This window comes from Chryseomicrobium imtechense, from assembly GCF_041475995.1.
Taxonomy (GTDB): domain Bacteria; phylum Bacillota; class Bacilli; order Bacillales_A; family Planococcaceae; genus Chryseomicrobium; species Chryseomicrobium aureum.
In genome coordinates this window covers 1-56842 of record NZ_JBGOBM010000010.1, presented here as the reverse complement: position 1 = coordinate 56842, position 56842 = coordinate 1, and the positions used below count along the sequence as shown (strand labels likewise).

61 protein-coding genes, 1 pseudogene and 2 riboswitches are annotated in these 56842 nt (G+C 44.0%); of the genes and pseudogenes, 37 read left to right on the top strand and 25 right to left on the bottom strand.

Annotated elements, in window-relative coordinates; translation table 11 throughout:
• The first annotated feature begins 50 nt into the window (after nucleotides 1-50).
• Together AB5N96_RS10320 and AB5N96_RS10315 are read left to right on the top strand one after the other, a co-directional pair.
• Entirely contained in the window at nucleotides 51-1349 is a 1299-nt protein-coding gene (locus AB5N96_RS10320) for an O-acetylhomoserine aminocarboxypropyltransferase/cysteine synthase family protein (protein WP_204589894.1), read from the top strand.
• 114 nt (nucleotides 1350-1463) lie between these two features.
• Nucleotides 1464-2450 (top strand): homoserine dehydrogenase, encoded by a 987-nt coding sequence (locus AB5N96_RS10315; protein ID WP_499705462.1) that lies wholly within the window; start codon nucleotides 1464-1466, stop codon nucleotides 2448-2450.
• Between the two features lie 757 nt (nucleotides 2451-3207).
• On the opposite strand, the gene AB5N96_RS10310 is transcribed toward AB5N96_RS10315, so the two are convergent.
• From AB5N96_RS10310 to AB5N96_RS10300, 3 genes are all read right to left on the bottom strand, one after another.
• On the bottom strand, nucleotides 3208-3765 hold the full coding sequence (locus tag AB5N96_RS10310; protein ID WP_204589896.1) for a hypothetical protein: 558 nt from the start codon (nucleotides 3763-3765) through the stop codon (nucleotides 3208-3210).
• A gap of 109 nt (nucleotides 3766-3874) precedes the next feature.
• Nucleotides 3875-5404, bottom strand: coding sequence for an AbgT family transporter (locus AB5N96_RS10305; RefSeq protein WP_392455068.1), 1530 nt, complete (start codon nucleotides 5402-5404; stop codon nucleotides 3875-3877).
• Between the two features lie 166 nt (nucleotides 5405-5570).
• Nucleotides 5571-5801, bottom strand: a complete 231-nt coding sequence (locus AB5N96_RS10300; RefSeq protein WP_204589898.1) for an excisionase family DNA-binding protein — start codon at nucleotides 5799-5801, stop codon at nucleotides 5571-5573.
• Nucleotides 5802-5865: 64 nt separating this feature from the next.
• On the opposite strand from AB5N96_RS10300, the gene AB5N96_RS10295 reads away from it, so the two are divergent.
• Nucleotides 5866-6753 (top strand): DMT family transporter, encoded by an 888-nt coding sequence (locus AB5N96_RS10295; RefSeq protein WP_392455065.1) that lies wholly within the window; start codon nucleotides 5866-5868, stop codon nucleotides 6751-6753.
• A 209-nt stretch (nucleotides 6754-6962) separates the two neighbouring features.
• On the opposite strand, the gene AB5N96_RS10290 is transcribed toward AB5N96_RS10295, so the two are convergent.
• Nucleotides 6963-7304, bottom strand: coding sequence for a LytR/AlgR family response regulator transcription factor (locus tag AB5N96_RS10290; protein WP_204589900.1), 342 nt, complete (start codon nucleotides 7302-7304; stop codon nucleotides 6963-6965).
• Nucleotides 7305-7472: 168 nt separating this feature from the next.
• On the opposite strand from AB5N96_RS10290, the gene aceA reads away from it, so the two are divergent.
• The 13 genes and pseudogenes from aceA to AB5N96_RS10225 all read left to right on the top strand — a co-directional run bounded on the left by aceA (nucleotide 7473) and on the right by AB5N96_RS10225 (nucleotide 17485).
• Nucleotides 7473-8756: an isocitrate lyase gene (aceA, locus tag AB5N96_RS10285; protein ID WP_204589901.1), complete on the top strand. Its 1284-nt coding sequence runs from the start codon at nucleotides 7473-7475 to the stop codon at nucleotides 8754-8756.
• A gap of 20 nt (nucleotides 8757-8776) precedes the next feature.
• Nucleotides 8777-10402: a malate synthase A gene (gene aceB / locus AB5N96_RS10280; RefSeq protein ID WP_499705461.1), complete on the top strand. Its 1626-nt coding sequence runs from the start codon at nucleotides 8777-8779 to the stop codon at nucleotides 10400-10402.
• Nucleotides 10383-10505: a protein YhfH gene (gene yhfH / locus AB5N96_RS10275; RefSeq protein ID WP_094944531.1), complete on the top strand. Its 123-nt coding sequence runs from the start codon at nucleotides 10383-10385 to the stop codon at nucleotides 10503-10505. Before aceB ends, yhfH begins: the two co-directional genes overlap by 20 nt.
• 231 nt (nucleotides 10506-10736) lie before the next feature.
• Nucleotides 10737-11322, top strand: a pseudogene (locus tag AB5N96_RS10270) (DUF421 domain-containing protein); the annotation flags it as partial.
• A 222-nt stretch (nucleotides 11323-11544) separates the two neighbouring features.
• The gene (locus AB5N96_RS10265; protein WP_204589904.1) at nucleotides 11545-12237 is read left to right on the top strand and encodes a response regulator transcription factor; all 693 of its coding nucleotides are present in this window, start codon (nucleotides 11545-11547) and stop codon (nucleotides 12235-12237) included.
• Nucleotides 12215-12382 (top strand): hypothetical protein, encoded by a 168-nt coding sequence (locus AB5N96_RS10260; RefSeq protein WP_204589905.1) that lies wholly within the window; start codon nucleotides 12215-12217, stop codon nucleotides 12380-12382. The genes AB5N96_RS10265 and AB5N96_RS10260 overlap by 23 nt, the downstream gene beginning before the upstream one ends.
• Entirely contained in the window at nucleotides 12379-14493 is a 2115-nt protein-coding gene (locus AB5N96_RS10255) for a sensor histidine kinase (RefSeq protein WP_499705460.1), read from the top strand. The genes AB5N96_RS10260 and AB5N96_RS10255 overlap by 4 nt, the downstream gene beginning before the upstream one ends.
• A gap of 3 nt (nucleotides 14494-14496) precedes the next feature.
• Entirely contained in the window at nucleotides 14497-14973 is a 477-nt protein-coding gene (locus tag AB5N96_RS10250) for a DUF4825 domain-containing protein (RefSeq protein ID WP_499705459.1), read from the top strand.
• A gap of 32 nt (nucleotides 14974-15005) precedes the next feature.
• A complete protein-coding gene (locus AB5N96_RS10245; RefSeq protein WP_499705458.1) occupies nucleotides 15006-15377 on the top strand; it encodes a DUF2750 domain-containing protein in 372 nt (123 codons plus the stop codon).
• 4 nt (nucleotides 15378-15381) lie between these two features.
• Nucleotides 15382-15750 carry an MmcQ/YjbR family DNA-binding protein gene (locus tag AB5N96_RS10240; RefSeq protein WP_499705457.1) on the top strand — a complete coding sequence of 123 codons (369 nt, stop codon included), beginning with the start codon at nucleotides 15382-15384 and terminating at the stop codon, nucleotides 15748-15750.
• 113 nt (nucleotides 15751-15863) lie between these two features.
• The gene (locus tag AB5N96_RS10235; protein ID WP_392455049.1) at nucleotides 15864-16316 is read left to right on the top strand and encodes a MarR family winged helix-turn-helix transcriptional regulator; all 453 of its coding nucleotides are present in this window, start codon (nucleotides 15864-15866) and stop codon (nucleotides 16314-16316) included.
• Nucleotides 16317-16334: 18 nt separating this feature from the next.
• Nucleotides 16335-16865 (top strand): GNAT family N-acetyltransferase, encoded by a 531-nt coding sequence (locus AB5N96_RS10230; RefSeq protein WP_392455048.1) that lies wholly within the window; start codon nucleotides 16335-16337, stop codon nucleotides 16863-16865.
• Nucleotides 16865-17485 (top strand): FMN-binding negative transcriptional regulator, encoded by a 621-nt coding sequence (locus tag AB5N96_RS10225; RefSeq protein ID WP_499705456.1) that lies wholly within the window; start codon nucleotides 16865-16867, stop codon nucleotides 17483-17485. The genes AB5N96_RS10230 and AB5N96_RS10225 overlap by 1 nt, the downstream gene beginning before the upstream one ends.
• Nucleotides 17486-17987: 502 nt before the next feature.
• Here the strand turns inward: AB5N96_RS10225 and AB5N96_RS10220 are convergent.
• The 9 genes from AB5N96_RS10220 to AB5N96_RS10180 all read right to left on the bottom strand — a co-directional run bounded on the left by AB5N96_RS10220 (nucleotide 17988) and on the right by AB5N96_RS10180 (nucleotide 25537).
• Nucleotides 17988-18800, bottom strand: coding sequence for an aldo/keto reductase (locus AB5N96_RS10220; protein WP_392455045.1), 813 nt, complete (start codon nucleotides 18798-18800; stop codon nucleotides 17988-17990).
• A gap of 60 nt (nucleotides 18801-18860) precedes the next feature.
• Nucleotides 18861-19655 (bottom strand): ABC transporter permease, encoded by a 795-nt coding sequence (locus tag AB5N96_RS10215; protein ID WP_499705455.1) that lies wholly within the window; start codon nucleotides 19653-19655, stop codon nucleotides 18861-18863.
• Nucleotides 19652-20539 carry an ABC transporter ATP-binding protein gene (locus AB5N96_RS10210; RefSeq protein WP_499705454.1) on the bottom strand — a complete coding sequence of 296 codons (888 nt, stop codon included), beginning with the start codon at nucleotides 20537-20539 and terminating at the stop codon, nucleotides 19652-19654. The genes AB5N96_RS10215 and AB5N96_RS10210 overlap by 4 nt, the downstream gene beginning before the upstream one ends.
• Before the next feature lie 75 nt (nucleotides 20540-20614).
• Nucleotides 20615-22057, bottom strand: coding sequence for a hypothetical protein (locus AB5N96_RS10205; RefSeq protein ID WP_499705453.1), 1443 nt, complete (start codon nucleotides 22055-22057; stop codon nucleotides 20615-20617).
• Nucleotides 22058-22120: 63 nt separating this feature from the next.
• Nucleotides 22121-22756, bottom strand: coding sequence for a response regulator (locus AB5N96_RS10200; protein WP_204589917.1), 636 nt, complete (start codon nucleotides 22754-22756; stop codon nucleotides 22121-22123).
• Nucleotides 22753-23772: a sensor histidine kinase gene (locus tag AB5N96_RS10195; RefSeq protein ID WP_499705452.1), complete on the bottom strand. Its 1020-nt coding sequence runs from the start codon at nucleotides 23770-23772 to the stop codon at nucleotides 22753-22755. Before AB5N96_RS10195 ends, AB5N96_RS10200 begins: the two co-directional genes overlap by 4 nt.
• A complete protein-coding gene (gene liaF, locus AB5N96_RS10190) occupies nucleotides 23769-24467 on the bottom strand; it encodes a cell wall-active antibiotics response protein LiaF (RefSeq protein WP_499705451.1) in 699 nt (232 codons plus the stop codon). Before liaF ends, AB5N96_RS10195 begins: the two co-directional genes overlap by 4 nt.
• A gap of 50 nt (nucleotides 24468-24517) precedes the next feature.
• On the bottom strand, nucleotides 24518-25183 hold the full coding sequence (locus tag AB5N96_RS10185) for a PspA/IM30 family protein (protein WP_499705450.1): 666 nt from the start codon (nucleotides 25181-25183) through the stop codon (nucleotides 24518-24520).
• Between the two features lie 12 nt (nucleotides 25184-25195).
• On the bottom strand, nucleotides 25196-25537 hold the full coding sequence (locus tag AB5N96_RS10180) for a lmo0954 family membrane protein (protein WP_499705449.1): 342 nt from the start codon (nucleotides 25535-25537) through the stop codon (nucleotides 25196-25198).
• A 220-nt stretch (nucleotides 25538-25757) separates the two neighbouring features.
• On the opposite strand from AB5N96_RS10180, the gene AB5N96_RS10175 reads away from it, so the two are divergent.
• From AB5N96_RS10175 to AB5N96_RS10160, 4 genes are all read left to right on the top strand, one after another.
• Nucleotides 25758-26369 carry a DedA family protein gene (locus AB5N96_RS10175; RefSeq protein WP_499705448.1) on the top strand — a complete coding sequence of 204 codons (612 nt, stop codon included), beginning with the start codon at nucleotides 25758-25760 and terminating at the stop codon, nucleotides 26367-26369.
• 9 nt (nucleotides 26370-26378) lie between these two features.
• Nucleotides 26379-27206: an undecaprenyl-diphosphate phosphatase gene (locus tag AB5N96_RS10170; RefSeq protein WP_392455038.1), complete on the top strand. Its 828-nt coding sequence runs from the start codon at nucleotides 26379-26381 to the stop codon at nucleotides 27204-27206.
• A gap of 286 nt (nucleotides 27207-27492) precedes the next feature.
• Nucleotides 27493-27675, top strand: a riboswitch (cobalamin riboswitch).
• 130 nt (nucleotides 27676-27805) lie between these two features.
• Entirely contained in the window at nucleotides 27806-30022 is a 2217-nt protein-coding gene (locus tag AB5N96_RS10165) for a ribonucleoside-diphosphate reductase subunit alpha (protein WP_499705447.1), read from the top strand.
• Nucleotides 30023-30035: 13 nt separating this feature from the next.
• Nucleotides 30036-31073, top strand: a complete 1038-nt coding sequence (locus AB5N96_RS10160; protein WP_499705446.1) for a ribonucleotide-diphosphate reductase subunit beta — start codon at nucleotides 30036-30038, stop codon at nucleotides 31071-31073.
• A 37-nt stretch (nucleotides 31074-31110) separates the two neighbouring features.
• Here the strand turns inward: AB5N96_RS10160 and AB5N96_RS10155 are convergent, their stop codons facing one another.
• The 8 genes from AB5N96_RS10155 to AB5N96_RS10120 all read right to left on the bottom strand — a co-directional run bounded on the left by AB5N96_RS10155 (nucleotide 31111) and on the right by AB5N96_RS10120 (nucleotide 37405).
• Nucleotides 31111-31764 carry a hypothetical protein gene (locus tag AB5N96_RS10155; RefSeq protein WP_499705445.1) on the bottom strand — a complete coding sequence of 218 codons (654 nt, stop codon included), beginning with the start codon at nucleotides 31762-31764 and terminating at the stop codon, nucleotides 31111-31113.
• A gap of 52 nt (nucleotides 31765-31816) precedes the next feature.
• Nucleotides 31817-32674, bottom strand: coding sequence for a hypothetical protein (locus AB5N96_RS10150; protein ID WP_499705444.1), 858 nt, complete (start codon nucleotides 32672-32674; stop codon nucleotides 31817-31819).
• Entirely contained in the window at nucleotides 32675-33145 is a 471-nt protein-coding gene (locus tag AB5N96_RS10145) for an RNA polymerase sigma factor (RefSeq protein ID WP_499705443.1), read from the bottom strand.
• A gap of 89 nt (nucleotides 33146-33234) precedes the next feature.
• Entirely contained in the window at nucleotides 33235-34137 is a 903-nt protein-coding gene (locus AB5N96_RS10140) for a DMT family transporter (RefSeq protein WP_499705442.1), read from the bottom strand.
• 49 nt (nucleotides 34138-34186) lie between these two features.
• A complete protein-coding gene (locus AB5N96_RS10135) occupies nucleotides 34187-34894 on the bottom strand; it encodes an energy-coupling factor transporter transmembrane component T family protein (protein ID WP_204589930.1) in 708 nt (235 codons plus the stop codon).
• Nucleotides 34857-36251 (bottom strand): ABC transporter ATP-binding protein, encoded by a 1395-nt coding sequence (locus AB5N96_RS10130; RefSeq protein ID WP_499705441.1) that lies wholly within the window; start codon nucleotides 36249-36251, stop codon nucleotides 34857-34859. Before AB5N96_RS10130 ends, AB5N96_RS10135 begins: the two co-directional genes overlap by 38 nt.
• Nucleotides 36244-36822 (bottom strand): ECF transporter S component, encoded by a 579-nt coding sequence (locus AB5N96_RS10125; protein WP_204589931.1) that lies wholly within the window; start codon nucleotides 36820-36822, stop codon nucleotides 36244-36246. Before AB5N96_RS10125 ends, AB5N96_RS10130 begins: the two co-directional genes overlap by 8 nt.
• Complete coding sequence (locus tag AB5N96_RS10120; protein WP_204589932.1) at nucleotides 36812-37405, bottom strand: YkoF family thiamine/hydroxymethylpyrimidine-binding protein; 594 nt, start codon at nucleotides 37403-37405, stop codon at nucleotides 36812-36814. Before AB5N96_RS10120 ends, AB5N96_RS10125 begins: the two co-directional genes overlap by 11 nt.
• 84 nt (nucleotides 37406-37489) lie before the next feature.
• Nucleotides 37490-37595: riboswitch (TPP riboswitch) on the bottom strand.
• Nucleotides 37596-37822: 227 nt separating this feature from the next.
• On the opposite strand from AB5N96_RS10120, the gene AB5N96_RS10115 reads away from it, so the two are divergent.
• On the top strand, nucleotides 37823-38866 hold the full coding sequence (locus AB5N96_RS10115) for a glycosyltransferase (protein ID WP_499705440.1): 1044 nt from the start codon (nucleotides 37823-37825) through the stop codon (nucleotides 38864-38866).
• A 34-nt stretch (nucleotides 38867-38900) separates the two neighbouring features.
• On the opposite strand, the gene AB5N96_RS10110 is transcribed toward AB5N96_RS10115, so the two are convergent.
• Nucleotides 38901-40190, bottom strand: coding sequence for an ABC transporter permease (locus AB5N96_RS10110; protein WP_499705439.1), 1290 nt, complete (start codon nucleotides 40188-40190; stop codon nucleotides 38901-38903).
• Nucleotides 40180-40875, bottom strand: a complete 696-nt coding sequence (locus AB5N96_RS10105) for an ABC transporter ATP-binding protein (protein ID WP_499705438.1) — start codon at nucleotides 40873-40875, stop codon at nucleotides 40180-40182. The genes AB5N96_RS10110 and AB5N96_RS10105 overlap by 11 nt, the downstream gene beginning before the upstream one ends.
• Before the next feature lie 258 nt (nucleotides 40876-41133).
• Between AB5N96_RS10105 and AB5N96_RS10100 the strand changes: the two genes are divergently transcribed.
• From AB5N96_RS10100 to AB5N96_RS10050, 11 genes are all read left to right on the top strand, one after another.
• Nucleotides 41134-42429, top strand: coding sequence for a DASH family cryptochrome (locus AB5N96_RS10100; RefSeq protein WP_499705437.1), 1296 nt, complete (start codon nucleotides 41134-41136; stop codon nucleotides 42427-42429).
• Between the two features lie 135 nt (nucleotides 42430-42564).
• On the top strand, nucleotides 42565-43215 hold the full coding sequence (locus tag AB5N96_RS10095) for a methyltransferase domain-containing protein (RefSeq protein WP_204589941.1): 651 nt from the start codon (nucleotides 42565-42567) through the stop codon (nucleotides 43213-43215).
• A complete protein-coding gene (locus tag AB5N96_RS10090; protein WP_204589942.1) occupies nucleotides 43212-43688 on the top strand; it encodes an S-ribosylhomocysteine lyase in 477 nt (158 codons plus the stop codon). Before AB5N96_RS10095 ends, AB5N96_RS10090 begins: the two co-directional genes overlap by 4 nt.
• The gene (locus AB5N96_RS10085; RefSeq protein ID WP_499705436.1) at nucleotides 43685-44623 is read left to right on the top strand and encodes a PLP-dependent cysteine synthase family protein; all 939 of its coding nucleotides are present in this window, start codon (nucleotides 43685-43687) and stop codon (nucleotides 44621-44623) included. Before AB5N96_RS10090 ends, AB5N96_RS10085 begins: the two co-directional genes overlap by 4 nt.
• On the top strand, nucleotides 44616-45752 hold the full coding sequence (locus AB5N96_RS10080; RefSeq protein WP_499705435.1) for a bifunctional cystathionine gamma-lyase/homocysteine desulfhydrase: 1137 nt from the start codon (nucleotides 44616-44618) through the stop codon (nucleotides 45750-45752). Before AB5N96_RS10085 ends, AB5N96_RS10080 begins: the two co-directional genes overlap by 8 nt.
• A 128-nt stretch (nucleotides 45753-45880) precedes the next feature.
• On the top strand, nucleotides 45881-46225 hold the full coding sequence (locus AB5N96_RS10075; protein ID WP_499705434.1) for a zinc ribbon domain-containing protein YjdM: 345 nt from the start codon (nucleotides 45881-45883) through the stop codon (nucleotides 46223-46225).
• A gap of 18 nt (nucleotides 46226-46243) precedes the next feature.
• Nucleotides 46244-47209 (top strand): Gfo/Idh/MocA family protein, encoded by a 966-nt coding sequence (locus tag AB5N96_RS10070; RefSeq protein WP_499705433.1) that lies wholly within the window; start codon nucleotides 46244-46246, stop codon nucleotides 47207-47209.
• Nucleotides 47210-47424: 215 nt separating this feature from the next.
• Entirely contained in the window at nucleotides 47425-47775 is a 351-nt protein-coding gene (locus AB5N96_RS10065) for an ArsR/SmtB family transcription factor (protein ID WP_392455014.1), read from the top strand.
• Nucleotides 47776-47789: 14 nt separating this feature from the next.
• The gene (locus AB5N96_RS10060) at nucleotides 47790-49088 is read left to right on the top strand and encodes an arsenic transporter (protein ID WP_499705432.1); all 1299 of its coding nucleotides are present in this window, start codon (nucleotides 47790-47792) and stop codon (nucleotides 49086-49088) included.
• Between the two features lie 14 nt (nucleotides 49089-49102).
• Nucleotides 49103-49525, top strand: a complete 423-nt coding sequence (gene arsC / locus AB5N96_RS10055; protein ID WP_392455011.1) for an arsenate reductase (thioredoxin) — start codon at nucleotides 49103-49105, stop codon at nucleotides 49523-49525.
• A gap of 75 nt (nucleotides 49526-49600) precedes the next feature.
• Complete coding sequence (locus AB5N96_RS10050; RefSeq protein WP_499705431.1) at nucleotides 49601-51220, top strand: Na/Pi cotransporter family protein; 1620 nt, start codon at nucleotides 49601-49603, stop codon at nucleotides 51218-51220.
• Between the two features lie 29 nt (nucleotides 51221-51249).
• Here the strand turns inward: AB5N96_RS10050 and AB5N96_RS10045 are convergent, their stop codons facing one another.
• On the bottom strand, nucleotides 51250-51792 hold the full coding sequence (locus AB5N96_RS10045) for a recombinase family protein (protein WP_499705430.1): 543 nt from the start codon (nucleotides 51790-51792) through the stop codon (nucleotides 51250-51252).
• A gap of 107 nt (nucleotides 51793-51899) precedes the next feature.
• On the opposite strand from AB5N96_RS10045, the gene AB5N96_RS10040 reads away from it, so the two are divergent.
• The 5 genes from AB5N96_RS10040 to AB5N96_RS10020 all read left to right on the top strand — a co-directional run bounded on the left by AB5N96_RS10040 (nucleotide 51900) and on the right by AB5N96_RS10020 (nucleotide 56537).
• Nucleotides 51900-53363, top strand: coding sequence for a SulP family inorganic anion transporter (locus tag AB5N96_RS10040; protein WP_499705429.1), 1464 nt, complete (start codon nucleotides 51900-51902; stop codon nucleotides 53361-53363).
• 18 nt (nucleotides 53364-53381) lie between these two features.
• The gene (locus AB5N96_RS10035; RefSeq protein ID WP_499705428.1) at nucleotides 53382-53798 is read left to right on the top strand and encodes a universal stress protein; all 417 of its coding nucleotides are present in this window, start codon (nucleotides 53382-53384) and stop codon (nucleotides 53796-53798) included.
• Between the two features lie 115 nt (nucleotides 53799-53913).
• Nucleotides 53914-54237 carry a PadR family transcriptional regulator gene (locus AB5N96_RS10030; RefSeq protein ID WP_499705427.1) on the top strand — a complete coding sequence of 108 codons (324 nt, stop codon included), beginning with the start codon at nucleotides 53914-53916 and terminating at the stop codon, nucleotides 54235-54237.
• A complete protein-coding gene (locus tag AB5N96_RS10025) occupies nucleotides 54234-55322 on the top strand; it encodes a DUF2812 domain-containing protein (RefSeq protein WP_499705426.1) in 1089 nt (362 codons plus the stop codon). The genes AB5N96_RS10030 and AB5N96_RS10025 overlap by 4 nt, the downstream gene beginning before the upstream one ends.
• 201 nt (nucleotides 55323-55523) lie before the next feature.
• Complete coding sequence (locus AB5N96_RS10020; protein ID WP_499705425.1) at nucleotides 55524-56537, top strand: S66 family peptidase; 1014 nt, start codon at nucleotides 55524-55526, stop codon at nucleotides 56535-56537.
• A gap of 99 nt (nucleotides 56538-56636) precedes the next feature.
• Here AB5N96_RS10020 and AB5N96_RS10015 read toward each other — a convergent pair.
• Nucleotides 56637-56842 (bottom strand): hypothetical protein (locus AB5N96_RS10015; protein WP_499705424.1); only part of this gene is annotated, 206 nt, incomplete at its 5' end.

Below are 56842 nucleotides of genomic sequence, written 5' to 3'. Positions count from 1 at the left end.
TCTCTTCCTCTCTGGATGTCTGCTCTACCCAACAAAAAGGAGGAAGAACAATGACAAACTTACGACCAGAAACGATTTTACTTCACGGAGGCCAACAACCAGACCCCGTCACAGGATCACGCGCGGTACCCATCCATAAGACCACTTCATTCGTTTTCCAAAACACAGAGCACGCGCAAAATTTATTCGCACTGAAAGAGGCAGGCAACATTTACACACGTATCGGCAATCCGACAGTCGATGTGTTTGAACAACGCGTCGCCCAACTTGAAGGAGGGACAGCTGCCGTTGCATTATCCTCTGGAATGTCTGCAATCGCCTTTTCTATTTTGAATATTGCAGGGGCAGGCGATGAAATTGTTGCCGCATCGAACCTGTACGGTGGAACATACAACTTATTCGCCCATACACTTCCACGCTACGGAATCACTGTGAAGTTTGTCGATTCCACAGATCCTGAGAATTTCCGTGCAGCGGTCACTTCGAACACGAAAGGTTTCTTTGCTGAAACGATTGGAAATCCAAGTTTGAACGTACTGGATATCGAAGCAGTCGCGCAGGTTGCGAACGAAGTGGGTGTACCTCTCTTGATCGATAACACATTTGCTACACCGTACGGAACACAGCCGATTCGCCACGGTGCCCACGTTGTCATCCATTCCGCTACAAAATGGATTGGTGGGCACGGGACTACAATTGGAGGTGTAGTGGTCGATGGCGGAAATTTTGACTGGAACTCAGATAAATTCCCGGGATATACAGAGCCAGACGTGACCTACCACGGTCTGCGTTACGGAATTGACGTACCACAAGTAGCATTTGCTATCCGACTTCGCGTGCAATTGCTGCGTGATTTTGGACCCGCTCTAAGCCCGGAATCGGCTTTTTCTTTCCTGCAAGGTCTGGAGACACTTCACTTACGCGTCCCAAGACACAATGAGAACGCACAAGTTGTGGCAAACTATTTGAAGCAACATGAAGAAGTAGAGTGGGTGAACTATCCGGGACTTGAAGAGCATCCTTCTCATGAGCTGGCGAAAAAGTATTTAGGACAAGGTGCCGGCTCGATTCTAACGTTCGGAGTAAAAGGTGGGAAACAGGCAGGGCAATTATTAATTGATTCCATTCCATTGTTCTCGCATGTAGCAAATGTAGGAGATGCCAAATCACTGATCATCCACCCGGCCTCCACGACACACCAGCAATTAGGTGAAGGTGAAGAACTTGCGCGAACAGGTGTGACGCCAGAACTTGTTCGTTTGTCGATTGGATTGGAGCATATTGACGATATTTTAGAAGCACTAGATGCAGGATTACAAGCTGTTAAAAAAGCCGCTCTTCCCGTCTGATTTGTCCGTACAAGAAAAACAAATGTATCCTCAGGAAAGATTTTTCTTGTTTTCTTTAAAATCTTCCTCTAAAATAGGAAAAATACTACGGTGAATGGACTTGGAGGAATGAAGATGGCAAAACTACGAGCAGCAATTTTAGGATACGGGACAGTGGGACAAGGGATTTACCGCATCTTGCAAGATAAACGAGAAGAGTTGCAACGCTCTCTTGGCCTCGACATTGAAGTTGGCGCAATTCTTGTGAATGATTTGGAAAAACCTCGTCCTGCAACCCCGGGCGTTCTCATCACAGATAAGTACGACGACATCTTGGCCATTCCTGGATTGCAGGTCGTATTTGAAGCGATTGTAGGAGAAGACCCAGCCTATGGGTATTTATGTCAGGCAATTGACAAAGGGTGCCATGTCATCACAGCAAATAAAGTCATGTTCTCGCGCTATCATATCGATCTTCATGAACGAGCGAAATCAAAGGGTGTCTATATCGGCTACGAAGCCACTACAGCAGGGGGCGTACCGGTCATCAAGACACTCAAGAACCTGTTGCAAGTCAACACGGTCCATCGCATTCAAGGGATTTTGAACGGGACGTCGAATTATATCCTGACTTCAATGCGCACAGACAATAGTGCCTTCGACGCTGCACTTCGTGATGCGCAAGCACTTGGCTATGCAGAAGCAGATCCTTACAACGATGTATCCGGAATGGATGCGTTTCATAAGCTGATGATTTTGAGTGCGCTCGCATTTGATAAGCAACCAGAACGAAGCGAGGTGGATGTAAGAGGAATCGATACAATTACATTAGACGATGTTCAGCGTGCGCAATTTGAAGGGTTACGCTACCGCCATGTCGCTGAAATCGTTCAGCACCCCGATGGACGTTTAGAAGCTTCTGTAGGCCCACAACTAGTAGGACCAGACCACCCACTGTATGCTATCGAAGGAGTGAACAATGCAGTGGCAGTTGATACAAACTACATTGGCACATTGACACTTGTTGGCCCTGGAGCAGGGATGTACCCGACGGCGAGTGTGATGGTAGAAGATTACGCGGAGATTATTGGGAAGCGGGCTGGGTTTATGATTTCTATTTAGTTTTAGATGTGGAGCCGACTGTTCAGAAATTGTGCAAGAAGACAGCGGAGCCCGTGAAGCGCTCTTTGCTTCATGGGATGCGATGGCTTCTTGCGGGATTTCTAGGAGGCGCAACTCGATTCCGTTCGAAGTCGAAACCACAACCAGCCTTTGCGGGCGCGGCTGATTCCGGAGCGTGTTTCTGGCGTTCGCAACTCGATTCCATTCTGATGTGGAGCCGACTGTTCAGAAATTGTGCAAAGTAAGACGTTGAGTTCCACTGCGAGGCTGCTTTCCGTGGGCGCTGCGTGAGCTTCCTCGTCGCAGGCTCCTGCGGGATCTCACGGCAGACTGTAATCCCACTGGAGTCAACCCCTCCATTCCACTCAACTTTAGATTTAGATGTGGAGAACGCCGGCATACACCAATTTGGGTGTATGCCGGTTTTTTGTTTGCGAACTGAGCGGTCGTTCTTCTACCGAAACCATACTTTCTTCTACCGAAACTGAGATTTATTCTACCCAAATCCACATTTCTTCTACCGAAGTCATATTATGGAAACTAATTCGCAGGCCAAACCCTTATTTTCTTAAAATCTTACTAGTAAGGGCTTAGGTAGCTAAAGGTTTTGTGCCCTGATCGAGCGACTTTGTGCCAGAAGTCATATTATGGAAACTAATTCAGATCCCAAACGTCCACTATCCCAAAATTTTTCCTAGCAAGGGCATCAATCTAACGAAAAAAAAGTATCCTCTCTTTCGAGAAGATACTGATTTTTTTAGTTCTCTATAATTTGTTCAGCAAAGTTGAATGCCTCGTCAATCGTTTGGTTAACTGCTAGATAGTACGTAATCATATAACCAGCGCCGTCTTTATCAAACCCAAGGACAGCAGTGTCCCGTACAGGGCCAGGAATCACTTTATAGGCCACTTCTTTGCCTGCAATTTCCTGCGTTTCCGCGTCAGCTAGTTCTCCAAAAGTTTCTGGAAAGATATCAAGTTCTGCTAATGGTGCGTCTTTAAATAAGTCACCGTGTAATACTTCATACTCATTTTGCTCACTCCACGTATCTACGTTGAATCCATCTGCTGGCTTCGTCGTTGTTTGATAAATCAAGTGAGCCGACGTAGACTCAGCCGCCGAGTCCAGATACGCAAGACCGATATCATGATTTTGCATAGTAGGGATTGAAACGTCTGTCCCCAATGCTTCTTCAATTTTTGTTTCAACTTCTCCAGCAGGACCTGTCGCTTCTGAGGATGGTGTCTCTACTGTTTCATCTTGACACCCAACTAAAAATGCGAGGGCTGCCATAGGTAAAAGCCATTTCTTCATAATCTGATAATTCCTCCTCTTCTCTTCGTTACTTTATCACTGATTGAAAAATCTGAAAAGAGGGCGAGAGAACTAAAAAACCGACTCTCAAAAGAGAGCCGGCTAGTAATTATTCAGGCATGTAAATGCCAGAACCAGGACCTAAGTCGATCCCAAACGCCATCCACACAAACAACATGATCGTCCAAACGACGAAGAATGCAATAGAATATGGAAGCATTGTAGCGATCAGCGTACCAATCCCAACTTTTTTATCATACTTCTGAGCAAACGCAATCACGATTGCGAAATACGGCATCAATGGTGAAATGATATTTGTAGATGAATCGGCAATACGGTAAACAACTTGCGTCAATTCTGGTGAATAGCCAAGTTCCATCATGATCGGCACGAATACCGGCGCCATGATTGCCCATTTCGCCGATGCGCTTCCGATGAAGAGGTTAATGAAACCAGTAATTAATAGGAAGGCTAAGATTAACGGGAAGCCTGTAAATCCTGTACTATCTAAGAATTCAGCCCCGTTTACTGCGAGCACAAGGCCGAGATTCGACGTTGTAAAGTAAGCAACGAATTGAGCAGCAACGAAGGCAAGAACGATGTATGAACCCATTGTTTCCATCGTTTCAGATAACTGATTCGCTACATCTTTGTCGTTGCGGATTGCTTTTGTGATGACACCATATACAAACCCAGGGACAATGAAGAGAATCAAGATAACCGGAACAAGTACTTGGAAGAATGGCGCGTTGACGATTTCTTCAGCACCTGCACGAAGTGGCCCCCAAGAAGGAACAACTAGTAGAGCGATTCCGATTGAAACGACGATGATGGAAGCAAGAGCTCCCCAAAGTCCTTTTTTCTCAAGAGAAGAAAGTGTATTGACTTCTTCTGTAACCGTTCCTTTGTATGCACCTAAACGTGGCTCAACAATTTTCTCAGTTACAAGTGTACCTACGATTGTGATCATGAATACAGATGCAATCATGAAGTAGTAGTTCATTGCGTAGTTAATGGACTCTGCGTATTCAGGATTCAAAATTGCAGCTGCATCTTGCGTGATTCCACCTAACAATGGATCAAGAGATGTTAGCAACAAGTTTGCACTGAATCCACCAGATACCCCAGCGAACGCAGCAGCTAGACCTGCAAGTGGGTGACGACCCATCCCAGCGAAAAGAACGGCTCCAAGTGGAGTTAGAACAACATACCCAGCATCTGCAGCCATGGATGACATAACACCACCAAATACTAATGCAGCTGTAAGAAGTTGTTTTGGCACAGACGTGACTAGTCCACGAAGAGCGGCACTGATCAAACCTGAACGTTCAGCAAGACCAATTCCGAGCATTGTGACAAGAACAGTTCCAAGGGGTGCGAATCCTGTGAAGTTTGTGACCATGCTCTGGAACAGGTACAAGATTCCTTCTGAATTAAGTAAGTTTCTAACCGTTAACGTTTCTCCTGGATTCATCGGATCTTCTACACTTACGCCGAGTGTTGAGAAGATAGCGGAAAGCACTAAGATGAGAACAGAGAAAATCGCAAATAACGTAACCGGGTGCGGCAATTTATTTCCTGTACGCTCGATACCATCGAGGGAACGAAGAATGAAGCCACGGTTTTTCGTGTTTTCCATTTCAAAACCTCCAAATCATATCACTATTCTGACAATTACCTGTATAGGCATTTGTTTATTATAAGAAGAAATGCTCCGAATAGAAAGTCATCTGCAAATATCCGGAATTGCAAAAGGATTGTGAATAGGGGGAACAGTAAAAATCCCAATCGCATCAGGATTGGGATTAGTCTTCATCTTTTATGTCCGGATCTTCCGGGATTGGCGTATTTCGCCACTCCTCAATTAAAGCTTTGACATGTTCCAGCTGTTCAAAGTGACGTGTGAATTGTTCGTCATTAATCAGAAATTGTTCCCCGTCATGTACAGCTTTGATGCGTCTTTCGAGAATATAGCGCCGAACTTGTTCTTCTGGCATACCGAGGTAAGCGGCTGTTTCTTCAAGAGTCCTATACATTTTTAGGTGACCTCCTTGTATACTGAATAGATAGAGTGATTACTAGCTGCAAGGAGCGATTTCATTGTCTAGTTTACCATACATACTTGTTTTACTTGGCGCAATCTTATGGGGAACGACGGGAACTGCGCAAACATTTTTACCTGAAGATGCGCATCCATTTGTTGTTGCGGCAGCACGTTCTGCAATTGGGGGATTTGCTTTGTTGATTCCGCTCGTCGTGATGCGGAAAATTGATTTTCGGAATTGGTCGTGGAAAGAAACAATTCTCGCAGCGCTTTGTATCGGTCTCTTTCAAATGCTGTTCTTTAGCAGTGTTAAACTCACTGGTGTTGCGATTGCGAGTGTAGTTGCAATCGGGAGTGCGCCCGTGTTCTCGGGTCTTGTCGAGTGGTTCATCTTTAAACAAAGACCGACTCGTATCTGGATGGTGTCGACATTGTTTGCACTTGTCGGATGCGGTTTTTTGTTCTTAAATTCTGGTGCAGTCACCGTAAATCCAGTGGGCGTGATGCTCTCTCTTGGAGCCGGAATCGTGTTTGCAATCTACACGATGTCGAGCAAAGTACTTGTTGCGAAACAAGATGCCATGTCAGCAGTCGCCATGACATTTAGCGTCGCGGCTATTTTGTTGAGTCCATTCTACGTAGTGAATGGAGCAGCGTGGACCGTTGAACCTACAAATGCAGGGATTCTTCTGTATCTTGGGATTGGCACGACGACTATTGCCTATGTGTTTTACACGACAGGTCTGAAAAAGATTCCGTCGAGTTCCGCACTTACATTGTCCCTTGCTGAACCGACGACTGCCGCTGTGCTAGGAGTGTTAGTTGTTGGAGAAATCTTTACATGGAATTCATGGGTGGGGATTGTTCTTCTTCTCGGAAGTATTGTTGTTCTAACTATAGGTGCGAGGTACCAACGTCCACTAAAAAACCCTGAGGCTGTTTAAGTGCTCAGGGCTTTTTTTGTCTTATAGCGTTTGTTCGGCAATTGTGTCGGGAGATTCGCAGTCTAATGCTTGCCGTTCACCAATTGTGTCGGGAGATTCGCAGTCTAATGCTCGCCGTTCACCAATTGTGTCGGGAGATTCGCAGTCTAATGCTCGCCGTTCACCAATTGTGTCGGGAGATTCGCAGGAAGGTGATGTTATGGAAACTATTACATCCCTAAAATCCGCTTCACGTCCGCTAAATACGACTGGCCCACGGGCAACTCGCTGCCATCTTCAAGTACCATGATGAGATTCGAGGCGAGGTCCCGCGTGATTCGATCGACCGCTACTAGATTTACAATAAACGACCGGTGGATCCGGACAAAATCTTCTGGCAGTCGTCGCTCGAGCTCCTTCAGCGGATGTGTGACAGAATAGGCTTCCCCGTCTGCGTACACCCACGTCTTCTTATGTAAACTCTCCACGTGTGTTATAGAAGAAAGGCGCAAAGGCTTCCAATCCTCCTCTTGTCGAACCGTTAAAAAGCGAGTTGCAGTGAGCTGTTCCATTGTGTTCCTCCTTTGATTTTCAAGTTTATCGCGAAAAAAAGTGGGTTTATCCAAAAATTTCAGCGGTTTATCAAAAAGCCGTGTCATTTTGAATTATCTGTTATATATTAATTTACAAGAACTATAACTGTTATGCAACAGAAACTTACGCGAAGGGTGAGATACAGGATGATGACACGACAAGAGCAGGTTGAACAACTACGTAAAGAATGGAACGAAAATGAACGTTGGCAAGGAATTGAACGTCCATATTCTCCGGAAGAGGTTGTAAAGCTACGCGGTTCGGTTGTAGTAGAGCAGACGCTGGCACGACGTGGAGCAGATCGACTTTGGAACTCACTTCATACAGAAGATTTTATTAACGCGCTGGGTGCACTTACTGGGAACCAAGCCGTTCAACAAGTGAAAGCAGGCTTGCAAGCTATCTATTTAAGCGGATGGCAGGTAGCAGCAGATGCAAACCTTTCCGGTCAAATGTATCCAGACCAGAGCTTGTACCCGGCAAACTCAGTCCCAGCAGTGGTGAAGCGGATCAACCAAGCACTACAGCGCGCGGATCAAATTGATCATGCAGAAGGACGCGAAGATGGATTTGACTGGTTTGCACCAATCGTTGCAGATGCAGAAGCAGGATTTGGCGGACCACTGAACGTATTCGAATTGATTAAAGGGATGATTGAAGCCGGAGCAGCAGGCGTCCATTTAGAAGATCAACTCGCTTCAGAGAAAAAATGTGGACACTTGGGCGGGAAAGTTCTTCTCCCAACACAGAATGCTATCCGCAACTTAGTGGCAGCTCGACTAGCAGCAGACGTACTAGACGTTCCAACCCTGATTGTAGCACGCACAGATGCAGATGCAGCGGACATGGTGACAAGTGATATCGATGAGCGCGATCACGCATTCATTACAGGCGAGCGTACACCAGAAGGATTCTTCAAAACAAACCCTGGTATCGAACAAGCCATTGCACGTGGACTTGCGTACGCTCCGTATGCAGACCTTGTCTGGTGTGAAACGTCTCACCCGAGTTTAGAAGAAGCGAAACAATTCGCAGATGCAATTCACGCGCAGTTCCCAGGAAAGATGCTCGCGTATAACTGTTCACCATCCTTTAACTGGGAAGCAAACCTAGACCAGGAGACAATTGCGAAATACCAAGTCGAACTTGGCAAGATGGGCTACAAGTTCCAGTTCGTGACACTTGCAGGTTTCCATAGCTTGAACCACGGTATGTTCGAACTAGCGCATGCTTACAAAACAGAAGGAATGGCTGCTTACTCTCGCTTGCAACAAGCTGAATTTGATTCAGAAGTAAAAGGATACACAGCGACGAAGCACCAACGCGAAGTTGGAACTGGATACTTTGATGAAGTATCACAAATCGTTTCAGGTGGTATGTCGTCGACAACCGCAATGAAAGGCTCAACAGAAGTCGCGCAATTTGCGTGATTCGGGAAGGAGGGAAACTGATGACGCAACTGACTACTTCGATTGAAATCAAAGCGCCTCAGGATGAAGCCGTCCGCCAGGTGCTGACACCGGAAGCCCTGCAGTTTCTAGAAGGACTCCACCGGACATTCAATGCACGTCGAAAAGAGCTTTTAGAGGCACGTGAAGTGCGTCAAAAAGAACTAGACTCGGGCAGCAAGCTCGACTTTTTACCAGAGACGAAAGAGATTCGGGAAGGCGACTGGACGGTCGCCGAACTCCCGAAAGATTTACAAGACCGCCGTGTGGAAATCACGGGACCTGTTGACCGGAAGATGGTTATCAATGCCTTGAACTCAGGGGCAAAACTATTCATGGCTTGTTTCGAAGATGCGACAGCACCGACGTGGCATAACATGATCCATGGTCAGATTAATATGTACGATGCGATTCGGAAGACAATTTCCTACACGCAGCCTGGGACTGGCAAGACCTACGCATTAAACGATGAGGTCGCAGTACTACAAATTCGCCCACGTGGGTGGCATTTGCTAGAGAAGCATGTGGAAGTAGACGGAGAACCGATGTCAGGGGGACTATTCGATTTCGGACTCTACTTCTTTCACAACGCCGAAGAATTGTTGGCCCGAGGAAGTGGTCCGTATTTCTATCTACCGAAGCTCGAGCATCATTTAGAAGCGCGTTTATGGAATGACGTGTTTAGATATGCACAAGATACACTTGGGGTTCCCCAAGGCTCGATTCGTGCAACGGTGCTGATCGAGACGATATCTGCAGCTTTCCAAATGGACGAGATCTTGTACGAATTACGTGACCATTCAGCTGGTTTGAACTGTGGGCGTTGGGATTACATTTTTAGCTATATCAAACGTTTGCGGAATCAACCGGACGTCATCTTGCCAGATCGTGGTCAAGTCACGATGACCTCACCATTCATGCGCGCGTATACATTACTTGCCATTAAGACGTGCCATAAACGTAATGCGCCGGCGATGGGTGGGATGGCTGCTCAAATCCCGATTAAAGGAGACGAAGCAGCAAACGCGGCGGCATTTGATAAAGTACGAGAAGACAAACGCCGTGAAGTGACGGATGGGCACGACGGCACATGGGTTGCACACCCAGCGCTAGTTGCCGTGGCACTCGATGAGTTCAACGAGCATATGCCAGAGCCGAACCAGATTTCGCGAAAGCGAAACGATGTAACTGTAACGGCTGAAGACTTAGTGGAAGTATTGAAGGGCACTATCACAGAAAATGGTTTACGTGTGAACTGCTCAGTAGGTGTCCAGTACATCGCTTCATGGTTACGAGGGAACGGCGCAGCACCTATCAATCACTTGATGGAAGACGCTGCAACAGCCGAAATCTCTCGCACCCAAGTCTGGCAATGGATTCGCCATCCGGAAGGGAAGTTAGAGGATGGTCGTAAAATTACAGCTGACCTTGTAGACCAGGTCCTCGAGGAAGAGTTGCACAAGCTACAAGAGCAATTTGGAAACGATGTATATGCCAACGGACGATTTGAAGAGGCTGCTAGTCTCTTTAGACGATTAGTTCTAAACGATGAGTTTATCGAGTTTCTCACAGTACCTGGCTATGACCAGTTGGAGGAGGTGACTGACCATGAATCAACCGAATCGTGAAGCGAACCCAAAAGTATGCCGCGAGTGTGGCACTGTCATTCGTGAGCAAGTCGAGTCTCAACTATTTGAATGTGAGCGTTGCTTGAACAACCAACCGGAATAACTTAGAGTGCCCCTTCTGCTTCGGCAGAAGGGGTTTTTTCTAAGGAGGGCCGAATTTAGTTTCCATAAAATCATTTGGGGCGTTAAAGGAGGGAGTACGGTCTTTAATTAGGGAAGTACGGGCGTTAATTGCTACATTTGGGGCGTTAATCAAGGAAGTACGGGCGTTAATTCAAGCTTACAGTCTAACGCCTACTACTTCCGCTCATACTATCCACAAGAGGTGATCCCCATGTGGACCGAAGACATCAACGCACTTGAAATGATCCTGCGTACCACCGTAACGTTTATAGCTCTACTTCTACTCACCCGCTTTCTAGGAAAAGAACAACTTAGCCAGCTCACTATGTTCAACTATATTACCGGCATCACCATCGGATCCATTGCTGCCGATTTGGCCGGGCAAGCAGAGACACCATTCATCGACGGTATGATTTCACTCATCATCTGGACGTTGCTCACACTTCTCGTTAGTTGGATCTCTTTAAAATCCATGCGTGCAAAAACCTTGCTAGATGATGAACCATCCGTTGTCATTCGAAAAGGAAAAATTCTGCAGCGTGAACTGAAAGCCAGTCGTCTTCCGGTAGAAGATTTGAAGATGCTGCTCCGCCTTCAAGGAATCAGAAGTCGAGCACGCTATCCTCGAAACCAATGGAGAACTGAGTGTCTACAAAAAATCGGCGAACCAACCCGCCACCAAAAAGGATATGCAGTTGCCGACGAAACCGACATATTATATTCCCACTCAACTCATCACGGACGGGGTGATCATTGAACGTAATTTAGTGGAACTTGGTCTTTCGAAAGGCTGGCTTTTGAAAGAACTCAAAAAAGCGGGGTACCAAGAACCCGATCAACTATTCTATGCGGAACTTCAAGAGAACGGTAAACTCTATATCGACAGTGGCAATGACGAGTAATCTCTTCGCAAACGCGAGGGGATTTTTTCATTTATTAAGAATTTCTTCAGAAATCTCCCCCTTACTTGTTAAGAATTGAGAGGTACAATAGAAATAGATGGAAGGAGGCGGTCGAACATGACACCATTTACAGTACTCGTCACAGATGATGACCAAGAAATTCGAGATGGGATTGAAATCTATTTAAAAAATGAAGGGTACCAGGTGCTAAAGGCCGCTAACGGACTAGAAGCACTTGCACTATTAGAACAGCAGGAAGTTCACTTGATGATTATGGATATTATGATGCCTCAGATGGACGGAATCCAAGCGACATTTAAAGCGCGGGAAACACAAAACATCCCCATCATCATGCTCTCTGCAAAATCAGAGGATACCGATAAGATTCACGGCTTATCCGTTGGTGCAGACGATTACGTAACAAAGCCATTCCACCCGATGGAGCTCGTTGCTCGCGTGAAATCACAGCTACGTCGGTACACAAAGCTGGGGACCTATGAAGGTTTGCAGTCGGTAATTGAGAAAGATGGTTTAGTGTTAAACCAAGAGTCGAAAGAAGTCACGCTCGAGGGAGAACCCCTAAAGTTGACACCAACGGAGTTCAAAATCACGGAGCTGTTCATGCGTAACCAAGGGCGTGTGTTCTCGATTCCGGAAATCTATGAACGTGTGTGGCAAGAGCCTGCGTACAATGCAGAGAACATTGTGGCGGTACATATTCGAAAGATACGTGAAAAAATGGAAGCGGATCCGAAAAATCCGCGCTATATAAAGGTGGTGTGGGGCGTTGGCTACAAGATGGACAAGTAAATGGGAGACGATTCTTTCGGTAGTTGTCATGTTAATCGGCCTCGCCACCATTGGCTATTGTGCGTACTGCTTCACTCAAGCGGCGGAGACATCGAGCTGGCTTGCTCAGTTGAAGCGTTTTATTGATCGAGGGGGATTAGGATGAAAAAAGAACGACATTTGGGGAAATGGATCACGGTGGGAGTGCTCATCACACTGATTGTGACGACCCTACTCACTTGGACAGGAAACCGTCATGAGTTTTTGAACGACTTTCAAGATACAGATAGTTTTCACGGCACTATTGATTATGAAATCTTGGAACGGTTGGGAGCTCTTTTAGTAGAACCATTGACAGAAGAAGAGTTGTTAGAGATGTATTCTGTTTCTTCTGAAGACATCGAAGAATATCGATTTCGCTATGGAAATCTAAATACACAAATTCAAAGTATCATGGACCAATATGAGCCTGTGGAAGGACAAGAACTTGGTCCAGAGTTACAAGAAGAGCGCGACGCGAAAATTGCGGATATTCGTAAAAACTTCAGTGATGATGACTATGTGAGCGATAAGTTGGAGGCAGAGTGGGAGCGAGATGTAGCAACGTATCTGGCAAACCTTAAAGTTGCACAGCGCAACTATTTATCGAACTATCCTGGCATTGGTTACTCTTTGATAAACAATGAGACAGGTGAGACCTTTGATCGAGAAGGTTCAGCTGGCGTTAAGTTTACGTATGGTAGTGATGGTAGATGGCTACAAATGTCTCGCTTTGATAATTACGGGGAAAACACAGTATCTCTCAATGAAAAAGTGGATACAATCTATGCAAATTATAGCGGAACAGTTACGATTCCAAATGCATTTGTTGGCCAACCATTACAGCAGTACAAGGTTCGCCAAACATTGTTTTGGGTTCTCACTGTTCTGGGGTTACTTTCCTTATTAGGGGGAGTGATTGCCTGGAGAAAATGGAAGCAAGATCTACTAGCAAGTTCATTGGTGTCAGATTTAAATTCGAAACCGCAAGAAGTCCGAGCATTATTCGCAGGAGCTACAATGTGGTTAGGCTACTCTATTACAGAAATGATTGCTAGAGGTTTAGCTTATTCTAGTTCGTATCAAACCATCCCGATTCTTGAATTTGGGTTTGCTGTACTCTTTTTTACTGTATTTATGATTTTGTTAATCAGTATTACGCAAACAATAGACGACTATTCATATGAAACTTCACTGCTGAAAAGATGGGTTGAGGGCTTAAAAGGTTTATTCCTAAACCGAAGTCTTGCTTGGCAAGCCATCATTATCTTGGTCATTGTCTTCTTCTGGGGATTTGGAACAGTATTGTCTGGTATAGTCGGCGGAATGATTCTCGTATGGATTCCTGCTACGGTATTCATCGGGATTCCAGCTCTTTACTTCCTGTTTAGTCGGATTGCGTACTTGAATCGGACAATGGCGCAGACGGCCCGATTAAGCGATGGTGTGGTGAATGAGCCATTTGAAATCAAAGGGCGTTCCCGATTAACAGAGCATGCAAAAGTGCTGAATGGCTTGCGCGACCAACTAGTGACGTCACAGTCGTCTCAAGTGAAGAGCGAACGATTAAAGTCCGAGCTGATTACAAACGTGAGTCATGATTTACGTACACCATTGACTTCTATCATTACGTATACAGATTTACTGAAGAATCCAGAGTTAACTGCTGAACAGCGTGAGCAGTATGTAGGTGTTCTGGAACGGAAATCCGCGCGTTTGAAAACATTAATTGAAGATCTATTCGATGTGTCGAAAATGGCTTCCGGCAATATCGAATTGCACAAAACAAAAGTCGATGTCGCTTCCTTACTGCAGCAAGCCATTGCGGAGCAGCAGGAAGCACTGGATAAACAGAATTTAGATGTACGTGTCAGCATCGCCTCTCAGCCGGTACATGCATATATGGATGGACAGAAAGTATGGCGCGTGTTTGATAATTTACTTCTAAACATCAGTAAATATTCAATGCCTGGAACGCGCGTATATGTAGCGCTACAAGAAACACCAACGCACGCCGTCGTCACTTTCAAAAACGTTTCGCAATATGAGTTAGGGGACGATACGGCAGAACTAACGGAACGGTTTAAACGAGGGGATCAAGCGCGTCACACAGAAGGATCTGGTTTAGGTCTTGCTATTGCGCAATCGATTGTGACTTTGCATAACGGAGAGTTTGATTTGAGCTTAGATGGAGATTTGTTCAAAGTGACGATTCTGCTGCCTAAAGGGGCGATGTAAGTTATGAAGAGAGTCCTGATAGTACTAATTTCAGTAGTACTGCTAGCTGGATGTGCCAATCAAAGTACTGGGGAAACGAAGGTGGAACTCTTTGATTATGAGGGCTCCTACGTAGGATCTCCAATGTCGACAACGAATATTTTAAAGCTTCTACCGGACTATGGCCTTGAGTGGAAACAAATGGCCCTAGAAACAAAGAAAGAACCGTATGGCATTGAGCTTTATTACGAGAAAGCAGAACCGGAAATTGCGAGGGAAGCGGCTCGAACTTATAGCCTGCACTTGCTACGATTGATCACGAATGCTGACTTCGTAACACTACATGCAGGCACTACTTCCTATACGTATACACGTGAACAATGGGAATCGTGGCTAGGGCTTCCTCTTGAACGCTACACATCAGAAGAGGAACTGAAGCAAGCGGTTCAAATGAAAGTGGAGCAAGATCCGGGCAGAGAAGGTCTCAACGAAACCTCATAATGTGGTACGATGGGGAAAAGGAGGCGGTTCGGATGAAAAAAGAATTGCATGAACTGACACGTCTACCAGCAGATACGCGGTACGAGGTCTTTTTAAACACAATAGTAGAGAACAAAGAAGTATGGGGACTTTTCCAAGAAGGCTGGGCAACAGCTGAAGATACAAAAGGCGCTCAACGTATTTTCTTCTGGCCTTCAGAAGAATTTGCTAAGCATCAAGCGGCAAAAGAGTGGCCCGGGTTCATACCTAAACCAATTGCGCTAGATGAGTTTATAGAAGCGTGGCTACCAGGTCTTGAAAAGGATGAGATTCAAATTTCAGTGTTCTCAACTGCAAAAGATGAAATTTTGGTTGAGGCAGAGACGTTGCTTGAGGATTTGGAAGATCTAGAAAGCGAGGCGTAATCAGATGCTGAACAATAACGAAGCTCTCCATGCGTTCTTTCTATCTTTACCAGGAACTACTCATGATTACAAAGAAGAGTGGACCGCTGACCGCTATATGATTGGTGACAAGATGTACGCGATGCTTGGCGGAGACAAAGAGGGAACAGCTATATTGACGTTAAAAGCAGAACCTTCGTATGCAGAAGAACTTCGTACAGAGTATGAAGCGATTGTCCCTGGCTACTACATGAACAAAACACACTGGAACTCAATCTATCGTGACGCAGGATTACCAGATGAATTGATTGGAAAGTTAATCCGACATTCGTATGAACAGGTTTTGGAAAAGCTTCCGAAGCGCACAAAACGTGAAATTTTAGGCGATTATTAAACTCAACCCCCTTTCTCTTTTCGAGAAGGGGATTTATTTTATGGAATTTTTGTTGCATTTGCAATAAAATGCATTTACAGTGAAGAGAACGACTAGTAAATAGGGGTGGCAAGGTGGCAGAGATTTTAAGAGAGATTGGAATGATTGCGAGGGCCCTCGATTCCATCAGTAATAGCGAGTTTAAAGAGTTTGAATTAGCAAAAGGCCATTATTTGTACTTAGTCCGAATCTGCGAACAGCCAGGAATTATTCAAGAGAAGGTGGCCGAACAAATCAAAGTGGATCGCACTACGGCAGCAAGAGCTATTCAGAAGTTGGAACAAAATGGACTGATTGAAAAACGACTTGAACCGTCGAATCGTAAAAATAAATATTTATATCCGACTGCAAAAGGTTTACAGATATATCCTCAGATTTTAAAAGAACATAGACACTCAGAGAATGTTGCGCTAAATGAATTAACTGAACGTGAAGCCGAGCTATTAGAACAATTGTTGGTTCGAGTAAGGCAGAATATTGAGAAAGACTGGGAAGCCGTAAAAAAAGGACAGAAACGAATCTATTGAGAAGGGTTGAAGGAAAAGATGACAGTGACACTACGAAAATGCAGTATAGAAGACATTGAAACGATTCAACAGATAGGCCGCCAAACCTACTTTGAAACATTTGTTGCTTACAACACGGAAGAAAATATGAATGATTATTTGCAAAAGGCATTTGCAGATTCAAAACTTCATAAAGAACTAAAGAACCCTGACTCAGAATTTTATGTGGCAGAAAAAGACGGGAAAGTCGCCGCTTATTTAAAAATCAACCAGTCGGGCGCACAAACTGAACCTATGGATTCTGATCATCTTGAAATTGAACGAATCTATGTATTGAAGGAATTCCAGAAGCTCGGATTAGGAAAATTACTTTATGATAAAGCGCTTGAAAGAGCGAAGGAACTTGCGAAATCTAAAATCTGGCTGGGTGTCTGGGAAAATAATCACAATGCGCTCGCCTTTTATTCAAAGATTGGATTTGAGCGAATTGGACAGCACTCCTTCTTCATGGGAGACGATGAACAAATTGACTACATCTTGCTCAAAGTAGTAAAAGAAGAGGTGTATTGATGTATATCCCTAAACGATTCAACGTAAAAGATCCCAAAGAAATCTTTTCTTTCTTGAAGGCGCACAGTTTTGCCACACTCATCACAACTAAGGACGGACGACCCGTTGCAACCCATATTCCTGTAATCGTGCGTCAAGAAGGTGAGAACTTGCTGATCAGTGGGCACGTCGCTTATGGAAATTCCCAATGGCGAACATGGAAAGAGGTAGAAGAAGCATTGCTTATCTTCCAAGGACCACACTCCTATATTTCTTCCTCTTGGTATGCTGAAGAACAAGTCCCAACCTGGAACTATCAAGCAGTACATATCTACGGAGCCATTCGTGAACAGACAGATGAAGAGTTGCGAGCAGATTTGAAACAATTGATGTTTACATATGAACAACAGCGAGAAAACCCTGTCTTGTGGGAGACCGTAACACCGGAACTTCTTGAGCGTGAAATCAAAGGAATCGTAGGGTTTGTAATGGAAGCAAGCGAAGTACAAGCTGCCTACAAGATGAGCCAAAATCGAAAAGATCACGACTACGCGAACATCATCGAGCAATTAAAGGAAGAACCCGATGCTGGGTCTCACCAAGTTGCTAGTGAGATGGAGCGACTGCGAGAAAAAGATTAACAGTATTAGAAGGTGAATGCTGCTTTTGGCATTTAGAGGGAGTTCCCGGGCTTGGTACTGGGTTTCGATAGATTCTGTGCGACTTTTTTACGTTACACTTTTGAGTTTCTGGAAAGATAAGAGAAATAGAGGTCCGTTCGTCGCTAGAATTGCGGTTTGCGTCGCTGAAATCGGCGCATTCGTCGCTCAAAGTAGGATTTGCGTCGCTGGAAACACTATACGGGGTCCGTTCGTCGCTAGAATTGCGGTTTGCGTCGCTGGATTTTCATGACTCGTCGCTGGATTCGTAACTTTCGTCGCTCACGGGGACTAGGTTCGCTCGTGCATCGCTGGAATTGAGGTTTGCGTCGCTGGATTTTCATGATTCGTCGCTGGATTCGTAACTTTCGTCGCTGGAAACACGATGGCGATTCTGAACAGGTGATGCCTGTAGCCTGTTTAAAATGAATTACAAAACCCCCAAATCTATGCAAGATTCGGGGATTCATTTCTATACATTTACTTAAAAATCAATTTCGTCTGGATCTGGACCTAGACGGACATCTGTTGCAATGGCATCAATTGCTGCCATGTCGTCTGCAGAAAGCTCGAAGTCAAATACAGCCAAGTTCTCGTGGATACGAGCAGGTGTCACAGATTTCGGTAAAGCGATGTGACCGTGCTGCAAGTGCCAGCGAAGAACCACTTGAGAAGGGGCTTTGCCGTGTTTTTCTGCAAGCTCTTCAAATAGTGGAAAGTCTAAAAACTTCCCTTGCATCAATGGACTCCATGCTTCCACATGAATTCCTGCCTCTTGTAGAGACGTCACAAACGCACGCTGTGGGTTTTGTGGATGCAGTTCGATTTGATTGACCATAGGTTTCATCAGTCCAGCTTCTTCTAATTGATCCAAGTGATGTTGCTTGAAGTTTGAAACACCAATCGACTTGATTTTGCCTTCTTCATAGAGGTCAACAAGTGCAGCCCATGCTTCAACGATGCCATCTACTGGCCAGTGCAATAAGCAAAGGTCCATATAGTCCGTCTGCAGACGCTCAAGGGATTCAGCGAATGCTTCTTTTGTGCGACGTGCACGGATATCGTCGTTCCAAATCTTACTCGTCAAGAAGATTTCTTCACGGGCAACGCCAGATGCAGCGATTCCTTTTGCAACGCCTTCTTCATTTTTATAGACAGCTGCTGTATCAATATGACGGTAGCCTGCACGCAACGCTTCTTCTACAGCTGCAGGTGCTTCTGTGTCGTTGTCGACACGCCAAACGCCAAACCCGATTTGGGGAATCTTCGTGCCATTGCTTAATGTGACAAAATCCATGAAAACCTCTCCTTTCGATTCGGTCTTCATTTTACCACTAGTATTTCGATTCTCAAAACATTAAAGCGTGAGGTTGCGACGTTTAAACGTAAACAATGAAAGACTAAAAAATATACCTGCAACTAACACTAATAAGCCACTGTGCCATATCCAATCGGGTTGGTCTTTAAGAATGCCGTTTGCATCAAACAATGTAAATAAAGAGAGAGTCTTCAACCATTCCAAGTCGCTACTCAAGCCACTCATAATGACGGAGATGACCATGAACCCGAATACACCAGCCCCGAGCATATACGATTTTCCGCTTTCATTGAACAATGTTGCGAAGAACAGGGCAATCGCTCCGAGTGCTAAAAATAAAGTAAAACTATTGATGAGAAGCGCGAGTACATAGGAGTAGTTCAGATCTAAATTCCAAAGAAGATCTGCTAGAAATAAGAATGCCCCGTTTAAACCTGCTATTAGTAACGATGCACCAAATAAAATGCTACCTGTTGCTACTACGTACGTGTTTCGAGATATAGGGGCACTCAAATACAACATGAGTTCACCGGAGTCAATTGGACGCGCTAAAAGACGAGAGGCCATCGTTAGTGCAAAGAGTAACGCAACAATTTGAAAAATAAGCCCGTAGTAGTTACCGGATAAAATGTTCAGGACACTATCCATCATCGTGGCAGGATCATATTGAAAGATATCGAGCAACTCTTTCGGGAGTGAATCAATCTTAGCGTCAATCAAGCCAGTTTCCGCGATAGAAGGATAAATCGCTGCAATCATAAAAATGTAAAGGCTTGTCCCAATACTATAGCCTAGAATCCAACCAAGGTTGTCTTTCACAAGTGCGCGAATCATACGGACTCCTCCTCTGCATAATAATGGATGAAGACAGTTTCAAGGTCCGCTGGTGCTGAACGGAACGAGATGACTCGGTAAGTAGCAAGAGATTGAAGTAAGGTGTTCAATTCATCTGTCGTAGAAACCGAAACGTCGACTCGAGTTCCCATAGATTTTCCGTGCATCGCCTCAGAGAACTGTTGGGCAGACTGAGTATTCTCAAACTCAATGTGAAACAGTTTTCTGCTAGAAGCAATTAGGCCATCGATTGAATCCGACACGACAATCCGCCCATTGCGAATCAAAGCGGCATGATCACATGTCTTTTCCATCTCAGGAAAGTGGTGAGAACTCATCAAAATCGCTTTGCCGGCCTCTTTCTCGCGGAGTACAAGTTCTAAAAATCGTTCTTGCATGAGTGGGTCGAGTCCACTGGTCGGTTCATCCAACAAGTAAACAGGTGCATCTTTCATAAAGCAGCGAATGATTGCGAGCTTTTGCTTCATACCTTTAGACATCTTACGTACTTTAACTTTTGTATCAAGCGGAAAAAGTGCGAGTAATTCGTTTTCACGTTCCGGAGATGTACGATCCATTCGGCGTGTAAGCGTCAAGATGTCGTCACCCGTCAAATCAGCAGGAAAGCTGATTTCACCCGGAAGGTAGCCGACGAGTTTTTTCACGTTCGGGGAAGAAGACCAACAATCGTAGCCACCAATCGTTGCTTTTCCAGAATCGGGTTGCAGAAGACCCATGAGATGGCGAATAGCTGTCGATTTTCCAGCACCATTTGGTCCGATAAAGCCAAATACGGTTCCAGGTTCAACAGTAAACGACACATCAAACAATCCCTTGTTTTGTGCAAATTTCTTGGTAAGGTTCTTGAGTTGTATCATGTTCATCACTTCTTTCTCTTGACGTCGTTGTTTATATACTTCTACAAAACAAAAAAAGAATCCTCCAGCTTGTGAAAGGATTCAGAATTGACTGCGTCGATAGCGACGGTATTTTTTCTTAATAGTAGTAGCAATAGTTGTCACGATTAATAGGAATGAGAGAGCGATTCCCGAGAGTGCAACTACTAGTGCGACCCACTCGAAGAAGGAATACCCAGGTGCTTTGCCCCAATCCATAAATCCTTTCCAATCTTCAATGACGAGATTCATTCCGTAAATCCCAGAGACTACAGTAAACGTTGTGAGCATAAATAGTAAAAAGTTTTGTTGTTTGTCTGCTTGGTTTTCTTGCGTTCGGTAAAGCTCTTGTAATGTATCCCGTACTTCTTGGAATGTTTCGTCAAGGTGAAAGACGTCGACAAATGTCTTTGCGTGTTCCTTCCCAGTAGTACGGACGGATACTTCTCCAAAATAGTAGCGAGCGGAAAATTTAGAAATCATCTCAATCAACTCTTCCACATACGCCTCGTCCTTCTTCCAGCTGACGTTACTATGTTCGAAAGAAAGACGAAGTAACATGATACGGTAGAAGTAATGTAAGAGCAAATTGTAATAATGTGTACTCATAAACTGACGTAATTCATCCTGCATATCAGATGGATCACATACGGTGACTGTCGAGTGCGTGTACTCGGAAGTGACCGTATAGGTAAAGGGCGCAGATCGGTCATTTGCATGGCGCTTTAGGTAACGTTCTACATAATTAGGGGATGTGCTAGAAATGGAAGGCTCGCCTTTTAGGTTAATGCCGTCTAATTGCCCTAAACGATAGATCTGATCATTCGTTAGTTGTTGTCCAGATTTCGCAAAGATGAAGGCCGAACTATACATTCGTTCATCTTCAAAATATGGCAGTGTGCCAAAATAGCCTGGTAAGCGGTGTTCTCGTAAAATAAACGGATGCAAACAAGGAATCATATGTTGAAAAATATAGTCATTTGTCGAATTGAATGTGCGTTCTGCAGCACGTATAATAGCCCCTTTTTCTTCATCAAGTTTTGCTTCAACTACACGGAAATGATGAATAAAATTTAGCATATGATGCAAAGCCATCTCATTGTTTACTTCTAATCGAATTGTTAAAAGACCGATACCAAATGGGCACAGGGTAATGTCTAAACTATGTAATTGGAAAGGTGTAGTAGACCCATCAACCAAGAGTTCTCCGTGCTCTTCAAAAGAGCGGGAAAAGCGACTAAAGCTATTGTCGTGTGGAGAGGAAGGGAACAACTTGTCTTCGACGAATGGAAAAAAGAATTGTTCGAGCTCTGCATGGCGAACCGCGATATCAGGTCCATAGAAGGCATCTTCCAATTCCGTTTTATTCAAGCAAAAGAATGTATAGTCCTCTCGCTCCAATTCATCAATCAACTCTTGGCGTTTTTTCTCATGAAACGCAAAAGGGAATAGAAAATTCACATACCCATGTTCAATGTCTAATGGTGTAATTTCCACAGGTTTCATAAGACTACCTCCAATTCGTCAAGTCTTTCCTCACTTTTCCACTCTTCCGTCAAACGTAAACGTCTAACTACGAGAAATGAGCTGATGTTCATAGGCATAAATAACAGCTTGTGTCCGGTCTTGTACATCGAGTTTTGATAAAATGTTGCTCACATGTGTCTTGGCTGTTTTGAGTGTGATATAGGCTTGATCGGCGATTTCTTGATTGCTTAAGCCTTTTGCCATGAACAGTAAGATCTCCATTTCACGCTCGGTTAGGGAGTCGTGTAACGCATGTTGAGGAGAGCGCATACGTTGCATCATTTTTGTCGTCACTTCTGGTTCTAACACCGCTTGACCTATATAAGTCTTTCGAATGGCTTCTGCGATATGAGAAGCTTTTGAGGTTTTTAAAAGATAACTGACAGCACCCGCTTCAAGAGCAGCGTACACTTTGTCGTCATCAATGAAACTGGTCACCATCATGATGCGAGCTTCCGGCCAAGCTTTCACAATTTCAGCAGTCGCTTCTGCACCCGTTAGAATGGGCATCACCATATCCATCAAAATCACATCAGGTTTATGTTCAAGAGCCAAAGACACGGCTTCTTGACCATTAGAGGCTTCTGCTACAACATCCATATCGGGTTGCGCTTGAAGATACGCAGCGACACCGATACGGACCATTTCATGATCGTCTGCGAGCAATATTCGAATCATTGGATTTCCTCCTGACGTTTTGGTACTTGAACTTCAACAAATGTTCCTTGGTTTGGGACAGAGACGACTTTTGCTGTAGCACCCATCTCTACTGCACGTTCATACACATTTCCTAATCCATATGCACCTGGTTTTAGCTGCGTGGAATTAAATCCTACTCCATTGTCTTGTACCCGGAAAATCACGAGTTGGGGTTGATCCATCAAGCGAATCTCCATCTCTGTTGCTTGCGCGTGACGCAGTGTGTTAGACAAAGTCTCTTGCGCGATACGAAATAAATGGTCTTCAGAAGCTTTGGTTAACTTCACAGGGTCTAACTTCCATTTCAGTTGAAGCTGTACTTTTTGTTGGAGTTCTTCTAAAAGTTCCTCCAGGCCTTCTGCTAGCGTCCGGTCATGCAATCCTGCCGGGCGTAAGTGAAGCAAAAGGGCACGCATTTCGAGTTGCGCTTGGTGGATAGCCCGCTCCAATTGTTCCATACTGCGCTTCGGCGGATTTTCGAGTTCCACCATACTAGAAGCGAGCATCGATGCACCAAACAGCTGTTGAGAAACCGAGTCATGTAATTCACGAGCTAAGCGTTGGCGCTCTTCTACCACTCGCTCTTGAATGAGCTTCGCTTGCGAATCTGCTTTTTGCTCGGAAATTCGTGTGAGTGTCTTTCGTTGTGTGGCCAGAAGATGAGAGGTTTTTTCAAACGCCTCGTTTAGACGTTTACTAAAGTTTGGTTGTAAACGTTTCGGGAATCCATCTCCTTCATAAAGAGAAACAAGTCCTGTTTGAACAGATCGATCCAAACTCCGCGTGCTTTGGCGAGCGAATAAATAGGATAAAAAGCTGAATGCAAAAATTGAAAAACTCAGCCAAAACGCGAGTGGCAGGTCTGCAAATGTGATGTCATAGAGTGGAGCCCATGTTTCAAAAGTAGGCGTTCCCCACAGAACGACAAATAAACTGACGAGGAGAAGGTGCCAAAGCAGTGCAAAGCCAAGGAACAGCGTTGTAAACTGTCTCATTTGCGCAGCACCTCCAAATCCCCAAGCCAGATAGCTACAGTAATTATCAGTTCAGGTGAATCCGCGTCTGTCGAACTGCGGTCTTCTTTATAAAAACTCTGATTCCAAAGTCGTGTTACGGGTTCATCGAATACACAGACTTCCCCAATGATAGTTGAGTAGTAAACTCGAACGTTCACGCCATATGGGACAAGGATAGTCGTCTTGCCGACTACTTTTCGAATCGATATAAAACAAGTATCTTTTGGCAAGATTGTGTTCGTAAGATCTAAATCATATTCTCCAAACACGCTTTGGATATGCACATCTTTCCATGCGTATGGTTCGGAAGAGGTGACTTGAGTTGAAAACATACGTTGTTGTAAAACAGGTGAATCCGCTGTCGTATCTGAAAAGTGAAGTTGTTCCCAAGTCGGAATTGGTTCCTTTTTCCAGACTTTATAAAGGATATAGAGAACAATTCCAAAGAGTAGTAAGCGCGTGGTGACCATCGAGAATACCGAGATAAACAATAACACGAGACCGATCCAAAACAATACGCGATTGTCTCTGCGTAATCCCATGTAAATCAGCACACACCCAATGATGACGACCACGATTGAGCCGTTTTCAAACAGCAATGTCTCGGCTGCAAGTAATGTGAGGAAGCCGATTAGAATAAGCGAGTACTGGTTGGTCTGGTTGTCTTTCGTCATTTGTGTTCCCCCTCTCGTTGGAAAAAACAGAGGGGAGTTCCCTCTGCTTTCTATTCTACACGTGATTGTTCATTTGTCTCTTGCTTTTTTGATAGGTTCTCCAGGCGTTCTTCTAAAGTCGAAGCTGGTGTTGTCTCCTCAGCAGGTTCTTGCGCTTTCGGTGATTCAAAATAACGCTCCATTTCTTCGTGAGAAGCAAGTGGGCGAGCGTGCAATGATTCCTCAATCACTTGATCCATGTCCCGGTGTGCTTTTGCAACATTTTCCGTGCTCATCAGTTGTAGTTGACGCACTTTCATATCTTTCACTTTATGCTTCATTTCCTCATGCTTGCGTTCTAGAATAATTAATTCATCCGTCGCGCGTTGAATGCTAGATGTTAGCACGTGGATACGGTTTTCATACGTGTCTACTTCCATTTTCGCAAAGTCAATCAAGTCCTGCTCATTTGTAAGAAGAGCCAGTTCATATTGTTTTTGGCGTTTCGTCAACAAGTCTTGTGCCTGCTTTTGTTCTTCTTCCAGTTTTGCTTTTAAGTGAGCTTGTCGGTCGACCCATCGTTTGGTCTGTTCTGTACGTTTTTCTGCCTCTCGTACGTAGACGTTTAAGGCCTGAATAGGGTTATCACGTCGCTCCTGCTCAGTTTTCGGTCTGTCGAAAAGTTGGCGTACATCGTGTTCAAAGGTTTCAGCTAGTCGAGTAAAAATGTTTGTCATGGAAGTTCCTCCTTAGTTTTTGTTGATTGTTTTCCATTCACGTTCAAAGTTTTCAAATGGATCGTTTGAGCTGCGTGTAAGTGGTGCGTCACTGCATTTGCGGATTGCATACCAGACAAGTGCTAGTGCTGCGATGCCGATGAAAGCTGGGATGTTTGAAACAGCTGTCAGTAATCCGACGATTCCAACAGTTGCCCAAAAGACCTTACCAAGCGTGGATTGACTTTGAAGGAAGTAGTGAAGTCCTCCGATAACGAGTAGTGCGGAAAAGGCAAGTCCGATCAGCGAGCCTAAGTTGGCCAGCACGACGATTGCGCCAGTGATGCCGAGTAAAACGTATAAAAATTTTTTCATCATGTTTCCCTCCTTGTTTGTATAGTCTAAGTATAGAAGGGTTTTTCGTTTGACCAAACGGGCGCTAAGCCGATTTTCCTATCGGTCTTAAGATGTAGAGGCACTACACCTTGTCATCTGCTATACTATTTCGGGGAACCTTTATATATAGGAGACGTTTCATGTATTGTGAATTCGGGAACAGACTCGAAGGTCAAGTACAAAGCAAAGGCGGCTTATTATGGAGCAATGGATTACCGATTGGCTCAGTGAGTTTGGTTACTGGGGCGTTTTTCTCTTAATCATGATTGAAAATGTATTTCCACCGATTCCTTCCGAGATCATTTTGACGCTTGGTGGGTTCATGACAACGACGACATCAATGACAATTGTCGGTGTGATTACAGTGGCTACGCTTGGTTCTGTAGCGGGTGCTGTAATTTTATACTTCATCGGACTGCAGTTAGATGCCGAGCGACTTGAGAAAATCGTTGAAAAACATGGTCGTTGGTTACGTGTCACGAAAGAAGATATTCACCGGGCAGAAGCCTGGTTTGACCGCATTGGCCCGTGGGCTGTATTTTTTGGTCGTTTGGTTCCACTTGTGCGCAGTTTAATTTCGATTCCTGCGGGGATGTCGAATATGCGATTTAGTGTGTTTTTACTTTTCACAACGCTGGGGACTGTGATTTGGAATACGATTCTCGTGTCCGTAGGTGCGGCACTCGGGGAAAATTGGCATACGCTCGTCGGCTATTTTGATATTTATTCGAATGTTATCTACGTAGTCCTAGTTTTGGTAGCCATTGCTTGGTTTATTTGGTTTATAAATAAGAAAAAGAAACATTCATAAGGAGATCTCATGGAAATTATTGAATTATTAAAAGCATTATTACTTGGTTTTGTGGAAGGGATGACGGAGTTTGCACCGGTATCTTCTACGGGTCACATGATTATCGTGGATGATTTGTGGCTGCAGACGAAAGAGTTTTTAGGGCAGAGTTCAGCGAATACATTTAAAGTCGTCATTCAGCTCGGCTCGATTTTAGCGGTTGTGTTTATTTTCTGGAAGCGTCTTTTAAGTCTTGTGGGTCTACATAAGATGGAAGGCACAGCTCCAGGGCATCGCTTCAACATTGCGCACGTGTTGGTGGGGATTTTACCAGCAGGTGTCTTAGGGTTGTTGTTCGAAGATATTATCGATTCGTATTTATTCACGATTGAATGGGTAATCGTCAGCTTATTTGTCGGAGCCATCTTCATGATTATTGCGGACAAGTTCGGACCGAAAAACCCAAGTATTACAACTTTGGATGACATGACATACGGCAAAGCATTGAAAGTCGGTTTGATTCAGTGTTTATCGTTGTGGCCAGGATTCTCGCGCTCAGGCGCAACGATTTCAGGGGGAGTTTTACTTGGTCTTGACCACAAGACGGCAGCGGACTTTACATTCATCATGGCGGTACCGATCATGTTCGGTGCTAGTGCGGTATCGTTGATTTCGAACATGGAAGAAATCAATATGAGCCACATGGGCTTTTATGCGGTTGGATTTGTCAGTGCATTTGTGTTCGCATTAATTTCTATCAAGTTTTTCTTGAAGTTAATCGCGCGCGTGAAACTGACACCGTTTGCGATTTATCGTATGGTACTTGCAACGGTTCTAGCCTTCATCGTATTTTTATAAGATCTGATTGGCCCGCTCCTATTTGAAGGAGCGGGTTTTTGTTTGGGGTGGGGTTAGTCGTGGAATTAGTTTCCATAATATCAGCATCTGGTGAACGGAAGGAATTAGACGTCGAAAATCGGCAAATAACCATCGAATCTTCCGACACAATTGCCAAAACGCCCGACACAATTGCCGAACTCCCATCCAAATCCCGAATCTCATACTTCTGACCTTATTTCCCAAATGTCAAGACTTCCTTTCTCCAAATATCTATGGTTTAATAAACACAAGTACACAACATTTAGTGATGAAGCGAGTTACAGGTACCATATCTATGGTTTAATAGGGAATCCAGTGAAAAACTGGAGCTGTCCCCGCAACTGTAAGTGCGGACGACTGCCAACACAAGCCACTGCGTGAGAACGTGGGAAGGCACGGCAGAAGGAAGATGCACAAGCCAGTAGACCTGCCTGTTCTCGCATGAGCTTTACCTTCTTCGGGGATTGAGAAGGGAACGCGAGACGCCTTTAGGCATACGCGTTTTTTTGTCGTTTATAGCGACGGTTTCCCTGAAAAGGAGAGCCGTCGCTTTTTTGTGTCAAAAAGGAGGAATTCCGATGACGACGCATACCCTCTTCCGCAGTGAAGAACGACTCAAGCAGCTGTTTACTGCTGAACAATTAGACGAATTTTGGCGTCTCTCAAAACGCTGGAAAATTCGTCACCCGCAAGGCGCGGAGGACGCCTGGCTACACGCTATGAGTCTAGAAGCATTAAATTTACTTGATGAACAACACCCGTACTACACATTTGTCGCCGCTACACTCTATGAAGAACAACTCTATACGCAAGTTGCTACTAAACGAAATGTAGCTGTAGAAGACGTTCATACCGTGTTTGGCAAAGAAGCAAACCGACTTGCTGCACGCGGACTCTATCAAGCAGAAGTGATTACGAGTTACAGTCAACAAGAACTGACCGAGATGAGTAGCTGGCTCGACCGATCGCGTAATCAGTTATTCACCTATATTGGATTGAAAACACTCGTTGACCGCTACGTGACTCGAGACTTTAACCGGGAAATCGTAGAACTTCCACAAGAGCGATGGCTTATGATTGCGATGACACTTCATAGGCAGGAAAAAACCAATCGGTTACAAAAAGTGAAAGACGCCTATTGGGCACTTAGCAATCTCTACATGACAGTGGCAACTCCTACATTAGCTAACGCCGGGAAACCGAATGGTCAACTCTCTAGTTGTTTCATAGATACAGTCGACGATAGTCTGCAAGGGATTTATGACAGTAACACCGACGTTGCGACTCTTTCCAAATATGGTGGAGGTATAGGTGTATACATGGGGAAAGTTCGGAGTCGAGGGTCAAGCATCCGCGGATTCAAAAATGCTTCAAGCGGTGTCGTTCCTTGGATCAAACAACTGAACAACACAGCAGTCAGTGTGGATCAACTTGGGCAGCGGCAAGGTGCAATTGCTGTTTACCTCGACATTTGGCACAAAGATATTCTGGCATTTCTGGATTTACGTCTAAACAATGGGGATGAACGGCTGCGTGCGCATGACATTTTTACAGGTATTTGCTTGCCAGACTTATTCATGGAGAAAGTAGAGGCGCGTGAGGAATGGTACTTGTTCGACCCACATGAAGTACGCACACTTATGGGCTTCTCTTTAGAAGACTGCTATGACGAGCAGGAAGGACGCGGAACATTCCGTACGCGATACCAGCAATGTGTGGAAAATGAAGCACTTTCGAAAGATACGATTCCAGCCATTGATATTATGAAGCGTATCATGAAAAGTCAGTTAGAGACCGGCGTGCCATTTCATTTTTACCGAGACGAGGTCAATCGACAAAACCCGAATGCGCATGAAGGCATGATTTACTCCAGTAATTTATGCACGGAAATTATGCAGAACATGTCAGCGACGACGTTTGAGTCGACAAAAATTGAAGAAGACGTCATTGTCACAAAGCGTCGCCCCGGGGACTTTGTCGTTTGTAACTTGTCCTCTATTCATTTAGCTCGCGCGGTGGAAGACGATGTACTCGAACGGTTAATTCCTATACAAGTTCGTATGTTAGATAACGTCATCGAGCTCAATGATCTCCCGATTCCACAAGCCAAGCGTACAAACCTTCGTTACAGGGGAATCGGACTTGGTACGTTCGGATGGCATCATCTCCTTGCGAAAAAAGCGATTCGTTGGGAGTCGAAAGAAGCGATAGAACTGGCGGATGAACTTTATGAAGAAATTGCCTTCCTGACAATTCAAGCGTCAGCCGACCTTGCAAAAGAAAGAGGGAGCTATCCGCTCTTTACAGGCTCTGATTGGGAACAGGGGGCGTACTTTACAAAGCGTGGCTACACGTCCGGGCGTTGGAGACAATTGAAAAAGCAGGTTGGAGAGACGGGCATTCGAAATGGATACTTGATGGCTGTAGCTCCGAATTCATCAACTGCAATCATTGCGGGAACGACAGCAAGTATTGATCCGATTTTCCAGAAGCGCTACTCAGAAGAAAAGAAAGACTACAAGATTCCCGTAACAGCGCCAGAGCTCAATGAAGAAACGACATGGTATTACAAGTCGGCGTACTATATCGATCAACACTGGACGATTCGACAAAATGCAGCACGACAGAAACATATCGATCAGAGTATATCTTTAAACTTCTATGTACAAAACACGATACAGGCAAAAGAGTTACTCGCACTCCACTTAGAAGCCTGGAAACAAAAAATGAAATCTACGTACTATGTTCGATCAACATCCATAGAATTGATTGACTGCGATTCGTGTTCAAGTTAAGGGGGAGACAAAGTTGGAACTAAAACAACGTATACTATTAGACGAACAAGCACCTAACCGCTCGACTGGAATCGTGAACGGAGAATCCTCGAACATACTAAACTGGGATGACGTCCGTTTTCGCTGGGCGTATCCAAAATATAAGAAAATGCTCGGGAACTTTTGGACGCCTTTCGAAATCAATATGAGCCAAGACATCCGACAGTTTCCAGAGTTGTCTGCAGATGAACGAGAATCCTTTTTAAAAATCATCGGGCTTTTAGCACTTCTCGATAGTGTCCAAACAGACTTCGCCGGGAAAGTGGCTGATTACCTCACAGATTCAAGTTTGTCCGCACTGATGATCATCTTGGCGCAACAGGAAGTAATTCATAATCATTCCTATTCATATGTACTCTCAAGTCTCGTCAGCGAGTCGGAGCAAAAGCGTGTATTTGACTACTGGCGAACAGAAGACAGTTTGAAGGAACGCAATCGATTCGTAGTTGAAGGCTATAAATCGTTTGCGGAAAGTCCAACTGTGGAGGGTCTTTTAGATGCTGTCATTTATGATGTAATCCTAGAAGGGTTGTTCTTCTATTCGGGCTTTGCGTATTTCTATCACTTGGCACGTCATCAAAAGATGGTCGCAACAAGTACGATGATCAATTACATCAACCGTGATGAACAGCTTCACGTCGACTTGTTCGTTAAAATCTATCAGTCGTTATTGGAAGAACACCCACATCTCGATACACCAGAACAGCGAGCCAAAGTCACGGCAACATTCAAACAAGCAGCAGAACTTGAAATTGACTGGGCGTATGAAGTGATCGGGAATAAGATTGAAGGTTTAGAAGTAGACGATGTGGAAGAGTACATTCGTTTTATGGCCAATATCCGATGTAACCAACTAGGTGCTGAGAAGCCATATCCGGAAGTACGTCAAAATCCGATTCGATGGATCAAAGCGTACGAGGAAGTCGATCAAGGAAAGACAGATTTCTTTGAGCAGAAGTCGAGACAATATGTAAAAGTAAATGTTGTTGATAATGGATTTGATGAATTATAAGAAAGAGCCTTTGTTCAGTAGTGAACAAGGGCTCTCTTTATTCGGTCTCGCGCATATCTTCCATCTGAAATGAAGATATCATAGCCTGTAAGCGAGGCGCAAAGTTTTCTTCAGCACCTTTTGGGTATCGAAGTGTTAGTAGAAAAGTGACATCTTGCATTGGATTCATCAAAAGATAGACATCGAGTTCTTCTGTCTCTGAAGAACCTTCTAAATGAAGTGCGCCGAGTGGGTCAGTGACTTCTACAGGAGCTTTCACACTGAAGTCTTGGCGATATTGTTCGGCTCTAGTTCGTGCCACTTGTTGCGGTGTCTGGTCAGGCACGTTTTCAATCGTCAGCGTGATTAGTGGACTTTCTTTGGCTGTGATTGTTTGAGAGAGACCATCTTCTACTGTGAAGAGAGATTCGTCTACATATATAACGTACGTATTCAGTTCATCTGAAAAACGTGTCATCTCGACAGTTTGTTGCACACCCTCAATTTCTAATGCGATTTCTTTTGTTTCTGGATGATTGGATACCTCAGGAGGTGTAGCAAGTGGCTGTTCTGTCGGTTCAAGGTTTTCATCGATTTGTTGCTCATCGGCTAAGTCACCTTCTTTACCAAGGAAGAGGTCAGAAGCAAGAAAATAAATGAGCGCAATCATAGCGATTCCGAGAATGGCTGCATATCCTATTGATTTTCGCATAATCCGACGCCTCCTTTTCCACTTTTTATTCCCTGAATCAAAAAATTTACACTCAATCGAGCACTTGCAATGTTTTTAGCATAGAAAAGAAACGGGCACCGTGGCCTTCTTGTGCTTCTAAAAATACAGTTTGAGTTACTACAATAGTAGATTCATCATGTTGTTGGTCGAGTACATAGATAGTAGTGACTTCACTAGAAGGGGAGTCGCCTTCACGCGCATGAAGCTTATAACCCACTACTGGTTCTGTTACAAGTTCGGAGTCAATTGTGGCGCCTGGATACTTTTCTTCTAAAAGAGCCGCTTTCTCAGAAGCTAATTCTGTAGGCTTTTTTCCAGGAATTGTATCAATTTGTAGCTTCACCTCCGGATAAGCAGTGCCTAATGAATTACGCGCCACAATAGAAGTTGAAGATTCATCTGTAGTGTTGGAGTCGAAACGAGAATCAAAGGAAATCTCATAAAGCTCTTCATCTGCGTATAGAACATAAGCAAAATTCCCAGGCACGACGCGGCTCATAGCAATCATTTCTTCTGTGCCTTCAATTTGAAGCGGGACCTCTTTCGTTTCTGGGAAACGCGCATCTATCTTGGTTAATTCCTGTTCCACATATCCAGGCTCACCTCTTGTCAGCTGATCATCTCCAGCAGTAGTAGTCGAATCTGAATTAGACGTACTGGGTATCTCTGAAGTCATTTCTGGTGATTGATTGTTTATAGAAAAATAAATGAGAGTCCCAAGTACTACTACCATTGTAGCTACAGCACCTATCCAGGAACGCTGCATCATCAATCGCCTCTTTTCTTTTCGTAAATCTCGATCCATTTCCCCATTAATTCGCTCCCAAACATCTTCAATATCTTTCTGTTCTGTAGAAATTTTCTTTAATTCGTTCTCCCATTTCTCCATTTAAACACCTTCCCCGTAACTCTCACGCATTAGCTCACGAGCTTTTGCGAGTCGAGATTTTAATGTATTGACATTCACGGATAAAAAGTCAGCAATTTCGTATTCTTTCCAACCATCCATATATTTGAGAAGTAAGGGTACACGATAGGTTTCTGGTAATTTTGAAACAGCATCCATCACATCACTAAACGGTTCTCTAGAAGGAGTGGATTGTTCGATTTCAAGTCCGTTTGAAGGGAAACTTCGTGCTTCTTTTTTCTGTAGACGTCGACATTCATTGATAAGTATTCGATACAACCAAGGCTTCATAGGTTGGTTGGAATCGTATGTGCTCGAAAATCGGTAAACGCGAAGAAACGTTTCCTGCAAAGCATCTTTTGCTAGTTCACGGCGTCCCGTAATAGCAAGAGCCATCCGATAAAGATCAGGCGCAAAATCTGTATACAGCTGTTGGAATTGTGACCGGTCCATACAAGTCCTCCTTTGTGTTACACCTATACTACCCGAGACAATTGAAAAAAGTTGATAAGAAATGAAAAAAACCACCGCAAAGGGTGGTTTTAAGAGCGATTGACTGCATAAATTCCGAACGCGACGAACACGAGGGCCAACAAAATTGGCAATGTGAATGTCTCACCAGGGAGCAATAGAACAGACAAACCGACCCCACTTACAGGAACAAAGAACTTATAGATCCCGACGTGACTTGCTTTATGATACTGCAAAATTGCAAACCATAGAGCGAATGCAATGGCGGACAAAGCTACCATGTAGAGAAGTAAACCTATAGCTAAAGGTGTCCATGTAAGCGAGGCTGTATCGGCAAAGGGAAAAGCGGTTATGAGAAGTAAAATCGCACCAAGTGTAAGTTGCCAGCCGGATAACGTGAACGGATGAATGCCTTTCCCCATTTCTTTCGCCATAATCGTTCCTACCGCACTCGTAAATGCAGAGAGAAGTAAAAAGCCTTCCCCCAGAAATTCAAAGCTTCCATCAAACGATTGGCCCCAGTTGGCGAAAAAGATTCCTGTAAATCCGGCAGCAAGACCTAACCATTTCTGCCACCCTAGTCGATCATTGGCATAAATAAAATGAGCAAGCAAAATTGTGAAGAACGTATTGCTCGAGATGATAATAGACGCCTGAACCCCAGATGTATTCGAAACTCCAACGTAAAAAAACAAATACTGAAGCGTCGTCTGAACGATTCCGAAAATCAGCAAGATGCCGTATTGTCTACGCGTCAGTTTTAATGCACTTCGCTTGATTAGTAGTAAACCACCAAGGACTAGTAGACCTGCAAATAAAAAACGGAGTCCAGCAAGCCACATCTGTTCCGCGATTCCAGTACTTGGGATGCCGAGTTCACTATACGATAATTTTAATGCAGGGAACGCGCTTCCCCATAATAAGGCACAAAAAATCGCAATGACGACCATGACCCATTTCTTTTGTAAATTCATATGTACCCGACCTTTCCTGTACGAATTGTAGCAGGCAGGTCAGGGGAAATCAAAGAGTTGCGCCTACAACTAAACAACTTGTGAAAATCACAATCAGGACCACAGAAAAATAGAGATCAAACCGCTCTAAGCGCACTTCATGGAAGTACGTTCGGTCACGTGTGCCTGTAAATCCTCTGGCTTCCATTGCAAACGCCGTTTTCTCCGCTTTTCGAACAGCTCCAGCGAGTAAAGGGATTGCCACACTTGGAAGTGCGCGTAGCTTTGCAAGAGTTGACTTCTGAACTTGTGGCTTGCGAAGTTGCTGCACTTGACGAATCTGGATGAACTCATCTTTTAGAACCGGAAGAAACTGATAACCCACTAGAAGGCTATAGGCAAGCTTTGGAGAAAGCTTCAATTGTTGCATCACACTCATGATGAATTGCATCGGAGACGTCGTCAGAACAAACAAGAGAGATAACGACGAAAAGGCAAACACGCGAAAGCTCAGCGATAATGCCGTTTCCAGTCGATCATCAGATGTACCGAAAACGTACGTCGTCCAAAAGTACCCGACCGCTCCAAGTGAGAACGGCAACATGAGTAGCGCCCAACGTTTCCAGTTGATACGGGAGAACAGTAACTGAACTACTAGCACGGCAATAAATACAAAAAGCGGTGTCCATGGGTCAAAATAAAAAGCGAGTGCAAATATAAACACAAATGTCACAAGCATTTTAATGGACGGATTCAAGCGATGAAGCCACGTCGACATCGCGAGCACCTCCTGTCGGTTGGACTAAACGATACGTCCTGAGTAAGCTAGGGTCTGAGAAGACGTTTGCTGGATGGAACGGGCCACTAAGTACACCATCTTTCAATAAGAGCATCGAATCTGCAATACGCTCTGCAAAATTCATATCGTGTGTAACCACAACAACGGCGGTACCTTCTGCTGCAACTTGAAATAAAGCGTCTTCAAGTTCATGCAGTGCAAACGCATCCTGACCCGCAGTCGGTTCATCAAGAAGCAAAACGGGTCGCCCATCGTTCAGCATCGCCGCAATTGCTGTCCTACGCTTTTGTCCCTGACTGACGGCGAAGGGATTAGAATTTGCTACACCTTCTAATAGAAGTTTAGTTAAAAACTCTTCTGTACGAAGACCTCCGCCAAAACTAACTTCCTGTCGAACGGAAGGTGTGATAAATAAAAACTCAGGTGACTGGGGGACATATCCAATCGTTTCGTCACTTTGTTCTCTATCTGCTTTTGGAATCAGTCCGGCCAGTGCCTTCAAGAGAGTCGACTTTCCAGCTCCGTTTGGTCCGGCAAGCACTGTAATACTTCCACCAGTGACTTCGAGCTTTGCCTCATGCAAAATGCCAGGGACGCGCACTTCTGCACGGAAGTCTTGTTGACTTTTCACTTCTTTAGCATAAGCACTTTTTGCTTTCAAAGGAGGCATACTCGTTTCTTCCAACACAAGTGTGTAATCGAAGAAGGATTCCCAAATCGCATCTTGATGGTCGATCACAAGAACTGTCCATCCATTTTTCACTTGTAAGTCAGAAAACCAGGCAACATATTCTCTTGCAGTTAATGGGTCTAGATGTGCGAGTGGTTCATCGAGTAATACAATTTTCGGGTTCATCAATAATGCACAGGCAGTAGCGACGCGCTGTTTTTCACCACCAGACAATGTCTGAATAACACGTGTTCGAAACTGAGTGAGACCTGTCTCTTCTAAAATTCGAGTAATCTGCAGATCCATCTCCTCACGTGGCATAGACCGGTTCTCTAAAGTGAACGCGAGTTCTTCTTCGACTGTCGACATACAAAATTGGCTGTCGGGATCTTGGAAGACGGTGGCAATCGACTGACTGATTTCACCAGGTCGGTACTCATCGTAGGGCTTCCCGAATAGTAGACGCGTCCCATCGACTTCTCCATCACAAGCTTCCGGATACAGCCCGTTCAATAAGAAAAAGAGTGTCGACTTCCCGCAACCACTTGGTCCTTTAATGAGCCATTTTTCTCCTTCAGAAAGTGTTAATGACATATCAGAGAGAACGGGTGTGTCTTCATCAGGATAATGAAATGTTACGTTGTGAAACTCAATCCATTTAGACACGTACATCACGCTTTTGACGTGCAATCGCATAGCCACGGAGTGAACCTGTTGCATACAGTCCGTTTACGATTAAACTTCCACCGTATCCAGCAATCACAGCACCACTTAAGATGCGAATTCCGAGCATCAGTGCTACGTACCATGGAGATAAGGCAGAGAATCCACCAAGAAGATATCCATACGCAAAACTGAAGAGAGAGGCTCCAACACCTGCCATAATCAATACGGGTAAATCAAAACGACGATAACGCGTCGCTGCAAAAGCTGCCTCTGCACCGAGACCTTGCACAAGACCAGCTAAAATCAGACGAGGACCTACAGCATTCCCGAGCATGACCTCGATTGCAGCAGCCATTACTTCCGGAACAACAGCAGCCCCTGGTTTGCGAATGATAGCCATTGCGACGATTGAGACTAAGAACCAAACACCGAAAATCCATTCATAGGCAATCGGCCCAATCAGACTCGACCAAATATTCCCGATGTGTAAAAACACTAAATAGATAATCCCGAAAACGACTGCAAGCAGGGACATCAGTACGACTTCTTTCAATTTCCAATTAGCGAGCATTGTCAGGACCTCCGTGAGAAGGACTGTGAATACTCATGTTGATTGTCATGACGACGTGGGGGTGCTCCCCAATTTGCGCCTCTGTGAACGTCTCTTCATAAAACGCAAAAACGTTTTTCAATGAACCGTGGATACCCGTCGCATAATGCATGGACTCGTTATAAACACCACGCTCTTTGGCACGGTCAATCTCTCTATAAATCGTCTCCATATAATCACTTTGGTTGAGCGGATAAAGCGAGAACTGGCTAGAAACGTAGGGGCCTTCAGGAATTTCATTCTTCACTGGATCTTCAATCCCCATATACGAATCCCCCGACGTATCTCCAGGGCACCCTACAGAAAACGTTGCATTCATGGCTATATGTTTGCCGTGCGAAGCCGCTTTCTCTGTAAGGGCAGCTAACGCATTAAAGACATGCGGACCTTCTCCTCGAATGACCGTCGATACGTCGTCTGTATGGCGCCATACCGTCGATAGGTCGACTTCTGATAAAGCACCTTTGATAATTGAAATAAACTCTGAATCCATCGGGTGTAGAGAAAAACGACATCCAATGATTTTACTTGTTCCACAGTGCATGGGAACGCCTCCTTAGATTTTATGAGAAAAAGAAAAAAGCTACATCCGCGAAAGATGTAGCCACTACTTCCCATAAAAATTCAAGAAAGAGTCACTACACTTCCTCACGCAGGTATTATCCTGATCGAGTCATAAGGGATCGGAGCTCAAGCTCTCATCTCAGCCAATTTGGGCACCCCTAGTGCAGGTTGTCGGTATGTAGTTCTTTTTCGCCCTCATCATAGCAGACATAAAAATTCTGTGCAAGTGCAGTAGGAAAAAAAGAAGGATAGTAAAGGGTGAGAAGCGAAGTACTTAGTAATGAAATCGATTGTGGAGTGTATAGGGAAGCATTTACACAAAAATGAACCAATTGCAGTATTAGATTTCTCAAAGGAAGGGTAAAGAAGTGGAGTAGCAGTAGAAAAGAGGTGACCTATGGAACTTGCGATTGTGATTCCTTCGTATAAACCAGATGACAAGTGCCGTGCGGTCATCGATGAACTGATTGCTTCGCAGTTCTCTCGCATTATCGTGGTTGATGATGGGGGAGAAGAGGAGTATGCATCCTTCTTCACAAAATTGAAAACTTTTAAAGAAGTGACGGTCTTGCATCATGCGAAAAATCAAGGCAAAGGACGAGCTTTAAAGACGGCTTTTCATTACATATTGAATGAAGATATTCCAGTAGACGGTGTCATTACAATTGATGCGGACGGTCAACATCTACTATCAGATATGCAAAAAGTCGCTGAACAAATGCGCGAAACACCTGATGCAGTAATACTTGGTGCACGAGACTTCACTCAAAAGGATGTGCCGTTTCGAAGTCGGTTTGGCAATCGATTTACACGTTTGTTGTTTCGATTATCTACAGGGACAGTCTTAACGGATACACAAACGGGGCTTCGTGGGTTGCCGATTCAACATTTACCTTTGATGCTTGAAATCAAAGGAGAGCGATTCGAATACGAGATGAACGTCCTCGGATCTTTGAAGCGAAATGAGATCCCTATTGAGGAAGTGGAGATTGAAACAGTATATTTAGATGAAAATAAATCGTCTCATTTTCATCCATTGCGTGATTCATTTCATATTTATAAAATCTTCTTGTTTTATGGAATGTCAGGTGGAGCTTCATTTGCGCTCGACCTCGGTTTTTATTCATTATTTATCTATTTGTGGAAAGAAGACTCTCCTCAGATGTTCATCATCTTTGCGACAATCGCTGCACGCATTTTATCCAGCCTCTTTAATTATTTTGTGAATCGACATAAAGTATTCGGTCAAGGATCAAGTAAGTCATTCGTTCGCTATTACTTGCTCGCAGCATTTATTATGGCTGCCTCAGCTGGGTCCGTGCACTTACTTTATACGGAATGGCTAGGGCGAGGAGAAGTAGTGTTGAAAGTACTAGTAGACAGCGTGCTCTTCATCTTTGGATTTATCGTCCAACGTGCGTGGGTATTTCGTAAAGACTAAACGCCTGAGCGCTAGCTCAGGCGTTTTGTAATAGTTAGGATTCTTTTAGTGCTTGAATAACATCAATCTGTGTGGCATTACGTGCTGGACGCCAGCCGGACAATACGGCAACACCAATACTGATGAGTGCAGCAACCACTACGAGCTGCCAAGGAATATAAGAAACCGTGATGGTCATGTCGGTTGGCGCTTCTTCTCCAACAGAACTAAATACAATCATCGGAACAATTATGTTCACTAGTAAACTCATGCCATATGAGACAGCGACTGCTATACATGTACCAATCAAACCAATTGCAGTGCTTTCCATGAGGAAGAGGCGCTGGATGAGCCTTGGTTGTGCACCGATAGCTTTCATAATCCCAATTTCACGTGTGCGTTCTGTAACGGCCATTGTCATGGTATTAAAGATTCCGATAGAGGCAATGAGTACAGCAACTGTGCCCACAATAACTAAACCAATCTGAATTACTGTAAACAGCATATTCATTTGACCCAGTTCCTCTGTAACAGAGTAGACGAGGAACCCTTCCCCTTTTAACGATTCTGTTAAGTCCGCTACATGTTGAAAGTCTGTGGCATGAACCGTGATTGATTTATCTGGGGATTCGATACCAAACGCAGTGAGTACTTCCGCGCTTTTTGAGGTATCTGCATAGATTTTGTCATCATACGCCCAATCTTTTCCTGGCTTTTTGGCAATACCAGTAATCGTATAGGTCTGTGTGGAAACGACTTCTTCCGTCTCATAATCTGTGATGTCGATTGAAATCGTCTTACCAATTAGTTCATCTCGAATCGGTTTCGCAAGCTCTTCTTGTTTTTCAAGATAATTTTCAGCATTTTCAAGTTCTTCATGTTGTTCATCTGTTAAAAAGTTACCCGCAAAGTGATAGCCGACCACAACTTCTGTGGAGTCATTCGGCATCTCCCCATCAAACAAGGCTAGGTTGGCTGCTTGTTCAGATTCTAAATCTGTATAAACAAGTTGTCCATAGCCCTCTTTCCCATCTAAATTGACAACAGGTGAACCTGGAACATTAATGCGCTCTACAACTGTTTTGACATTCTCCATCTTCTGAATCGCCGCAAGTTCTTCTGGAGTAACGGTGCCTCCATTTTCTTTGCCAAATAGTTCTACTTCTGTGACGATGCGACTCGACAACACTTCGTCTTGAATTGTTTTATGTAATCCGAAGCCGACAGACGCAATGATAATCAAAAATGCACAACCCATTGCCGCTGCTAAAATCGTCATGAAGACGCGAAGTTTGTTTCGTTTCATATGTTGCGAGATAAACTCGCGTTGATCTTTAGCTAACATAGGTCAATTCCTCCTGGATTGCGCCGTCATGCATACGGTACTGGCGATGTGCAGAGCGAGCTACTTCTTCATCGTGTGTAATGATGACAAATGTGATGCCATAGTGGGCATTCAGCAATTGGATAAGCTGTAGAATTTCTTGTTCAGTTTCAGAATCCAAGCTCCCTGTCGGTTCATCGGCCAGTAAGATAGACGGACGACCAATTAGTGCACGGGCGATACTGACGCGTTGTTGCTGACCTCCAGAAAGTTCGTTCGGATAATGGTCACTGACTTCTGTCAATCCAACTTGCTGCAGCAGTTCTTTCACCCGTATTAATCGCTGTGGCTTTGCCACGCCCTGAAGTTTTAGAGGAAGTTCGATATTTTCGAATGCCGTGAGTCCAGGCATCAATTGAAAGCTTTGAAAAATGAACCCATAATTTTGCAAGCGGAACTTCGCTTTTTCAGCTTCTGTTTTACCGACCAGTTCTTCACCGGTCACTTGAATAGAACCTGACTCTGGGTTCATAAAACCAGCAACCAGATTGAGTAAAGTAGACTTTCCAGAGCCGCTCTTGCCTAGAATAGCTACAATCTCACCTTTTTTTATTTCTAAATTGACATCTCGAAGAACTGGAACGCTTTTTTCTTGGCCTTTTTTCCCGATTTTGAATGTATGATTCAAGTCTTGAATCGTAATCATGTAGACACGTCCTTTCTGATATAGTTTCAGTATACGAAGCATTTCTTAGGAAAAAGGTACTGACTTTCTGAAGAAATTCTTAAGATTGGAGGAACTTGGGAGAGTGCACGAAAAAGACCTGCAAAGGGAATAAATTTACTCTGCAGGTCTTTCTTCAACCCTATTTAAGATTTCAACTAATAAATGACATTCTGATATTTCTATTGTATAATTACTGTATAAAGTTTGTAAAACGTTAACTGGAAGCGAGGGATTGACATGTCTACAACGGTTGTATGGTTTCGTACCGATCTGCGCACATCAGATCATGAACCTTTGCTGAAAGCAGTGTCCACAAGACAACCAGTTCGTGCAGTGTACTGTCATGAACCACGCTTTCAACAAAAAAATGAGTATGGATTTCCAAAACAGCGCTCGTTTCGCGCGGAGTTTATTCGTGAAAGTCTAGATGATTTAAAGAGTCAATTGCAGGAAGCTGGAATTCCTTTGGACAAACTTCATGGTGAAAGTGGAGTAGAGTTGAAGAACTATGCAAAACTTCATCATGTCAATAAGTTGTATTTCCATGACAGCGTAGGTACAGAGGAACGAGAGTCCGAACAACAAGTTCGCGCAGCACTTCCTGACGTTGAAATCGAATCGTTCATTGGTGACCATTTAATCCATCCAGATGACTTACCGTTTGCACTAGAAGAGTTACCAAAAACCTTTACTCCATTTCGAAAGATGGTCGAGAATCAGCTACAGGTGCATCCGGCATATCCACCGATTGCACATTTCACAAAGCCCGATCACCATTCTAAAGAAAATTGGGTACAGCCTCCTCCAGATGGCTTTAAGGGTGGAACCAAAGCAGGACTCGCTAGACTCTATGACTTTACGTTTGGAACACGAGCGATTGATACGTACAAAGAAACACGCAACGGGTTGATGGCATGGAACGACTCTACAAAGCTATCACCTTATTTAGCACTTGGATGCTTATCACCTCGAATGATTTACTGGCATATCAAGAGGTATGAACGAGAATATAGCGCTAACCAAAGTACGTACTGGGTCGTGTTTGAATTGCTTTGGCGAGACTACTTCAAACTTGTCCACCGAAAGTTCAAGGAGAAAATCTTCAGTAGCCGAGGATTGAACGGACGTCGAATCTCTACGCGGCGTGATCCTCTTGACTTTGCGAAATGGGCAGAAGGAAGAACCGGAGCTCCATTAGTGGATGCTGCTATGCGCGAACTGAAGGCTACAGGTTTTATGTCCAACCGCTGTCGTCAGAACGCAGCGAGTTATTTTGTCCATGATCTAAATTTAGATTGGCGTTTAGGCGCTGCTTGGTTTGAATCTTGGCTCATTGATTACGATACTGCTAGTAATTATGGCAATTGGATGTATGTCGCAGGTGTTGGAAACGACCCGCGCGTCGGTCGTAAATTCAATGTGACGAAACAGGGGCTTGATTACGATGGAAAAGGGGACTATGCTCGTTTGTGGATTCCGGAGCTTGCGGACAAGGCTGGCGACGAGATTTACAATGGAGCACTTTACTCCTGATAGGAACTCACGAACTTCACCGTTCGTGAGTTTTTTGTTTTCCATACGTTTCACTTTTAAATTTCAACAACATATGATATAAATATTCATAGTATTCAACTAGGAATAATTATATTTAGGGTGGGGAGCACGAACATGGGGAAAGAATTTTTACACATTTTTGATGAATGGGCTGACCAATACGATGCAAGTGTGAGTGGACAAGATCCACAGTATGCGGATGTATTTTTCCGATATGAAGAAATTTTAGAAGCTGTTGCACAGCGTGTACACGGCACTGTAATTGAATTTGGACCTGGGACAGGCAATTTAACAAAAAGGGTTTTAGAGAAGGGTGTCGAAGTACTACCAGTAGAACCTCATGATAAGATGCGCGCACTCTTTCAAAATCGTTTTCCACAACTTGAAGCGCAAGAGGGAGACCTTTTAGAATTTGTGACTCCCGAAGGCCAAGTAGACGGCTTCATCAGCAGTTACGTGTTTCATCACTTAACGGATGCTGAAAAAGGCGAAGCACTTAAACGCTATGCTGAACTGCTGCCAGTCGGTGGAAAAGTGGTCTTTGCAGACACGGTGTTTTCTTCGGAAGACGCAAAACAAGCGCAGATTTTAAAAGAGAAGGCACGAGGCTATGTAGCGGTTGCTGAAGACTTGGAGCGTGAGTATTACACAACGATTCCAGTGCTCACGAGCTTATTTGAACAAGCGGGCTTTGGCGTGACGTTCACGCAGATGAACGATTACGTTTGGCTCATGGATGCCACTAAAGGAGGAACTACACAATGAAACAAATGAATGTAGAAAGCTTTAATTTAGATCACACGAAAGTCGATGCGCCTTACGTGCGTCTTGCGGGGACAAAGTCAGGTCAAGCAGGCGATACAGTTCTGAAATACGATATTCGTTTCAAACAGCCGAATGAAGAATTCATGGAAATGAAGGGTCTTCACTCTTTAGAGCACTTGATGGCTGAAAATATCCGCAATCATACAGACAAAGTGGTCGACTTAAGTCCGATGGGATGTCAAACAGGATTTTACCTATCTGTAATTAACCATGATAACTATGATGAAGTATTGACGATTCTTGAGAACACACTGGAAGATGTGTTGAAAGCAACGGAAGTACCTGCATGCAACGTCGTTCAGTGCGGCTGGGCAGCGAATCATTCATTAGAAGGCGCGCAAGAGATTGCACGGGACATGTTAGCGAAAAAAGATACATGGCACATCGTTTTTAAGGATGGCGAAGAGGCATGATTTACACACACGTGCACCAATTGATTGGGAATACACCGCTCTTTGAGATTTCACAAATTGCCGTTCCCAACAACTGTCGCATCGTGGCAAAGCTGGAATATATGAATCCGGGAGGCAGTGTCAAGGACCGTCTTGGCATTGCCTTATTGCGTGATGCGGAACAACGTGGAAAGTTAACACCTGGTGGAACGGTTATCGAACCGACAGCAGGAAACACAGGGATTGGGTTGGCACTTGCGGCAATCGGAAGAGGATTTCGTGTCATCTGTGTCGTTCCTGAAAAATTCAGCATTGAAAAGCAAAAATTGATGAAGGCACTTGGAGCCGAACTTGTAAACACACCGACTTCAGAAGGAATGAAAGGCGCTATTGCCAAAGCACATGCGCTGGCGTCAGAAATTCCAGGGAGTTTTGTCCCAGGACAGTTCGAAAATCCAGCAAACCCAGCAGCGTATATCGATACAATGGGGCCAGAAATTTATGAGGCGCTTGATGGTAAAATCAACGCGTTCGTAGCTGGTGGTGGGTCAGGTGGAACGTTTATGGGCGTTGCAACTTACTTGAAGCAGCAAGATTCGACGATTCGCACGGTGATTGTAGAGCCAGAGGGTTCCATACTGAACGGCGGAGAAAGTGGTCCCCATGACACAGAAGGTATTGGCATGGAATTTTTGCCACCTTTCATGAAAGAAGAGTATATGGAAGGCATTCATACCATCACGGACAAGGAAGCATTCTACTGGATGCGTGAACTGGCAAAGCAAGAAGGATTGCTTGTGGGATCTTCAGCAGGAGCTGCGTTTGCTGCCGCTTTGAAAGAAGCTGAAACACTTCCCGAAGGCAGTGTGATTGCGACCGTGTTTGCCGATTCGAGTGAGAGGTATTTAAGTAAAGATGTATATGAAGTATGGAAAGAGGAGGATTCACATGCGTGAAAAAACGAAGTTGATCCATGCAGGAATCGTAGGAGACGCTACGACTGGAGCGGTTTCCACACCAATTTATCAAGTGAGCACGTATAAGCAAGAAGCAGTTGGCAAGTTCAATGGCTATGAGTATTCACGAACAGGCAACCCGACGCGCCATGCTTTAGAAGAGTTAATCAAAGATTTAGAGAGCGGACACGCAGGATTTGCATTTGGTTCAGGGATGGCAGCCATCACATCGGTGATGATGTTGTTCTCCTCAGGTGACCATATCGTGGCAACGGATGATGTGTACGGTGGGACTTACCGCGTGTTGACGAAAGTGTTGAACCGTTTTGGTTTAGATGTAACCTTTGTGGATACATCTTCTTTGGAAGACGTGGAAGCAGCCATCAAGCCGAATACAAAAGCTTTATTCATCGAGACACCGACGAATCCGTTATTGAAAGTTTCTGATGTGCGTGCGTTGACAGAACTTGCGAAATCAAAAGATTTAGTGACGATTGTCGACAATACATTTATGACACCTTACTTGCAGAAGCCGCTCGAACTTGGAGCAGACATTGTATTGCATAGCGCGACAAAGTATCTCGGCGGTCACAGTGATGTCGTCGCAGGATTAGTCGTTGTAAATACACCAGAGCTTGCACAAGATATGCATTTCGTACAAAACTCGGTTGGTGCTATTTTGGGGCCACAAGATTCTTGGTTATTGATTCGCGGAATCAAGACACTAGGTCTACGTATGGAAGAACACATCACGAGCGCTCAAAAAATCGCAGAGTACCTTGATGCGCACGAAAAAGTAGGCAAAGTCTATTATCCTGGCTTAGCAGCTCATCCGGGCCGCGAGACGATGGCCGGACAATCACGTGGTTTTGGCGGCATGATTTCGTTTGATGTCGGCTCTGCTGAAAAAGCAGATGAAGTGTTAGCAAAACTCCGCTATTTCACGTTAGCAGAGAGCCTTGGCGCAGTAGAGAGTTTGATTTCTGTTCCAGCTCGCATGACCCACGCGTCGATTCCAGCAGAACGTCGCGCGGAACTTGGAATTGTCGACGGACTGGTTCGTATCAGTGTCGGAATTGAAGACGTTGAGGACCTTTTAGAAGATTTAGAGCAAGCTTTACAAGCATAAAAGACGAATTGGGCCGCTTTTGCGGCTCTTTTTTTGTGGGTGGGGGGTTACGCAGACATTGACGACTCCCCGCCAACCACTCGGTGTGCTACACTTAGGAAAACGAAATAAAAAGGAGTCTACACATCATGACAACGCAACTTCCTGCCTGTCCCCAGTGCCAATCACCCTATACATACGAAGATGGGGATTTACTTGTCTGCCCAGAATGTGCGCATGAATGGCCAGCTACTCAAACGACTGAGAATACTGAAACATCCATCATCGCAAAAGACGCGAACGGAAATTTGTTGACAGATGGAGACGCTGTGACGGTCATCAAAGATCTGAAAGTAAAAGGAAGCTCGTCCACTTTAAAGCAAGGGACCAAGGTTAAATCCATTCGATTAGTGGAAGGGGATCACAACATCGACTGTAAAATTGATGGCTTTGGAGCAATGAAATTAAAATCTGAATTCGTGAAGAAACTTTAGGAAGGGGAACGATTCTCTATGACAAAGCAACTAAAGATTGGCGTCATCGGAACAGGGATGATGGCAGAGCGTATGATGAACAGTTTTATGAATCATCCTCGTTTACAAATAAACGGTATATGTGATGTAAATAAAGAACGCGTTCAATTTTTAGCAGAAAACTTCCAAACAACAGCCTATACTTCGCATCAAGAGCTGTTAGACACTGAAGAACTCGATATCGTGTATGTGGCAGTTCCTCCAAAGTGGCATCATGAAATAGCAACTGCTGTACTTCAAAAAGGACTACATATTTTATGTGAAAAGCCGCTTGCCAATTCTGTAGAGGAAGCAGCGAACCTATTGAAACTCGCGCAACAAAAAGGCGTCGTGAGTGCGATGAACTTCCCACTGAATTTTGAAGAGGGGACACGTCAATTTGAAAAATTGATGCATGAAAACTACGTAGGGAAATTACGCCGCGTAGAGCTTCGCATGGAATTTCCGAATTGGCCGCGTCCTCGTCAGCAAAATAGTTGGATCAGCACACGTGAGCAAGGTGGATTTGTCTTTGAAGTTGCAGGTCACCTCGTTCAACAGATTTTGCGTACATTTGGACCTATCACAGAGGTTACTTCCGATTTAGAACTTCCCGAAGATCCCACTCTATCGGAAACAGGGATTGTCGCGACGATGCAACTGGCTTCTGGAGCAAAAATCTACTTTAACGGGATTGCGGGAACAGCCGGTACATATAGTCAAGACATCGAGTTATCTGCGTACGGCACAGAAGGGACTGTAAAACTCTCGAACTATTCCAATCTCACAGTGGGTAAAATCGGTGAAGACATGACATCGTATCCACTTGAAGACAACGTTCGTGTAGATGAACTTCTAGATGCATTTGTAGCAGCGGTAGACGGTCAACCAGCCGAGCTCTACGATTTCCAAGTAGGGTACGATGTGCAAGTGGTATTAGAGAAATTACGTAAAGTAAAGAACTAAACAAAAGGTCGCTCACTACTCCACAGTGGGCGACTTTTTTATAGAATAGTGACGCATTTTGTCACATTTCCTTCTTATATATATAAAACGTAAATTTGGGACTTGATAATTTCATATAATAAGAGCATTATGATAGGGAATCAATCACTATTCAAATAAGTGTTGACTAATATAAGTATATGATTATATAATTTCTTTAGATGGAGGTTTTACCTATGCAAACAATTCACCATCAGTTATCGATTGACCATATGTCCCAACTTCTAAAACTGATCAGCGATCCAACTCGCCTTACGATGTTAAAGGTTATGCAAACAGCACAATGTTGTGTGTGTGAGTTCGTGGAAATGTTCGACATCAGCCAACCGGCCATTAGTCAACATTTGAAAAAGTTAAAAGATGGAGGGCTCGTTCACGAGAAGCGAAACGGCCACTGGATTTTCTATTCTCTTAATCCAGACTATCCTCATGCAGAGATGCTTGAAACTGTATTAGACGCAGTATCTAGCCAATCCGCTCGCCTCGATGAACTAACGAAAAAAGGGTTACGCGTTAGCTGTAATTAGAGAGGAGCCTATCCGTGTTTTTAGCCATTGCTGCAGCGCTCATCTTCTTGGTGACGCTGCTTTTTGTTATTTGGCAACCAAAAGGGTTGTCCATCGGGTGGTCCGCAACTGTTGGAGCCATCCTTGCTTTACTTGTTGGAGTCGTTGATTTTGGCGATGTCCAAGATGTAACTTCTATTGTATGGAATGCAACACTTACCTTTGTTGCATTAATTTTGATTTCGCTCATTCTAGATGAAATCGGATTCTTTGAATGGGCAGCGTTACATATGGCCCGCATAGCAGGCGGAAATGGTCTGCGTATGTTCATTTATGTAATTCTTCTTGGTGCCGTTGTTGCAGCGTTATTTGCGAATGATGGGGCAGCGCTTATTTTGACTCCAATTGTTCTTGCGATGGTCCGAAATTTGAAATTTGAAGAAAAGATGATTTTTCCATTTATTATGGCAAGTGGATTTATTGCAGATACGACATCACTACCACTCGTCATCAGTAACTTGGTAAACATTGTATCAGCAGATTTCTTTGGCATTGGTTTTATTGAATACGCAAGCCGCATGATTGTTCCGAACTTTTTCTCATTGGGTGCGAGTATTCTCGTACTGTACTTGTTCTTCCGAAAAGATTTGCCAAAGAACTACAATATGTCAGATCTCAAACAACCAGTTGAGGCTATCAAAGATCACCGCATGTTTCGCATCTCATGGGTAGTGCTTGCCGTATTACTTGTTGGATACTTTGCTAGTGAGCCATTACACATTCCTGTTTCGTTTGTAGCAGGAACTATAGCTATAGTTTTCTTGATCCTGGCGCGCCGCAGTCCAGCAGTTCATACAAAAGCTGTTATTAAAGGTGCACCATGGGCTATCGTATTCTTCTCGATCGGAATGTATGTAGTTGTCTATGGTCTACGTAATGCAGGATTAACGGCTGTTTTGACGGATGTGATTCAGTGGACAGCTGACCAAGGACTATTTGCTGCGACAATCGGAATGGGCTTCATCGCTGCGATTTTATCGTCTGTTATGAACAACATGCCAACTGTAATGATTGATGCACTCGCGATCGCAGACACGAACACAACTGGAATTGTGCGCGAAGCATTGATCTACGCAAATGTGATTGGTTCGGATTTAGGACCAAAAATCACACCAATCGGTTCTCTTGCGACATTATTGTGGTTGCACGTGTTGAGCTTGAAAGGTGTCAAAATCTCTTGGGGTACTTACTTTAAAGTCGGAATCATTCTAACGATTCCAACGCTATTCATAACACTAGTTGGACTTTATATTTGGTTACTAATCATCTACTAAGAGGAGTGTTCAAGATGGAAAAGAAAATCATCTACTTTTTATGTACAGGAAATTCATGCCGCAGCCAGATGGCCGACGGTTGGGCAAAGAAGTATTTAGATAGCAGTGAATGGGAAGTATACAGCGCAGGAATAGAAGCACATGGTGTGAATCCTAAGGCAATCAAAGCAATGGAAGAGGTGGGCGTCGATATTTCGACACACACTTCTGATATCATTGACCCAGATTTGTTGAACCGTGCAACAATTGCTGTTACACTATGCGGGGACGCAGCAGATAAGTGCCCGATGACTCCACCATCTGTTCGCCGTGAGCACTGGGGATTCCCAGATCCTGCGAAAGCGACAGGGACGGACGAAGAAGTATGGGCCGTTTTCCAAGATGTGCGTGACGCGATTGGCGAGCGCATTGAAGAATTTGCGAAAACAGGAAACTAAACAGTAGCCGAGAGAGTTCTCTCGGCTTTCCATTTGTTGTTAATATAAGTTTTTACTTATTCTTAGGAGGCGACAATGAGTACGCAAGAAGTGATTTTTTATTTTCTAGGTGGTTTGGGGATTTTTCTTTTTGGAATTAAGTTTCTAGGAGACAATCTACAAAAGATAGCTGGTGATGGTCTTCGCAATATGTTGGACCGGTTTACTACAAACCCGATAAAAGGTATGCTCGCTGGTATTTTTGTGACGATTTTACTTCAAACAAGTACAGGGACGACTGTCTTGACGATTGGACTTGTTAACGCCGGATTTATGACGCTCCGTCAAGCGATTGGTGTCATCATTGGAGCGAACATTGGGACGACGGCAACAGCATTTATTATCGGAATCAATATCTCAGAATATGCTCTTCCAATTGTAGCGCTCGGAAGCTTTATGATCTTCTTCTTGAAGTCTGAAAAGATTCGAAATGTAGGCCGTGCTATTTTAGGATTTGGTGCCTTATTCTTAGGATTGAACTTCATGAGTGATGGCTTGTATCCACTTCGCGATGCACAGATTTTCCAAGACCTAACGATATCTATGAGTGACAATCCATTATTAGGTGTGTTAATTGGGACTATCTTTACAATGACGATTCAAAGTTCGTCAGCAGCTATTGGATTACTCCAGACGTTGTTTGCACAAGGAGCAATGACGCTCGATGCAGCACTACCCGTCTTGTTTGGAGATAATATCGGGACGACGATTACAGCAGTATTAGCAGCACTTGGCGCATCGATTACAGCAAAACGTGCCGCTCTTGTCCATGTTATCTTTAACGTCATCGGAACGGTCATTGTATTGATCTTATTGAGTCCATTCACAGCACTTGTGCAGTTCTTGCAAGGTCGATTAGATCTAAACCCTGAAATGACAATTGCCTTTGCACACGGTATATTCAACATCTCAAACGCTTTGATTCAACTTCCGTTTGTAGCGGTACTTGCTTGGATAGTTGTCAAAGCAATACCAGGTGAACAGAAAGTGGTCAGTCATAAAGTAGAGCATTTGGATGAAAAATTCATTTCTCAATCTCCGTCGATTGCAGTTGGTCAAGCGCAGAAGGAAGTATTGCGCATGGCAGAGCTTGCAGAGCAGGGACTTGAGGAGACGATTGCATACTTTAAAACGAAGAAAACGTCTCATCGGGATTACATCGTTCAATATGAATTAGCGATTAACAACTTGGATCAAACTATCTCAGATTATTTGATCAAACTCTCGTCTCAGCCGCTTTCAAAGCAGGATTCGGAGCTTCATCAGGTGCTACTTAATACGATTCGAGATATCGAACGAATCGGAGATCATATGGAAAATATCATGGAATTAACAGACTATAAAAAGTCGAAAAAACTCGACTTTACAGAGACAGCAGATGCTGAAATCGAAGAGATGTTTGAATTGGTGCGTACAACATTCCGCCAGTCAATCCGCTCGATTGAGATTCATAGTAAAGAAGAGGCCCGTGGTGTCGTTGAGAAAGAGAATGAAATCGACCGTATGGAACGTGTCCTTCGTAAGAATCACATCGTGCGTGTGAACGAAGGTGCTTGCACGGGTGCAGCAGGAATTGTATTTACCGATATCGTCAGCAATTTGGAGCGAATCGGAGATCACTCTGTCAATATCGCTGAAACTGTTTTAGAAGGATAAGGAAAAGAGAGGCCGCGGCCTCTCTTTTTTTAATAGTCTTCATTCAAATAACGGTACAGTGTAGATTTACTGATGTTGGTCATTTCTTTGATTTGCTTAAGTGTGTACTCACCACTTGTGTAAAGTTCAATTGCTCGGTTCACATTGGCGTCTTTTTTTCGAGGCCGACCCGTGGCAACACCTCGCTCTTTTGCTTCTTCCATTGCGGCCTTTGTCATGAGGCTAGTCGATTCTGTTTGGAAGAGAGCAAGTAAGTGAACGATTTCACTGAATGAGTGGGTAAGTGATCGGTCGATTTGGATACTTTCCGTTACAAAGTGAAGAGACACTTTTTTCTTTGTAAACGTTTCAAGTAATGCACGTAATTGGTTTAGAGATTGTGCGAATGTTGTCAACGAGCTTGTATAGACCTGATCTCCTTCTTCTAACAGGTCAATCATCTCGGCAAGTTGATCGTTGAGACGATACGATTCCTCTGTGAAGAGCTGGTCAATTTGGATAGTTGAAAGTAGAGCTAATTGTTGAGAAATGTCTTCTTCACCGGGAAGTGAACGAATATAGCCGTATTTCATATGAGTCATCCTTTCAGAAGTGAATCTTTGTGTTTCAAAAGGGTTCCTTTTTGGAACTACAAATGCTACACTGATTCAAGCATTTGAAACATGAAGAGGTGTAGAACGTGATTACAAAATTAAAACAAGAATGGTTCGGAAACGTCCGAGCCGATATTTTAGCTGGAATTGTCGTGGCACTTGCCTTAATTCCAGAGGCTATTGCATTTTCAATTATTGCAGGTGTAGACCCTATGGTGGGGCTTTACGCATCTTTTAGTATAGCAGTGATTATCGCATTTGTCGGGGGCAGACCGGGAATGATTTCAGCTGCGACTGGTGCAATGGCGCTATTGATGGTACCACTAGTTCGCGACTATGGATTAGATTATTTATTAGCAGCGACGATTTTAACAGGTATCATACAGATTCTATTTGGTGTCTTTAAAGTGGCGAAGGTGATGCGTTTTGTCCCACGTGCGGTGATGATTGGATTTGTGAATGCATTAGCCATCTTAATATTTATGGCACAAGTGCCACACTTTTTAGGGATTAGCACAATGACATACGTATTTGTGGCTATTACTTTAGCAATCGTATACATCTTGCCGCGCTTCTTTACAGCGATTCCCGCATCGCTGATTGCTATTGTGGCTTTGACTGCACTGGTGATTTTCTCTAGTATCGAGCTTCGAACAGTTGGGGATCTCGGGAACATTTCTCAAACACTTCCGAGCTTCTTTATTCCAGACGTTCCATATACATTTGAGACACTTCAAATCATTTTTCCGTATGCACTCGCACTTTCAATAGTTGGATTGTTAGAGTCTCTATTAACAGCTCAAATTGTTGATGATATGACAGATACGGGAAGCGATAAAAATAAAGAGTCCCGTGGACAAGGAATTGCCAACTTCGTGACAGGTTTCTTTGGGGGTATGGCGGGCTGTGCGATGATCGGCCAATCCGTTATAAACGTAAAAAGTGGAGGGCGCGGCCGGCTTTCGACATTTGTTGCTGGAGCACTTTTGATGTTCTTGATTATCGTAGTAGGAGATCTTGTCGTGCAGATTCCTATGCCAGTGCTTGTTGGAATAATGATTATGGTATCGATTGGTACATTTGATTGGGGTTCCTTCACATATCTGAAAAAAGCACCACGTACAGATGCGATTGTTATGGTTGCGACAGTAGGGATTGTCGTGATTACACATGATTTATCAAAAGGTGTTTTCGCAGGGGTACTCTTAAGTGCCATCTTTTTCGTGGCGAAGATCTCGAAGTTACAAGTTGAGAAAGCATTATCAGGAGAAGACATTCACTATTCAGTTCGAGGTCAGTTATTTTTTGCATCTGTTGAAGATTTTGTAGCAGGGATTGATTTGACGGAACGCGAAAGAACTATCTACATCGATTTCACGGAATCCCATGTATGGGACGATTCAGCAGTTGGTGCAATCGATAAAGTAGTGATGAAGCTTCGTCAGAATCAAAATGAAGTTGTGTTAAAAGGATTAAATGCTTCAAGTCGGAAGATAGTAGAGAAACTTGCGATTTATGACCAAGCGAGTGCTAAGTTGTCGACACATTAATCAAAGGAGATGTCGCATATGTATAAACATATTGTTTTAGCAGCTGATGGCTCGGAGAATTCTGTTCGTGCTGCGCAACATGCATTACTGATGGCTAGGCAAGGGGCAGAATTAATCGAAGTGGTAGTGGTAGCTGACTTTGCAAAAGCGAAGCAAGATGTTTTGCACGCAGAAAGTCGAGAGTCCCTTGATTATGAGAGACGCCAAAAGGTGCGTGTGATTGAAGAATTATTGCAGCGTGAAAAGATAGTGTATGAGGTGAAAGTCTTACATGGTGATCCTGGTCCAACACTTGTCGACTATGCAAATAGCCAAAATGTTGATTTGGTCATAATCGGTAGTAGAGGCCTAAACTCCCTAGAAGAAATGGTATTAGGTAGTGTGAGTCATAAAGTTGTGAAACGTGTAAAGGCGCCAGTTTTGGTTGTGAAGTAATGAGCGAGAGTCCACAAATTATTTGTGGGCTTTTTTCTATTTACAAAAAAAGGTTGCCTCATTATGTCGCGTCGTGATATAGTCGAGATACGACATAGTGAAGGTAGGCAATAAAATGGATAAACGGGTGAAACGATACTTACCTATGACAGAGTCAGCATTTTATATTTTGCTTGCTTTGACAGAACCTCGGCATGGTTACGGGATCATCAAACAAGTAGAAGAGATGACTTCTGGGCGCCTCAAGCTCGGGTCCGGAACGATTTACGGGACGCTGACAAAGATGCAGGATGACGACATGATTACAGTATATGCGGATGAAAAACGCAAGACGATTTATGAAGTGACGGATATCGGCAAGCAGATTTTGCAATTGGAGTTCGACAGATTGGATGAACTCCATGCCAACAAAGAGCGGTATAAGGGGGAGTTTGAATGAAGACATTTCGACCACTGTGGAGTTATCGAATCGAACAAACAGAAAGCTGGCTCGCAGAAAAAGCGTCAGATGGGAAACGGCTCGTAGCCATGAATCGCTGGACACGCATGTTTACATTTGAACAACAACAACCTGCCCAACGCGTATATCGCCTCAATCGAAATAAAAAAACCACTTTAGGCCTTTCGCGCTTAGAGGAAAAAGGATGGGCTGCGGATGTCCAGGAGAAGGAATGGACGATTTTGTCGGCTGAAAATCCTACGTTGTATCCGGTGCGTGACGAGTTGCTCCAACGTACACAGCGCCATTTATATGTATGGATATTTTTAGTTTGGATGCATTTAGTAACGACGTCTCCGATTTTCATAGCGGGCATGGTAGTGGGAGAGAGCATGTTCAATTGGCTGCCTTTTACCATCTTATTTACAGATACGGCTCTATTAATCGGATGTTTCTACTTGATCAGAAAACACCTTAACTTCCAAAAGCGAGAGATGGGAATGGGAGCAGATGCGATTCGTGGCCAGAAGAAGCATTACCGAATTTATCTAGGCTGGTTTTATGATCTTCCGCAGTTAGAGAAGCGGCTTGAACGAAAGGCGTGCGAAGGTCTCATTCTTTCAAAGGTCTATTCTGTTATTTTTGTTTTTGTAGAACAAGAACCTGAACTTCGCTCCTATCAATGTACGTTTGAATATAAAGTGAAATCGTCCTATTTCTCTACGTTTAAAGAAATGGGCTGGCACTTGCATTTTAGTACGAAAGTCAGTTTCATGCATTACGCGATTTGGTCGATGGCCTATGACCATGAAGAGGAGAAGCCTTTGATCTCGTATGTAAATGAAGAGAGATTGCGTAATTTAAAAAGAGCCTATCGCTTTCATCTGGGAATCAGTGTCTACTTGATTTTACTCATGGTACTTAATTTGACTTTGAATCGTGCGATTGATGTGCCTTGGTTCGAACTTTCATTTATGAGCATTCTACAAGTACTTTTATTCCTATTCTTAATTTTATGGACTTGGCAGACATGGAAGATTACAAAAGGCTATTTTGTTCAAAAAAATCAATTACTAGCAGACTGAGGAGCAGGGGGATTTCGCATGAAAGACGATTTTGTTGTTCGGACTATCACCAGATATTTTTACACTTCCAAGTGATAGAGATGAGTCGCTCACGTTTTCACATGTAGTGCTTCAGATATTGACTGCCTTTTGGGTGCTGCTTCTCTTTAAAGTTGTAAGAAGTTACTTTCATTATCGCAAAACATTGAAGGAGGAATTCGAGTGATCAAGTATCCGAATTTAGTCGATCACGCCACAATCGGTGTGACTTCGCCATCATCTGGTGTTGAAAAAGAACTTCATCACCTGATCCATTCCGCAAAAGAACGCTTTGAGAAAGAAGGGCATGTCCTTATTACCGGCGATACGGCTTGGACACAAGATAAAGCAAAGTCTGCACCTGCTATAGAGCGTGCTGCGGAGTTCACGTCAATGATGCAAAATCCTGAAATTGATATGATTTTACCGCCATGGGGAGGGGAGCTGCTCATTGAAATTCTCGAGCATATTGATATAGATGTCCTGCCTGCAAAATGGGTTCTTGGATATTCGGACACGAGTCTCTTGTTGTTTACGATAACTTTGAAAACAGGCATTGCGACTGCACATGGAGTGAATCTTGTTGATTTGCGAGGCGAGTATTCAGATCAAACGACCGCGATGTGGAAACAAGTGTTGATGACAAGGCATGGAGAGTCGGTTGCGCAACATTCATCTGAGAAGTATCAGTTAAAGTGGGATCATGCCAATCCGACGCCTTGTGTTTATGACTTAACTGAGCCAACTGAGTGGAAGACAACTTCAGACGAAGCCGTTCACATGGAAGGTCGTTTATTAGGAGGCTGCATCGATATTATCCGTAATAGTGTTGGGACTCCATTTGGTGACGTTGCAAATTTCCAAAATAGATTTTTGAACGATGAGCCAATCCTTTGGTATTTTGAGAATTGTGATATGGAAACGACGGATCTTCGGCGTGCATTGGTACAAATGAAGCTTGCAGGTTGGTTTGATAATACATCGGGAGTTTTATTTGGAAGAAGTCCTGCAAATGGACCTGTTGAGAACTATACTGTGGAAGATGTATATCAGGAATTAGCTCAAGAATTGCAAGTGCCAGTGGTTTACGATATCGATTGTGGGCATGTTCCTCCTCAGATGACGTTGATCAACGGGGCCCATGCAGTAGTGCACGTGGCTGATGGTAAAGGAACTGTGGTGCAGACGTTTAAGTAAATGATTCAGTTAGACCGAGTGAAAGAGTAGAGTGCCATGAGCGAAATCGCTCATGGTTTTTTGTTCGTTGGGCAGTTCATGGTACTTAATGATCAACTTTTACTGTTTAGTGATGCACTTTTCCAAAATGGTGATGTACTTTTGTGATTTGCTGCTGGGATGAGAAGGTTCTGCTGTACTTTGAACGTATTGTGATGCACTTTTCCAAAATGGTGATGTACTTTTGTAATTTGCTGCTGGGATGAGGAGGTTCTGCTGTACTTTGAACGTATTATGATGCACTTTCCTGAAATGGTGCTGTACTT

Coding starts and splice junctions, on each gene's coding strand:
- AB5N96_RS10320 (WP_204589894.1), top strand. CDS start 51: ATGACAAACTTACGACCAGAAACGATTTTACTTCACGGAGGCCAACAA.
- AB5N96_RS10315 (WP_499705462.1), top strand. CDS start 1,464: ATGGCAAAACTACGAGCAGCAATTTTAGGATACGGGACAGTGGGACAA.
- AB5N96_RS10310 (WP_204589896.1), bottom strand. CDS start 3,765: ATGAAGAAATGGCTTTTACCTATGGCAGCCCTCGCATTTTTAGTTGGG.
- AB5N96_RS10305 (WP_392455068.1), bottom strand. CDS start 5,404: ATGGAAAACACGAAAAACCGTGGCTTCATTCTTCGTTCCCTCGATGGT.
- AB5N96_RS10300 (WP_204589898.1), bottom strand. CDS start 5,801: ATGTATAGGACTCTTGAAGAAACAGCCGCTTACCTCGGTATGCCAGAA.
- AB5N96_RS10290 (WP_204589900.1), bottom strand. CDS start 7,304: ATGGAACAGCTCACTGCAACTCGCTTTTTAACGGTTCGACAAGAGGAG.
- aceA (WP_204589901.1), top strand. CDS start 7,473: ATGATGACACGACAAGAGCAGGTTGAACAACTACGTAAAGAATGGAAC.
- aceB (WP_499705461.1), top strand. CDS start 8,777: ATGACGCAACTGACTACTTCGATTGAAATCAAAGCGCCTCAGGATGAA.
- yhfH (WP_094944531.1), top strand. CDS start 10,383: ATGAATCAACCGAATCGTGAAGCGAACCCAAAAGTATGCCGCGAGTGT.
- AB5N96_RS10265 (WP_204589904.1), top strand. CDS start 11,545: ATGACACCATTTACAGTACTCGTCACAGATGATGACCAAGAAATTCGA.
- AB5N96_RS10255 (WP_499705460.1), top strand. CDS start 12,379: ATGAAAAAAGAACGACATTTGGGGAAATGGATCACGGTGGGAGTGCTC.
- AB5N96_RS10250 (WP_499705459.1), top strand. CDS start 14,497: ATGAAGAGAGTCCTGATAGTACTAATTTCAGTAGTACTGCTAGCTGGA.
- AB5N96_RS10245 (WP_499705458.1), top strand. CDS start 15,006: ATGAAAAAAGAATTGCATGAACTGACACGTCTACCAGCAGATACGCGG.
- AB5N96_RS10240 (WP_499705457.1), top strand. CDS start 15,382: ATGCTGAACAATAACGAAGCTCTCCATGCGTTCTTTCTATCTTTACCA.
- AB5N96_RS10230 (WP_392455048.1), top strand. CDS start 16,335: ATGACAGTGACACTACGAAAATGCAGTATAGAAGACATTGAAACGATT.
- AB5N96_RS10225 (WP_499705456.1), top strand. CDS start 16,865: ATGTATATCCCTAAACGATTCAACGTAAAAGATCCCAAAGAAATCTTT.
- AB5N96_RS10220 (WP_392455045.1), bottom strand. CDS start 18,800: ATGGATTTTGTCACATTAAGCAATGGCACGAAGATTCCCCAAATCGGG.
- AB5N96_RS10215 (WP_499705455.1), bottom strand. CDS start 19,655: ATGATTCGCGCACTTGTGAAAGACAACCTTGGTTGGATTCTAGGCTAT.
- AB5N96_RS10210 (WP_499705454.1), bottom strand. CDS start 20,539: ATGAACATGATACAACTCAAGAACCTTACCAAGAAATTTGCACAAAAC.
- AB5N96_RS10205 (WP_499705453.1), bottom strand. CDS start 22,057: ATGAAACCTGTGGAAATTACACCATTAGACATTGAACATGGGTATGTG.
- AB5N96_RS10200 (WP_204589917.1), bottom strand. CDS start 22,756: ATGATTCGAATATTGCTCGCAGACGATCATGAAATGGTCCGTATCGGT.
- AB5N96_RS10195 (WP_499705452.1), bottom strand. CDS start 23,772: ATGAGACAGTTTACAACGCTGTTCCTTGGCTTTGCACTGCTTTGGCAC.
- liaF (WP_499705451.1), bottom strand. CDS start 24,467: ATGACGAAAGACAACCAGACCAACCAGTACTCGCTTATTCTAATCGGC.
- AB5N96_RS10185 (WP_499705450.1), bottom strand. CDS start 25,183: ATGACAAACATTTTTACTCGACTAGCTGAAACCTTTGAACACGATGTA.
- AB5N96_RS10180 (WP_499705449.1), bottom strand. CDS start 25,537: ATGAAAAAATTTTTATACGTTTTACTCGGCATCACTGGCGCAATCGTC.
- AB5N96_RS10175 (WP_499705448.1), top strand. CDS start 25,758: ATGGAGCAATGGATTACCGATTGGCTCAGTGAGTTTGGTTACTGGGGC.
- AB5N96_RS10170 (WP_392455038.1), top strand. CDS start 26,379: ATGGAAATTATTGAATTATTAAAAGCATTATTACTTGGTTTTGTGGAA.
- AB5N96_RS10165 (WP_499705447.1), top strand. CDS start 27,806: ATGACGACGCATACCCTCTTCCGCAGTGAAGAACGACTCAAGCAGCTG.
- AB5N96_RS10155 (WP_499705445.1), bottom strand. CDS start 31,764: ATGCGAAAATCAATAGGATATGCAGCCATTCTCGGAATCGCTATGATT.
- AB5N96_RS10150 (WP_499705444.1), bottom strand. CDS start 32,674: ATGGAGAAATGGGAGAACGAATTAAAGAAAATTTCTACAGAACAGAAA.
- AB5N96_RS10145 (WP_499705443.1), bottom strand. CDS start 33,145: ATGGACCGGTCACAATTCCAACAGCTGTATACAGATTTTGCGCCTGAT.
- AB5N96_RS10140 (WP_499705442.1), bottom strand. CDS start 34,137: ATGAATTTACAAAAGAAATGGGTCATGGTCGTCATTGCGATTTTTTGT.
- AB5N96_RS10135 (WP_204589930.1), bottom strand. CDS start 34,894: ATGTCGACGTGGCTTCATCGCTTGAATCCGTCCATTAAAATGCTTGTG.
- AB5N96_RS10125 (WP_204589931.1), bottom strand. CDS start 36,822: ATGCTCGCTAATTGGAAATTGAAAGAAGTCGTACTGATGTCCCTGCTT.
- AB5N96_RS10120 (WP_204589932.1), bottom strand. CDS start 37,405: ATGCACTGTGGAACAAGTAAAATCATTGGATGTCGTTTTTCTCTACAC.
- AB5N96_RS10115 (WP_499705440.1), top strand. CDS start 37,823: ATGGAACTTGCGATTGTGATTCCTTCGTATAAACCAGATGACAAGTGC.
- AB5N96_RS10110 (WP_499705439.1), bottom strand. CDS start 40,190: ATGTTAGCTAAAGATCAACGCGAGTTTATCTCGCAACATATGAAACGA.
- AB5N96_RS10105 (WP_499705438.1), bottom strand. CDS start 40,875: ATGATTACGATTCAAGACTTGAATCATACATTCAAAATCGGGAAAAAA.
- AB5N96_RS10100 (WP_499705437.1), top strand. CDS start 41,134: ATGTCTACAACGGTTGTATGGTTTCGTACCGATCTGCGCACATCAGAT.
- AB5N96_RS10095 (WP_204589941.1), top strand. CDS start 42,565: ATGGGGAAAGAATTTTTACACATTTTTGATGAATGGGCTGACCAATAC.
- AB5N96_RS10090 (WP_204589942.1), top strand. CDS start 43,212: ATGAAACAAATGAATGTAGAAAGCTTTAATTTAGATCACACGAAAGTC.
- AB5N96_RS10085 (WP_499705436.1), top strand. CDS start 43,685: ATGATTTACACACACGTGCACCAATTGATTGGGAATACACCGCTCTTT.
- AB5N96_RS10080 (WP_499705435.1), top strand. CDS start 44,616: ATGCGTGAAAAAACGAAGTTGATCCATGCAGGAATCGTAGGAGACGCT.
- AB5N96_RS10075 (WP_499705434.1), top strand. CDS start 45,881: ATGACAACGCAACTTCCTGCCTGTCCCCAGTGCCAATCACCCTATACA.
- AB5N96_RS10070 (WP_499705433.1), top strand. CDS start 46,244: ATGACAAAGCAACTAAAGATTGGCGTCATCGGAACAGGGATGATGGCA.
- AB5N96_RS10065 (WP_392455014.1), top strand. CDS start 47,425: ATGCAAACAATTCACCATCAGTTATCGATTGACCATATGTCCCAACTT.
- arsC (WP_392455011.1), top strand. CDS start 49,103: ATGGAAAAGAAAATCATCTACTTTTTATGTACAGGAAATTCATGCCGC.
- AB5N96_RS10050 (WP_499705431.1), top strand. CDS start 49,601: ATGAGTACGCAAGAAGTGATTTTTTATTTTCTAGGTGGTTTGGGGATT.
- AB5N96_RS10045 (WP_499705430.1), bottom strand. CDS start 51,792: ATGAAATACGGCTATATTCGTTCACTTCCCGGTGAAGAAGACATTTCT.
- AB5N96_RS10035 (WP_499705428.1), top strand. CDS start 53,382: ATGTATAAACATATTGTTTTAGCAGCTGATGGCTCGGAGAATTCTGTT.
- AB5N96_RS10030 (WP_499705427.1), top strand. CDS start 53,914: ATGGATAAACGGGTGAAACGATACTTACCTATGACAGAGTCAGCATTT.
- AB5N96_RS10025 (WP_499705426.1), top strand. CDS start 54,234: ATGAAGACATTTCGACCACTGTGGAGTTATCGAATCGAACAAACAGAA.